This window comes from Vibrio sp. B183, assembly GCF_000740665.1.
In the GTDB taxonomy this organism is placed as follows: domain Bacteria; phylum Pseudomonadota; class Gammaproteobacteria; order Enterobacterales; family Vibrionaceae; genus Vibrio; species Vibrio coralliilyticus.
This window is the reverse complement of sequence record NZ_JPQB01000010.1, coordinates 1-57,671: the sequence shown is the minus strand read 5'-3', so window position 1 is coordinate 57,671 and position 57,671 is coordinate 1. Positions and strand designations below refer to the sequence as shown.

General features: G+C 45.2%; 49 protein-coding genes (1 of these 49 running past the window's edge). 27 read left to right on the top strand and 22 right to left on the bottom strand.

The window, feature by feature from the left end; genetic code table 11:
* On the top strand, positions 1 to 421 hold the 3' portion of the coding sequence (gene prfH / locus IX95_RS11230) for a peptide chain release factor H (RefSeq protein WP_038159927.1). Its footprint begins 218 nt before the window's first position; only the last 421 of its 639 coding nucleotides appear in the window; the start codon falls outside the window, past its left edge; the stop codon is at positions 419 to 421.
* A gap of 230 nt (positions 422 to 651) precedes the next feature.
* Here the strand turns inward: prfH and gcvP are convergent, their stop codons facing one another.
* The 3 genes from gcvP to IX95_RS11215 all read right to left on the bottom strand — a co-directional run bounded on the left by gcvP (position 652) and on the right by IX95_RS11215 (position 5,349).
* Positions 652 to 3,516 (bottom strand): aminomethyl-transferring glycine dehydrogenase, encoded by a 2,865-nt coding sequence (gcvP, locus tag IX95_RS11225; RefSeq protein ID WP_038159925.1) that lies wholly within the window; start codon positions 3,514 to 3,516, stop codon positions 652 to 654.
* Positions 3,517 to 3,635: 119 nt separating this feature from the next.
* Complete coding sequence (gene gcvH / locus IX95_RS11220; RefSeq protein ID WP_006961445.1) at positions 3,636 to 4,016, bottom strand: glycine cleavage system protein GcvH; 381 nt, start codon at positions 4,014 to 4,016, stop codon at positions 3,636 to 3,638.
* Between the two features lie 37 nt (positions 4,017 to 4,053).
* Positions 4,054 to 5,349 carry a serine hydroxymethyltransferase gene (locus IX95_RS11215; RefSeq protein WP_006961444.1) on the bottom strand — a complete coding sequence of 432 codons (1,296 nt, stop codon included), beginning with the start codon at positions 5,347 to 5,349 and terminating at the stop codon, positions 4,054 to 4,056.
* Positions 5,350 to 5,731: 382 nt separating this feature from the next.
* Between IX95_RS11215 and IX95_RS11210 the strand changes: the two genes are divergently transcribed.
* Positions 5,732 to 6,355, top strand: coding sequence for a helix-turn-helix domain-containing protein (locus IX95_RS11210; RefSeq protein ID WP_006961443.1), 624 nt, complete (start codon positions 5,732 to 5,734; stop codon positions 6,353 to 6,355).
* Positions 6,356 to 6,613: 258 nt separating this feature from the next.
* Complete coding sequence (gene gcvT / locus IX95_RS11205; RefSeq protein WP_038159914.1) at positions 6,614 to 7,732, top strand: glycine cleavage system aminomethyltransferase GcvT; 1,119 nt, start codon at positions 6,614 to 6,616, stop codon at positions 7,730 to 7,732.
* Positions 7,733 to 7,848: 116 nt separating this feature from the next.
* Here the strand turns inward: gcvT and IX95_RS11200 are convergent, their stop codons facing one another.
* Together IX95_RS11200 and glgX are read right to left on the bottom strand one after the other, a co-directional pair.
* Positions 7,849 to 8,715, bottom strand: a complete 867-nt coding sequence (locus IX95_RS11200) for a hypothetical protein (RefSeq protein WP_038159913.1) — start codon at positions 8,713 to 8,715, stop codon at positions 7,849 to 7,851.
* A 110-nt stretch (positions 8,716 to 8,825) separates the two neighbouring features.
* Positions 8,826 to 10,775 carry a glycogen debranching protein GlgX gene (gene glgX, locus IX95_RS11195; RefSeq protein ID WP_038159912.1) on the bottom strand — a complete coding sequence of 650 codons (1,950 nt, stop codon included), beginning with the start codon at positions 10,773 to 10,775 and terminating at the stop codon, positions 8,826 to 8,828.
* Between the two features lie 451 nt (positions 10,776 to 11,226).
* On the opposite strand from glgX, the gene lamB reads away from it, so the two are divergent.
* The gene (gene lamB, locus IX95_RS11190) at positions 11,227 to 12,468 is read left to right on the top strand and encodes a maltoporin LamB (RefSeq protein ID WP_038159911.1); all 1,242 of its coding nucleotides are present in this window, start codon (positions 11,227 to 11,229) and stop codon (positions 12,466 to 12,468) included.
* Positions 12,469 to 12,583: 115 nt separating this feature from the next.
* Positions 12,584 to 13,423 carry a MalM family protein gene (locus IX95_RS11185; protein WP_019275957.1) on the top strand — a complete coding sequence of 280 codons (840 nt, stop codon included), beginning with the start codon at positions 12,584 to 12,586 and terminating at the stop codon, positions 13,421 to 13,423.
* Between the two features lie 64 nt (positions 13,424 to 13,487).
* On the opposite strand, the gene IX95_RS11180 is transcribed toward IX95_RS11185, so the two are convergent.
* Positions 13,488 to 15,107, bottom strand: coding sequence for a methyl-accepting chemotaxis protein (locus IX95_RS11180; RefSeq protein ID WP_038159905.1), 1,620 nt, complete (start codon positions 15,105 to 15,107; stop codon positions 13,488 to 13,490).
* A gap of 373 nt (positions 15,108 to 15,480) precedes the next feature.
* Between IX95_RS11180 and IX95_RS11170 the strand changes: the two genes are divergently transcribed.
* Positions 15,481 to 17,391, top strand: a complete 1,911-nt coding sequence (locus IX95_RS11170; protein ID WP_021455801.1) for a methyl-accepting chemotaxis protein — start codon at positions 15,481 to 15,483, stop codon at positions 17,389 to 17,391.
* A gap of 371 nt (positions 17,392 to 17,762) precedes the next feature.
* Positions 17,763 to 17,888: a hypothetical protein gene (locus IX95_RS26945; protein ID WP_268745323.1), complete on the top strand. Its 126-nt coding sequence runs from the start codon at positions 17,763 to 17,765 to the stop codon at positions 17,886 to 17,888.
* A gap of 37 nt (positions 17,889 to 17,925) precedes the next feature.
* On the opposite strand, the gene IX95_RS11165 is transcribed toward IX95_RS26945, so the two are convergent.
* Positions 17,926 to 18,558, bottom strand: a complete 633-nt coding sequence (locus IX95_RS11165; RefSeq protein ID WP_038159901.1) for an SDR family NAD(P)-dependent oxidoreductase — start codon at positions 18,556 to 18,558, stop codon at positions 17,926 to 17,928.
* A 153-nt stretch (positions 18,559 to 18,711) separates the two neighbouring features.
* On the opposite strand from IX95_RS11165, the gene IX95_RS11160 reads away from it, so the two are divergent.
* The 3 genes from IX95_RS11160 to IX95_RS11150 are packed head-to-tail and all read left to right on the top strand — an operon-like array spanning position 18,712 to position 21,040.
* Complete coding sequence (locus IX95_RS11160) at positions 18,712 to 19,632, top strand: DMT family transporter (RefSeq protein WP_235202621.1); 921 nt, start codon at positions 18,712 to 18,714, stop codon at positions 19,630 to 19,632.
* An 8-nt stretch (positions 19,633 to 19,640) separates the two neighbouring features.
* Positions 19,641 to 20,162 (top strand): MerR family transcriptional regulator, encoded by a 522-nt coding sequence (locus tag IX95_RS11155; RefSeq protein ID WP_038159900.1) that lies wholly within the window; start codon positions 19,641 to 19,643, stop codon positions 20,160 to 20,162.
* 8 nt (positions 20,163 to 20,170) lie between these two features.
* Positions 20,171 to 21,040: a DUF3626 domain-containing protein gene (locus IX95_RS11150; RefSeq protein WP_051912549.1), complete on the top strand. Its 870-nt coding sequence runs from the start codon at positions 20,171 to 20,173 to the stop codon at positions 21,038 to 21,040.
* Here the strand turns inward: IX95_RS11150 and IX95_RS11145 are convergent.
* Positions 21,032 to 22,624 carry a bacteriohemerythrin gene (locus tag IX95_RS11145; RefSeq protein ID WP_038159895.1) on the bottom strand — a complete coding sequence of 531 codons (1,593 nt, stop codon included), beginning with the start codon at positions 22,622 to 22,624 and terminating at the stop codon, positions 21,032 to 21,034. The two genes, IX95_RS11150 and IX95_RS11145, sit on opposite strands and share 9 nt — an antisense overlap.
* 138 nt (positions 22,625 to 22,762) lie before the next feature.
* On the bottom strand, positions 22,763 to 23,962 hold the full coding sequence (locus tag IX95_RS11140) for an MFS transporter (RefSeq protein ID WP_029236122.1): 1,200 nt from the start codon (positions 23,960 to 23,962) through the stop codon (positions 22,763 to 22,765).
* Positions 23,963 to 24,088: 126 nt separating this feature from the next.
* Between IX95_RS11140 and soxR the strand changes: the two genes are divergently transcribed.
* Positions 24,089 to 24,556, top strand: coding sequence for a redox-sensitive transcriptional activator SoxR (gene soxR, locus IX95_RS11135; protein ID WP_021455811.1), 468 nt, complete (start codon positions 24,089 to 24,091; stop codon positions 24,554 to 24,556).
* On the opposite strand, the gene IX95_RS11130 is transcribed toward soxR, so the two are convergent.
* The 3 genes from IX95_RS11130 to IX95_RS11120 form a co-directional block, all read right to left on the bottom strand.
* A complete protein-coding gene (locus IX95_RS11130) occupies positions 24,527 to 25,405 on the bottom strand; it encodes an AEC family transporter (protein ID WP_038159893.1) in 879 nt (292 codons plus the stop codon). The two genes, soxR and IX95_RS11130, sit on opposite strands and share 30 nt — an antisense overlap.
* A 171-nt stretch (positions 25,406 to 25,576) precedes the next feature.
* A complete protein-coding gene (locus tag IX95_RS11125) occupies positions 25,577 to 26,593 on the bottom strand; it encodes a nuclear transport factor 2 family protein (protein ID WP_038159891.1) in 1,017 nt (338 codons plus the stop codon).
* A gap of 95 nt (positions 26,594 to 26,688) precedes the next feature.
* The gene (locus IX95_RS11120) at positions 26,689 to 27,984 is read right to left on the bottom strand and encodes an MFS transporter (RefSeq protein ID WP_038159889.1); all 1,296 of its coding nucleotides are present in this window, start codon (positions 27,982 to 27,984) and stop codon (positions 26,689 to 26,691) included.
* Positions 27,985 to 28,322: 338 nt separating this feature from the next.
* Here IX95_RS11120 and IX95_RS11115 point away from each other — a divergent pair, with 338 nt between their 5' ends.
* Complete coding sequence (locus IX95_RS11115) at positions 28,323 to 29,864, top strand: sodium:solute symporter family transporter (protein WP_038159887.1); 1,542 nt, start codon at positions 28,323 to 28,325, stop codon at positions 29,862 to 29,864.
* An 84-nt stretch (positions 29,865 to 29,948) separates the two neighbouring features.
* Here IX95_RS11115 and IX95_RS11110 read toward each other — a convergent pair whose 3' ends face one another.
* A complete protein-coding gene (locus tag IX95_RS11110) occupies positions 29,949 to 30,254 on the bottom strand; it encodes a DUF6482 family protein (RefSeq protein WP_038159884.1) in 306 nt (101 codons plus the stop codon).
* Positions 30,255 to 30,333: 79 nt separating this feature from the next.
* Here IX95_RS11110 and IX95_RS11105 point away from each other — a divergent pair, with 79 nt between their 5' ends.
* The 3 genes from IX95_RS11105 to IX95_RS11095 all read left to right on the top strand — a co-directional run bounded on the left by IX95_RS11105 (position 30,334) and on the right by IX95_RS11095 (position 33,402).
* A complete protein-coding gene (locus IX95_RS11105) occupies positions 30,334 to 31,797 on the top strand; it encodes a cryptochrome/deoxyribodipyrimidine photo-lyase family protein (RefSeq protein WP_019275018.1) in 1,464 nt (487 codons plus the stop codon).
* Positions 31,798 to 31,971: 174 nt separating this feature from the next.
* The gene (locus IX95_RS11100) at positions 31,972 to 32,661 is read left to right on the top strand and encodes a flavin reductase family protein (RefSeq protein ID WP_038159882.1); all 690 of its coding nucleotides are present in this window, start codon (positions 31,972 to 31,974) and stop codon (positions 32,659 to 32,661) included.
* A 174-nt stretch (positions 32,662 to 32,835) separates the two neighbouring features.
* Positions 32,836 to 33,402, top strand: coding sequence for a hypothetical protein (locus tag IX95_RS11095; protein ID WP_235202620.1), 567 nt, complete (start codon positions 32,836 to 32,838; stop codon positions 33,400 to 33,402).
* Positions 33,403 to 33,459: 57 nt separating this feature from the next.
* Here the strand turns inward: IX95_RS11095 and IX95_RS11090 are convergent, their stop codons facing one another.
* The gene (locus IX95_RS11090) at positions 33,460 to 34,053 is read right to left on the bottom strand and encodes an NADPH-dependent FMN reductase (protein ID WP_038159880.1); all 594 of its coding nucleotides are present in this window, start codon (positions 34,051 to 34,053) and stop codon (positions 33,460 to 33,462) included.
* Entirely contained in the window at positions 34,050 to 34,964 is a 915-nt protein-coding gene (locus tag IX95_RS11085) for an EamA family transporter (RefSeq protein WP_038159879.1), read from the bottom strand. The genes IX95_RS11090 and IX95_RS11085 overlap by 4 nt, the downstream gene beginning before the upstream one ends.
* Positions 34,965 to 35,096: 132 nt before the next feature.
* Here IX95_RS11085 and IX95_RS11080 point away from each other — a divergent pair, with 132 nt between their 5' ends.
* Together IX95_RS11080 and pulA are read left to right on the top strand one after the other, a co-directional pair.
* Positions 35,097 to 35,576 carry a MarR family winged helix-turn-helix transcriptional regulator gene (locus tag IX95_RS11080; RefSeq protein WP_038159874.1) on the top strand — a complete coding sequence of 160 codons (480 nt, stop codon included), beginning with the start codon at positions 35,097 to 35,099 and terminating at the stop codon, positions 35,574 to 35,576.
* Between the two features lie 400 nt (positions 35,577 to 35,976).
* Positions 35,977 to 42,021: a pullulanase-type alpha-1,6-glucosidase gene (gene pulA, locus IX95_RS11075; protein WP_038159871.1), complete on the top strand. Its 6,045-nt coding sequence runs from the start codon at positions 35,977 to 35,979 to the stop codon at positions 42,019 to 42,021.
* A gap of 139 nt (positions 42,022 to 42,160) precedes the next feature.
* Here the strand turns inward: pulA and IX95_RS26640 are convergent, their stop codons facing one another.
* The gene (locus IX95_RS26640; RefSeq protein ID WP_006961415.1) at positions 42,161 to 42,334 is read right to left on the bottom strand and encodes a hypothetical protein; all 174 of its coding nucleotides are present in this window, start codon (positions 42,332 to 42,334) and stop codon (positions 42,161 to 42,163) included.
* A 143-nt stretch (positions 42,335 to 42,477) separates the two neighbouring features.
* On the opposite strand from IX95_RS26640, the gene IX95_RS11070 reads away from it, so the two are divergent.
* The 3 genes from IX95_RS11070 to queF are packed head-to-tail and all read left to right on the top strand — an operon-like array spanning position 42,478 to position 44,753.
* Entirely contained in the window at positions 42,478 to 43,074 is a 597-nt protein-coding gene (locus IX95_RS11070) for a helix-turn-helix domain-containing protein (protein ID WP_038159868.1), read from the top strand.
* Positions 43,067 to 43,948 carry a queuosine precursor transporter gene (locus IX95_RS11065; RefSeq protein WP_006961413.1) on the top strand — a complete coding sequence of 294 codons (882 nt, stop codon included), beginning with the start codon at positions 43,067 to 43,069 and terminating at the stop codon, positions 43,946 to 43,948. Before IX95_RS11070 ends, IX95_RS11065 begins: the two co-directional genes overlap by 8 nt.
* Positions 43,935 to 44,753 carry an NADPH-dependent 7-cyano-7-deazaguanine reductase QueF gene (gene queF / locus IX95_RS11060; protein WP_038159867.1) on the top strand — a complete coding sequence of 273 codons (819 nt, stop codon included), beginning with the start codon at positions 43,935 to 43,937 and terminating at the stop codon, positions 44,751 to 44,753. The genes IX95_RS11065 and queF overlap by 14 nt, the downstream gene beginning before the upstream one ends.
* 116 nt (positions 44,754 to 44,869) lie before the next feature.
* Here the strand turns inward: queF and IX95_RS11055 are convergent, their stop codons facing one another.
* Both IX95_RS11055 and IX95_RS11050 read right to left on the bottom strand, forming a co-directional pair.
* A complete protein-coding gene (locus tag IX95_RS11055; protein ID WP_038159866.1) occupies positions 44,870 to 45,670 on the bottom strand; it encodes an arylamine N-acetyltransferase family protein in 801 nt (266 codons plus the stop codon).
* A 94-nt stretch (positions 45,671 to 45,764) separates the two neighbouring features.
* On the bottom strand, positions 45,765 to 46,634 hold the full coding sequence (locus IX95_RS11050) for an AraC family transcriptional regulator (RefSeq protein WP_043009986.1): 870 nt from the start codon (positions 46,632 to 46,634) through the stop codon (positions 45,765 to 45,767).
* 127 nt (positions 46,635 to 46,761) lie between these two features.
* Between IX95_RS11050 and IX95_RS11045 the strand changes: the two genes are divergently transcribed.
* Complete coding sequence (locus IX95_RS11045; protein ID WP_038159865.1) at positions 46,762 to 47,937, top strand: aminotransferase-like domain-containing protein; 1,176 nt, start codon at positions 46,762 to 46,764, stop codon at positions 47,935 to 47,937.
* 62 nt (positions 47,938 to 47,999) lie between these two features.
* Here the strand turns inward: IX95_RS11045 and IX95_RS11040 are convergent, their stop codons facing one another.
* Together IX95_RS11040 and IX95_RS11035 are read right to left on the bottom strand one after the other, a co-directional pair.
* A complete protein-coding gene (locus tag IX95_RS11040; RefSeq protein WP_038159847.1) occupies positions 48,000 to 49,049 on the bottom strand; it encodes an ArsO family NAD(P)H-dependent flavin-containing monooxygenase in 1,050 nt (349 codons plus the stop codon).
* Positions 49,050 to 49,208: 159 nt separating this feature from the next.
* Positions 49,209 to 49,823 carry a LysE family translocator gene (locus tag IX95_RS11035; RefSeq protein ID WP_038159844.1) on the bottom strand — a complete coding sequence of 205 codons (615 nt, stop codon included), beginning with the start codon at positions 49,821 to 49,823 and terminating at the stop codon, positions 49,209 to 49,211.
* A 249-nt stretch (positions 49,824 to 50,072) separates the two neighbouring features.
* Between IX95_RS11035 and IX95_RS11030 the strand changes: the two genes are divergently transcribed.
* Complete coding sequence (locus IX95_RS11030) at positions 50,073 to 50,894, top strand: AraC family transcriptional regulator (RefSeq protein WP_051912546.1); 822 nt, start codon at positions 50,073 to 50,075, stop codon at positions 50,892 to 50,894.
* Here the strand turns inward: IX95_RS11030 and IX95_RS11025 are convergent.
* Positions 50,891 to 52,276 (bottom strand): aminotransferase-like domain-containing protein, encoded by a 1,386-nt coding sequence (locus IX95_RS11025; RefSeq protein WP_038160476.1) that lies wholly within the window; start codon positions 52,274 to 52,276, stop codon positions 50,891 to 50,893. The genes IX95_RS11030 and IX95_RS11025 overlap by 4 nt on opposite strands.
* 101 nt (positions 52,277 to 52,377) lie before the next feature.
* Here IX95_RS11025 and IX95_RS11020 point away from each other — a divergent pair, with 101 nt between their 5' ends.
* Positions 52,378 to 53,277, top strand: coding sequence for an EamA family transporter (locus IX95_RS11020; RefSeq protein ID WP_038159841.1), 900 nt, complete (start codon positions 52,378 to 52,380; stop codon positions 53,275 to 53,277).
* A 56-nt stretch (positions 53,278 to 53,333) separates the two neighbouring features.
* Here the strand turns inward: IX95_RS11020 and IX95_RS11015 are convergent, their stop codons facing one another.
* Complete coding sequence (locus tag IX95_RS11015) at positions 53,334 to 53,819, bottom strand: Lrp/AsnC family transcriptional regulator (protein ID WP_038159838.1); 486 nt, start codon at positions 53,817 to 53,819, stop codon at positions 53,334 to 53,336.
* Between the two features lie 114 nt (positions 53,820 to 53,933).
* Here IX95_RS11015 and IX95_RS11010 point away from each other — a divergent pair, with 114 nt between their 5' ends.
* The 4 genes from IX95_RS11010 to IX95_RS25870 form a co-directional block, all read left to right on the top strand.
* Entirely contained in the window at positions 53,934 to 54,869 is a 936-nt protein-coding gene (locus IX95_RS11010; protein ID WP_038159836.1) for a DMT family transporter, read from the top strand.
* A gap of 391 nt (positions 54,870 to 55,260) precedes the next feature.
* A complete protein-coding gene (locus tag IX95_RS11005; protein ID WP_006961401.1) occupies positions 55,261 to 55,686 on the top strand; it encodes a BLUF domain-containing protein in 426 nt (141 codons plus the stop codon).
* 11 nt (positions 55,687 to 55,697) lie between these two features.
* Positions 55,698 to 57,389, top strand: coding sequence for a methyl-accepting chemotaxis protein (locus IX95_RS11000; RefSeq protein WP_081885427.1), 1,692 nt, complete (start codon positions 55,698 to 55,700; stop codon positions 57,387 to 57,389).
* Positions 57,390 to 57,561: 172 nt separating this feature from the next.
* A partial coding sequence (locus IX95_RS25870; RefSeq protein WP_200876927.1) for a transposase occupies positions 57,562 to 57,671 on the top strand: 110 nt, incomplete at its 3' end.

The window sequence follows — 57,671 nt, the reverse complement described above, 5'->3', positions numbered from 1 at the left end:
GCAGGGTGCCATGTTGTGGGTTTGTCAAAGTTCCTTTCGACCTAAACATAAGCGTAAGAATTGGTTTTTCAGTGGCCAAATGTTCGAAGTCGATGAGTCAAGGCCAGATAGCGGCGTAACGTTTCAAACGTGTAGGGCATCGGGGGCCGGTGGTCAGCATGTCAATACAACCAACTCGGCGGTGCGTGCCACTCACACGGAAACAGGAGTTTCAGTGCGAGTTGAAAGTGAACGTAGCCAACATTCCAACAAACGGTTAGCGAGAGCCTTATTGTTTCAAAAACTAGAAATGATGAAGCAAGCGCAAATGACTTCTCGAGAAAAAGCACGTTGGCAACAACATTGGGAGCTCGAACGGGGTAGCCCTGTAAAGACATTTAAGGGCGAAAGGTTTGTCCCTGTGACTAGAAAAGGTTGCTAAGCCAAAATCAACAAGGACTGAATATGGCAAACTTGCTTTTTATATGTGTGATTCATAGAGAAGGCTTATTAGCTGATTAACCGCTTCAGAGAGCTCATGAAGTTTGACTTGGAATAAGATTTTCTCATTATATTCTTAGTTAAAAAGGGCTGTATAACTTAAATTATCCTAAATCAGAAAAGGCGAACCCTGAGGTTCGCCTTTGATATATCTGTATAGGAAAAATGAACTTAGTCTTCGTAGTTCTCGATGCTAGGGCAGGAACAGATTAGGTTACGGTCACCGTATACGTTATCTACACGGTTAACGGTAGGCCAGTACTTCCAAGACTTAGTGGCAGGTGAAGGGAAACAGCCGAGCTCACGCGAGTATGGGCGATCCCATTCTGCAGTAGAAAGATCAACTTGAGTATGCGGTGCATTAACCAGAGGGTTATTCTCTAGTGGCCATTCACCATTCTTCACTTTAGCCATTTCTTCGCGAATTGCGATCATTGCTTCACAGAAGCGGTCGATCTCTTCTAGATCTTCGGATTCTGTTGGCTCAACCATTAGCGTACCTGCAACAGGGAACGACATGGTTGGTGCATGGAAGCCGTAGTCCATCAGACGCTTCGCGATATCTTCTTCGCTGATGCCTGTTTCTTCTTTTAGCGGACGAATATCAATAATACATTCGTGAGCTACGCGGCCGTTCGTACCACGGTAAAGAACAGGGTAGTGAGGGCGTAGGCGCTCCATCATGTAGTTCGCGTTCAGAATCGCAACTTTAGTTGCATCTGTAAGACCAGCTTCACCCATCATGGCGATGTAAGCCCAAGAGATAGGTAGAATAGAAGCGCTGCCTAGGTCAGCTGCCGAGATAGCAAAGTCATCACCTTCAACACCGTTCTCGATGTGACCAGGAAGGAATGGCGCTAAGTGCGATTTCACACCGATAGGGCCCATACCCGGACCGCCACCACCGTGGGGGATACAGAAGGTTTTGTGCAGGTTCAGGTGAGAAACGTCAGAGCCGATGAAGCCTGGAGACGTCAAGCCAACCTGTGCGTTCATGTTTGCGCCGTCTAGGTAAACCTGACCGCCAGCAGCATGAACCATTTCACACACTTCTTTCACTTGCTCTTCGTACACACCGTGCGTAGAAGGGTAAGTGATCATAATGCTAGAAAGGTTGTCTTTGTGCTTCTCGATTTTTTCCGCTAGATCGTCGATATCAATGTTACCGTCGTCATCACATTTCACCACGACTACTTTCATTGACACCATAGATGCGGTCGCAGGGTTAGTACCGTGCGCAGAGCTTGGGATCAAACAAACGTTACGGTGACCTTCACCACGGCTTTCATGGTAGCGCTGAATCGCGATAAGACCCGCGTACTCACCAGACGCACCAGAGTTTGGTTGTAGTGAGAATGCATCGTAACCTGTGATTTCACACAGTTTCTCTTTCAAGTCTTTCGCTAGAGCTGAGTAGCCTGCTGCTTGTTCGATTGGTGCGAATGGGTGAATTGAGCCAAATTCAGGCCAAGTCACAGGAATCATCTCAGCCGCAGCATTCAGCTTCATTGTACAGCTGCCCAGTGGAATCATACCGTGCGTCAGCGAGAAGTCTTTGTTCTCTAGCTGTTTCAGGTAACGCATCATCTGCGTTTCGCTGTGGTGCGTGTTGAATACTGGGTGAGTTAGGTATTCTGAAGTACGACGAAGCGCTTCAGGAATTGCTGCGAACTCGTTGCCTGCGATTTCAGAAGAAAGCGCGTTGATTTCTTCTTTTACGCCGAATACGGCAAATAGTGCTTCGATGTCACCTGTTGTCGTTGTCTCATCGAAGCTCACACCTAGCTTGCCGTCTAGCTTGCGTAGGTTGATGTCTGCCGCTTGTGCTTTCGCGTACAGCTCTTCTGTCTTACCAGCAGTGTTGATAGTAATGGTATCGAAGAAGCTGTTGTGCGCGAGCTCATAGCCTGACTTAGTCAGACCAGCCGCAAGAATAGCTGTCATGTGGTGAGTACGACGAGCAATAGTACGTAGACCTTCCGCGCCGTGGTAAACCGCGTAGAATGAAGCCATGTTTGCAAGTAGCGCCTGAGCCGTACAGATGTTGGATGTCGCTTTCTCGCGGCGAATGTGTTGCTCACGAGTCTGCATAGCCATACGCAGAGCTTGATTGCCCTTAGTATCGATAGATACACCGATAACACGGCCTGGGATTGTACGCTTGTGCTTTTCACGTGTTGCCATAAAGGCTGCGTGTGGACCACCGTAACCCATAGGTACGCCGAAACGTTGAGCAGAACCGATGACAACGTCTGCACCCATTTCGCCTGCTGGCTTCAATAGCGCTGAAGCAAGTAGGTCAGTGGCTACGGCAACCAGTGTTTTGTTGGCTTGTGCTTTGGCGATGATGTCCGTTAGGTCGCGAACTTCACCCGTAGTACCTGGGTACTGTACCAGTGCACCGAAGACATCTTGCTCAGGAAGTGACTCAAGAGAACCGACTTGTACGTCAAAGCCGATGTATTTAGCACGAGTCTTAACCACTTCTAGCGTTTGTGGGTGAACATCGTCTGCGACGAAGAAGACGTTGCTCTTGCTCTTGCCCGCACGCTTACAAAGCGTCATCGCTTCACCAGCCGCCGTCGCTTCATCAAGAAGAGACGCGTTAGCGATATCCATTCCCGTCAAGTCCATCACCATTTGCTGATAGTTCAGCAATGCTTCTAGACGGCCTTGAGAAATTTCTGGTTGGTAAGGGGTATAAGCTGTGTACCAGCCTGGGTTTTCCAATACGTTACGTAGAATCACGTTTGGCGTAAAGGTGTTGTAGTAACCCTGACCGATGAATGTACGTTTAATTTGGTTTTGATCTGCGAATTCACGCATCGCAGCCAGCATGTCTGCTTCGCTCAATGCTTCAGCCATTGTCATTGGCTGTTCTAGGCGAATTTGAGCTGGCACGGTTTCGTCGATCAGTGCGTCAAGACTGGCAACATTGATCGCATCCAACATTTTTTGTTGGTCAGATTTATTTGGACCGTTGTGGCGAGCAACGAACTCATTTTGTGTGCTGAGGCTTTGAAGTAATTCAGTCATTGTCCTTTACCTACTCCATCATTCGGGTATCGGATATCATTACTGATATAAATAATTATACGTCCGAACTTTGAAAAAAAGCTGCCTCCCGTTTGGGGGCAGCTTTAAACTCGTCCTAATTACTCGTCTTCGATCGAGTTTAGGTACTCTTCTGCGCTTTTCAGATTATCTAGCTCTGATGCGTCTGACATCTTCACTTTAACAATCCAACCGCCTTCGAAAGGTTCTTCGTTGATTAGCTCTGGGCTATCTTCTAACTCTTCGTTGATTTCTAGAATCTCACCAGTGATTGGCGCGTAGATATCTGAAGCTGCTTTTACAGATTCAACCAAAGAGAAGCTATCACCCGCTTCGATTTCTGCTTCAACTTCAGGTAGGTCTACGAATACAACGTCACCTAGCATTTCTTGTGCATGCTCTGAAATACCGATAGTTACTGTGCCGTCACCGTTGTCACGTACCCACTCGTGGCTATCTGCAAACTTCAGTGTGTTGTCCATTGCTTAATCTCCAAAAATATAACTTTGATTAAATTGTTTATTGGTAAAGTGGGTAGCGATTACACAGCGCTTTCACTTCTTTGCGAACGCGTTGTTCTACTTCTGCGTCACCTTCAGGGTTGTTCACCAATCCGTCCAGTACATCGCCAATCCAGTTACCGATGAGTTTGAATTCTTCAGCGCCAAAGCCGCGGCTTGTCCCCGCAGGCGTCCCTAAACGGATGCCCGATGTAATCATAGGCTTCTCTGAATCGAATGGGATGCCATTTTTGTTACATGTGATCCCTGCACGCTCCAACGCTTCTTCTGCTTTGTTACCTTTCAAGCCCTTAGGACGAAGGTCAACCAGCATCAGGTGCGTGTCAGTACCGCCAGTCACAATGTCACAACCGCGAGTTTGCAATACTTCCGCCAGAACTTTTGCGTTATTGATCACTGAATCAATATAAGTATTGAATTCAGGGCCTAAAGCTTCACCGAAAGCGACGGCTTTAGCTGCGATCACGTGCATCAGTGGGCCACCTTGAAGGCCTGGGAATACCGCTGAGTTGATTTTCTTGATGATGTCTTCGTGGTTAGTCAGAATCATACCGCCGCGTGGGCCACGCAATGTTTTATGCGTTGTTGTTGTAACAACGTGAGCGTGTGGCAGTGGGCTAGGGTGAGCACCAGTCGCAATCAAACCAGCGATGTGCGCCATATCAACCATTAGAATCGCATCAACTTCATCAGCGATTTCACGGAATTTTGCGAAGTCAATAGTGCGAGGAATAGCACTACCACCAGCGATGATCATTTTTGGCTTGTGCTCAAGTGCCAGAGCACGAACGTCTTCGTAGTTGATTTCTAGTGATTCACGATCCACACCGTACTGAACAGCGTTGAACCATTTACCAGAAAGAGCAGGGCGCGCACCGTGAGTTAGGTGGCCGCCAGCATCCAGAGACATGCCTAGGATAGTATCGCCAGGTTGAAGCAGAGCAAGTTTAACTGCGCCGTTTGCCTGTGCGCCAGAGTGAGGCTGAACGTTAGCGAAATCACATTTGAACAGCTGCTTAGCACGCTCAATCGCAATCGCTTCTACGGTATCAACATGTTCACAACCGCCGTAGTAACGACGACCAGGGTAGCCTTCTGCGTATTTGTTGGTTAGGCAAGTGCCTTGAGCTTGCATCACTGCTTTTGAAACAATGTTTTCTGAAGCAATGAGCTCGATTTGTTCATTCTGACGAGTGTTTTCCGCTTGGATACCTGCGAAAACCGCGTCGTCTGTAGCAGCAAGATTAGTCGAGAAAAAGTTCTCTAGGCTGTGATTTTGGTAAGTGTTGTTCATGGTAGATGACCTTCCATTCGTGCTAACGAGATTATTAATAGGGTTATCGCTCTCGTTAGTCCTCTTTCTATTTACTGCCCTCAAAAAACGAAGACAGGGTGAATTCTATACCCCTAAGCGATGTGTCAAATCTTGGGGAAAAGCCGAATCTCACTGTTAAATCACTTTATCAGTCAGTTCGGAAATAGCATCTCTACAACTAACAAGTTGGTAACATAGCGGTTGTCGAAGGAACAATCAACCAAAAATTTCCTATTGGAAACATGGTTTCTAAAACTGTTACCGAGAGCACGCTTTATTTCCTATTGTTATCTTTCCTCTCTGAATGGGTTCGTGCACAATGAAAATGGAACAGGAAGTGGACGTTTAATAAGAGGGAAGCATGCCCGAAGATATCTATGATGAGTACCCATCTTTGACTCTGGCAAAAGAGGCCGTCGATCAAAACATCGAACCCCTAAAATTGGGTGAGAGAATCAAGGATATTCGCGGTAAGTTAGGGATTACTCTGGAAGAGGCAAGTCAACGCACTGGCCTCGCTCGTTCGACCCTAAGCAAGATAGAGAATGAGCAGATTTCTCCTACGTTTCAGGCGATGCAGAAACTGGCGCTTGGATTACAGATAGATATGCCACAACTATTTGAACCGCCTAGAAAAAAGGTGGCAACAGGGCGTAGGGATATCACTAAGAACAAGCAGGGAAAACCACACCCGACACCGACCTACGAACATGAGCTCTTGGCGACTCAGCTTTCCAATAAGAAAATGATGCCTTTTAAAAGCCAAGTTCATGCGCGAAACTTTGAAGAGTACGGTGATTGGGTACGTCATGACGGTGAAGAGTTTTTGCTGATTTTGTCTGGCTCTGTCATGTTCTATTCGGAGTTTTACGAGCCGGTAGAATTGAGTGAAGGTGACAGTGTTTACTATGACGCGAACATGGGCCATATGCTCATCTCAACCAGTGAGCAGGATGCAAACATTTTGTGGGTGACCGCTAAATAACGCGATTTATAAAGAATTTCGTATAGTGAAAGCAAACGTTTGCTTTTGCGATTTAGATGAGTACAATAGCGCCATCTCGGACTTAATCGGTCTGAGATGGCGCTTTCTTTTTGCCCCTTTGAATGTGAATATGATGTTAAATGTCACACTTTAGACTGTTCCCCTGCTGTTAATGGTGCAAAAATTCTCCACTCGTGTTTATTATTGGAAACAAGGTTTCCTTGAACGGAAAACGAACCTGATTAAATGGAGACAACAATGACTCAAGATCTACTCAAAACACCACTTCATACGCTTCACGTAGAAGCTGGTGCGAAAATGGTTCCTTTCGCAGGCTACGACATGCCAGTCCAATACAAACTGGGTGTAAAGAAAGAGCACTTACATACTCGCGACGCTGCGGGTCTTTTTGATGTGTCTCACATGGGACAACTTCGTTTGCACGGTGAAGGTGCCGCAGCATTTCTTGAGTCGTTAGTTCCAGTTGACATCATTGACCTACCACAGGGCAACCAGCGCTATGCTTTCTTTACTAATGAAGAAGGCGGCATCATGGATGACCTAATGGTGGCAAACCTAGGCGACCACCTATTTGTTGTGGTTAACGCCGCATGTAAAGAGCAAGACATCAATCACCTTGAAGCTCACCTACCAACGGGGGTTGAGCTAGAGATCATCGATGATCGCGCTTTGCTGGCTCTTCAAGGTCCTAAAGCAGTCGATGTGCTTAAGCGTTTCAACCCAGAAGTTGCCGAGATGCTATTTATGGATGTGAAGAAGTTAGACATCCTAGGTGTTGAATGCATCGTTAGCCGTAGTGGCTACACAGGTGAAGATGGCTACGAAATCTCTGTGCCGAACACACATGCTGAAGAACTTGCACAGAAGCTAACAGCGGAAGAAGAAGTGGAGTGGATTGGTCTTGGTGCACGTGACTCACTTCGTCTAGAGTGTGGTCTGTGCCTATACGGACACGATCTTGATACAACGACGACACCTGTAGAAGCAAGCCTTCTTTGGGGTATTCAGAAAATTCGTCGTACAGATGGTGAGCGCGCTGGTGGTTTCCCAGGTGCGGATATCATCCTTAAGCAGATTGAAACTAAAGACGTATCACGTAAGCGTGTTGGTCTAGTAGGCCAGACGAAAGCGCCAGTACGTGAAGGTGCGGAGCTGTTTGATGCCGATGACAACAAAGTCGGTGTTGTTACCAGTGGTACAGCGGGTCCAAACGCAGGTAAGCCTGTCTCAATGGCTTATGTACGTGCAGATCTTGCAGCAATCGGCACTGAATTGTTTGCAGATGTTCGTGGTAAGAAGCTGCCTATGACCATTGAAAAAATGCCATTTGTTCCTCAACGTTACTACCGTGGCTAATCTTTCAAAATAAATAGTATTTGATTGAATTTTAAAATCCGATATTGGGCGACTAATATCGGATTTTTACGTTCTGAGTAAGGATATTAAGTTGGCTGCCTGAGGTAGGTATTCGCTCAGTATGCCGAAATGCCAAACTCTCTTAATTTAGCAGGGAGGACATCGTCAAGTTTGTCGATGTCTTCAGGCTCGACTTCAATCAAATCAAATTGATGTAGCTCGTATATTCGTTTGATGTCGGCTTTTTCGTTCTCGGGGAATGCTCCGGTATCACGCCCCCAATATTGCAAGTAGACTTTGCCCGTGGGCAGATAGAAATCGCTGAGGACATCTTCTTCGATAGGCAATTGACGATCATAAGCGTGAACAATGCCATTCATATAGAGCCAGTTATCAATCTTCAACTCTGCTTTTGAGCGTACGTAGTGCCCATCCAGTGTGCGGTGTTTAGCTTCAAATTTTTGTCGAAAGCTTGATATGGATTTGTCTGTTGCATGCGCTTCAGCATCTTGGCCAGAAAATTCTATTACCGACTGTTTCAGGCGTTTGTTACGGATTATGGAGTCATGCCAGACAGCAAAGTGATTACCACTCTCTTTGTCTTCTCTCTGGTAACCACCTACTTTGAGACCATTAGCTGTAACTTCCCATCCAGCGCCTACCTTTTGCAACCAACCCAGCTCCTGAAGGAGTTGGTTGATCCTCTTAGCATTGAGCGAGAAACGTTCGCCGATTTGGGTCGCACTCAAAGACTTACCGCTCGTAGCGGTGGTATCTATCAGGAGGTTTTCTGGCCAGACGATAAACTGACCAAATTTCTGGTGCTGGACATACTCTCCGCCAAATTTTTCCCCGAGCTCCGTCAATACCCACGCATCCTCTGAGCGATTGATATAACCCGCCAGCTTAAGCTCCTGAAACAACTGCTTAGCATCAGTTTGACGCAATTTTGCCAGTGCAGTCGTAGAGATTTTTTCAGCCATGTGTCCTCCTTTGCCAGTGTTACCAGCTTAGGGATATTGTTGGAGAAAAAGGTTATCTAATCAAGTAGATAGTCGCTGTTCTGATGGTGACTTATCAGAACAGCGTCGGATTAGGCTTTCGCGTGGAAGATGGCCATTGAACTAGGCGCGATGAGGACTTGCTTGTGATCTATAGTCTGATGCAATTCGTGATTGTCCGTATTGCACACCATGGTCCATTGCTGCTGATTCTCGCTAGGTAAACTGAAGCGTGCTGGCGCGTTAGTTTGGTTGATGCAGTAGAACAACTCGTCACCTTGTTTGCCAATACCCAACTGAAGGGCAACCGAACTAAGCTGATTCCAATCGTCGTGTTCCATGAATGTGCCGTCAATGCGTCGCCAATGGATGCGATTGTCGTTTCTATTCTCCCCACTAAATGCTCGAATAAATGGCACCATGTATGTTTGTCGTGCCTGAACCATATTCGCTAGCCAGGTTTTAAACTCGTCTTTTTCATGAGAGGGCTGCCAATTTAGCCAGCTAAGCTCATTATCCTGACAATAGGCATTGTTGTTACCTTTTTGGCTATGAGAAAGCACGTCAGCGGTCAGTATATGAGGAATACCAAAAGCGAATAGCAGGCTCGCCATAAAGTTACGCTTCTGCTTTTCACGTTTTTCGATGATGCTTGGGTTTTCAGTTTCGCCCTCGACGCCATAGTTATCGGAACGATTGTCCCCGTGACCATCTCGGTTTTGTTCACCATTGGCTTCATTGTGCTTGTGACGGTAAGACACCAGATCCTGCATCGAGAAGCCATCGTGATAAGTAATGTAGTTAACGGTCAGCTTGTATGGCCAGTTTGCAGCACTGTATAGATCACGTGAGCCCATCAGACGCGTCGCAAACTCTTTCAGGTAACCTTGATCGCCTCGCCAGAAGCTGCGAGTAATATCGCGCAGTCGGTCGTTACATTCATTCCAGCCAAATGGGAAGTTACCCACCTGATAACCGTTAGGGCCGATGTCCCATGGCTCTGCGATAAGCTTTACTTCTTTGAGGACAGGGTCTTGAGCGACCGCTTTGAAGAAGCCAGAATTTGGGTTGAAGTCTTCACCTTCTCTACCCAAAGTTGCCGCAAGATCAAAGCGGAAACCATCGATTTGATACTCTTCAACCCAATACCTCAGGGTATCCATCACTAGGTTGAGAGCTGGTTGGTAGGATAAGTCGAGGGTATTCCCGCAACCTGTAAAATTCGCAAAATGCTCGCCGTGCTTAAAATAGTAACGATCATCCAGTGCTTTTAGGTTAAACACTGGGCCTTTTTCATCGCCTTCTGCCGTGTGGTTATACACAACATCGAGGATTACCTCGATCCCGTGTCGGTGAAGCTCTCGAATCGCTGTTTTGAGTTCAGTTACTGCATCTTGATCAGCGTAACGAGGGTCGGGAGCCATAAACACATAAGGGTTGTAGCCCCAGTAGTTGACCTTATCCATCTTGAGTAAGTGCGGCTCGTGCATACAAGCGGCAATGGGCAAAAGTTGTAAAGTATTAATCTGCTGCTCTCTGTAGAACTCAAGCATTGCATCACTGACTAAACCAAGGTAGCTCCCCTGGTATTGCGTAGGTACACTGGGGTTTAGTTTTGAGATTCCTTTTACATGAGTTTCAAACAGCACCATTTCTTCGCGTGGTCGATATGGCTTCTCAATGCCCTGCCAGTCAAATTCATCTCGGGTGACCACACATTTGGATAAATCAAAGCTCTTGGCTGAATTAAAAGGGGTTTCGTAAAACAGTGGTTTATCCAGCGCTTTTGCGTACGGGTCTGAAATTAGCTGAAGGTTATCTTCGTCACTAATTATAAAACCGTATCTTTGCCCAGCCTTCACTCCGGGAATAAAAGTGTGTTTTATCCCTGCATATTCATTGGTGAGTGAGAAGGTTTGGTAATTATTGTTTTCATCAAAAAGCGCAAGTTGGAGATCTTTATTCTTAGGTGCGTAAATCGCGAAGTTACAGCCTTCGTGATTCAACGTAGCACCAAGAGGATAGGGGCGAGAACACGGCATCGTTAATATTTGGTATTAGTTTGTAATTTAGTAACTACAAGTAAGTAAATAGCTTTGTCGAAGAGACGTCAAGAACCTTATGTATAAAATAAAAATGTAATTTTATTTCATGGCGAAGATGTTTTTTTGTTTAAAAGGTGAGCTATGTGACATTTTGTGAGGTAGCTATAAAAGAATCTTATACCTCCTCCCCCTTATATTTGTGACATAAGCCTAATGTACGTCGTGCGGTTATTTTTCTCCTCCCTTCTCATCCCCCCAAAATAAGTTTTAGGTGGAGGAAGTCATCCTTGAACCTTATCGGTAATCTTGTCAGCAGTTGAAGCAAATGGGGTTTAGGCAAAATAGCTTAGCCCATCTTACCTCTCTTTTTGATGGGTTCTGTTCCTGCCTTTTCAGAGCGAATCAACGAGCGAGTTAAAAGAATAATAAACCCTAAATGGAGTTAAAAATGAAAAAAGTAAGTGTAATTGCTGCCGCAGTGGCTGCGACATTAGCTGCTGGTTCTGCTTTCGCAGTAGATTTCAATGGTTACTTCCGTGCTGGCACTGGTATCAGTGACAACACTGGTGGTGATGTCTCTGTAAGCAAAAACGGTATTGGTCGTCTAGGTAACGAAAACGACAACTACTACGAGTTTGGTTTCGCAGAAGAGCTGAAAACGGGTGAACAAACTTGGCGCGTTGAATCAATGTTAGCTAAAGGTGATGATGATGGTAAATCTGGCTGGGAAGCTGGAGATATAAACGTCGCACAGTTTGCTGTTAAAGCAAAAGGCCTGATTGCATCAGATAAAGAAGCAACCATGTGGGCGGGTAAAACTTACTACCAACGTAAAGATATCCACATCACTGACTTCTACTTCCTAAACACGTCTGGTACTGGTGGTGGTATTGAGAACCTTTCTGTCGGTAACCAAAAACTGTCTGTTGCAATCATTCAAGATGGTGAAGGTACCATCAAAGTCGGTGAGAATGATGTGAAGCAGTCAGCAGGCTATATTCTGGATACTCGTCTTGCAAACATTGGCCTTTGGGAAGATGCATCTCTTGAGCTAGCACTAGCTTATAACTTTTCTACTGAAACAGCTGACGGTACTGAAGCGGCAGACGACGGTCTGTTAGCGTCTGCGATTATCCACCAAGGTATGTCTAACGGCTTCAACCAGACAGTACTTCAATACGGTACAAATGGTTATGGTCTTCAAGCGGCTAACTTCTGGGGCTCTGGTGCATACTACAAGCGTGGTAATGATTCACAGAATGACGCATCTGGTTACCGTTTGATCAACTGGGGTGTAATGAACCTAGGTGAAAACTGGGAAATGGGCCATCAGCTAGCTTATTTAGCTGGTAGCGACATCGGTAACGATACGACCTCTTCTAAGTTTGACATTGACCAGTACTCGGTAGTTGTTCGCCCTATGTATAAGTGGAACGACACAATGCGTACTATCTTTGAAGCGGGTGTAAACTCAGGTGAGAAGATCAACTCTGCAGGTACTGCGACTGAAGATTTCGGCAACACTAAACTGACTGTGGCTCAAGGTTGGGCGATGGGCGACAGCTTCTGGGCTCGTCCAGAACTACGTGTATACGGTTCTTACATCACTGATACAGAAAACGACAACGCGTTTGGTACAGGCGAAGATTCTGAATACGTTGTTGGTGTTCAGGTAGAAGCTTGGTGGTAATAGACAAATTACTGTCCTAATTGTCTAAGTCCGATTATGATAGCCGACAATTGTCGGCTATTTTTTTAAGCACTTTTCCCCTGAGTATTTAAAAAAATAAAATAAGGAATACCCTATGTATTTTCGTGCCCTTGTCCTTAGTGGCTGCGTTGCACTAGCAGGCTGCCAATCCCCAGAAGTAATCCAACAAGTTCAAACTGCACAAGCTGAGCAAGTAGACTCAATCTCTGCGTTGCAGGCTGTGACGATGAAGTTGCCAAGTAGCACCATCGTAGAAATTACCCCTAAGTCTCAGACGTTAAAGTACCAAGACATCAACAGCCCTGTTGCGATGTTTGAATTACCTGCAGACCGTGGTGAGTACTCAATCACCATCACTAGTATGATTGGGGACACGGCGTTTGTTCCTAGAGCGATAATTGTCGATAAAAATGGTCGTGAGCTAGAAAACTACGGAAGCGAAAAATTTGAATACACTAAGCCTCGCCTGAATCTTGGTAACCGCTTAGTTGCAGAAGTTGATTTCTTTCCACCAACTCATACTGAGTCTGTTTACCTGATTGTCTACACCGATAAGAGTGAATTGGGCAAAGCGACCATGGTTGCCCACCCAGCAAGATTAGATGCAGAGGGGCGCGGAAACTATCTACCAGAAGTAAAAGATATTGCCATTCCAAACTCTGAGTACGGCAAAGTGGAAGTTTCAATTGATCGCTTAGGCTTCTTCAAGCAGTTGGGCTCTTCAAGCTCAGCAGAGACCAACACCAAACCAGCAATGGCAAAGAGTGTTGAAGTTGTACAGCCTGAAACTCAAAAATACTACCATCAGGCGATTACCGCTGCGGTTGAGTCGAATGACTTAAACAAGGCAATCAGTCTGTTGGAAGAAGCGAAGGCACTTAATGTTGAAGGTGCACAGGAAATCTTCGTAAAAGCAGTCAACGCTAAAAAGTAAAAATAGCCAACACTAAAAAGCCGCTGCCAGATTCATCTGGCAGCGGCTTTTTGATCGCGATGGATTAAACTTTAAAATATTTTAGTTGGTCTGTGAGGTGTTCAGCTGTGTTAGCCATCAGTTGACTGTCTTCAGCTAATGAATGAGAAGCCTGAAGTACCTCATTGGCGGCTAAATGAATACCAGACACATTTTCGTTCATTTCTGTGGCCACAGTACTTTGTTGTTCCGAAGCAGCAGCAATCTGTGCCACCATATCGTTGGCATTCTGCATCTCTGACACTATTACATCGAGCTGCTCGCGAGTTTTGTTCGATGCCGAGACACTTTCGTCAACTTTTTCATTGCTGCTTTGCATTGCCGTAAAGGTTCTACCAGCTTGTTCAATGAGCTTTTCAATCGTCACTTGGACTTCGTTGGTGGAATTCTGTGTTCGGCTAGCCAAATTACGCACTTCATCAGCGACTACCGCAAAACCACGACCTTGTTCACCTGCTCGGGCTGCTTCAATCGCGGCATTTAAGGCGAGTAAGTTTGTTTGTTCAGAAACGTCTCTAATCACACCGACCACATTGCTGATTTCGTTGACGCCAGTTTGGAGGTCCGTCACCAAATCATGAGCCGTAGAAATATTGCGAGACACCTCCGCAATCGTATTTGAAGTGGTTTGCATAGTTTGATCATTGCGATGAGCGTGTTCGACTACTTTGTTAGTACTCACTGCGGTGTTCTCTGCGTTGGTTGCAACATCTGAAATCGTCGCACTCATTTCAGTCATTGCTGTCGACAAAAGCTCTAACTGTGCATGTTGAGAATTTACGCTGGTTGCGGCCTCTTCACTGGCTTGAGCAATATTACATGCCATAGCACTGGACTGTTCTGCTGACTGGTGCGCAGTGCGTAAAGTTTCCTGAAGCTTGCTCAGCATTTTGTCGATTTGCTGGCTCATTTCGCCCAGTTCATCTTTCCTCGACATATTCATGCGTACACGAAGATCGCCATCCGCGATCTTGTGGGTGTTATCGATCAATCGGTGCAATGGCGTGATGATGTTGTTTGAAATTGTGTAGCCCATGGCGAGCAAGATGGCTGACAGGATAGAAGCAACAAACGCTTCCTTTAAGGCAAGTGCATAAAATGCCTCTTGAATATCAGCCACTAGTAGACCTGAACCGATAATCCAGCCCCACTCAGGGAAAAGTTGGACGTAGGAAATCTTATCTTTAAGCTCGCCTTGCGGGCTCTTCCACTGATAGTCAAGGAATCCTTTCTGCGCGCTTGTTTGAGAAATAGCGACCATTTCTCGCCAGTGAAATTTACCAGCACCGTCTTTAAAGTTCTCGGCATTTTGCCCGTTGAGTGCTGGTTTAATCGGATGCATGACCACCTGCATCTTCTGGTCGAGAATCCAAAAATAGTTGGACTCGTCATAACGCAGCGCTTTAATAGCGTCCAATGCTTGCTGCTTTGCAGCTTCCTCCCCAAGAGTTTGTCTCTGATCGTAATAGTGCTGAACCAAACTCACGGTCGCTTCCACTTGAGCACTGAGTTTGTCTTCTCGCTCATTCAGGGAGCTTGTCCGTTGTTGGATCAAATTATAGGTACACGCCATCGCAATAAAAATTATTGCCAAGGCAACAATGGTCGCCAGTTTATATTTGACGGTGAGATCGCTGAGTTTCATCGTTAAGCCATTCTTATAGTTTATGTTTTGATTTTGAAGGTGAGTAGAAAGGCTATTCAATGTTCCAAAGTTGAAAATTGATTTCTGTCATGAATATTTTGTATTCATATTGTTACATATTTATATAGTGCGCTGGCTCAAAAGTGAGACACTTGATATTTGTTTACTTTGGTGTATCGGTTCACATATTTGGATATATCGCTGTTGTGAATGCAATTAAGCTGTTTCAATTAGTTATCAAATTTGGTGTTTGGGCATATTCCTACCACAATCTATTAATAAACTTGTTGATTAGGTCATGCGTATCTCCTAATGGAATGGTGTATGGAAAGTTTATGATGAATGAATTTAAGATGCATAGGGACGAAAAGAAATGAGAAATCTGGGTTTTAAAAAGTTATTGCTCATGTCCATTATTGCACTGGTGGTTGTATCAGTGTCTGTTTCAAGTTACGTAGCTTATGTGAAGCAGGAAGAGACACTTGTGGAGTTAATTACCGCTTCAAACCAGAGCTATGTGAAAGGGCAAGCGCAGAAAATTGCCGACCAGCTTGGAGAGAAAGTTGGTGGTTTAGAGAAACTGGGTAAGCAATTTGAAAATAAGGAAATCACAGGTACATCTGATGACTTTATTGAGCTCACTCATATCATCGCTAATGCAACCAATCTAAATAGCTCCGTCGTTGCATTTACTAATGGTGATGCCTATTGGAACCAAGATGCTGCTACTTGGCCCAACCACAAATTTGAGGGTGATGTCACCACCCGAGGATGGTATCAGGCAGGTCGACAGAGCTCGACAGCATCGATTACTGAACCTTATCAAGGTAGCGGAGGTGGTGAGTACTGGGTATCAATCGTACGTAAGACCTTAAGTGGGATGATTTCCGTCGATATGCAGCTGGGTTTTCTTAATGAGATTGCTAAGAGCGCCAATAGTATCCCAGGAGCAGTTGCTGTTATCTTGAATAGCGATACGACAATTTTGGCTTCTTCAATGGATAATGTTGAGGCGGGCAACAAGACCGACAAATATCCTTGGCTCAACACAGTCGCCACTAAAGCCATTGGTCAGACGGATGTTGTTTATGACGGCCACCAAGATGATATTGAAAAACTGTTCTTTTCCCATGAAATCAATATCGCAGGTAAAAAGTGGTATTTTGTCGTCGGTCTGGACAAAGACATTGCATTTGCAGACCTGGCTTCCGCTAAGCAAGCTGCCATCCTGACCGCGGTGATTGCTACCATCATCAGTATTGTTGTCGCGCTGTTTGTCATGCAAATCCTTTATCGACCAATTCTGGTACTCAAAGAAACCATTGCTGGTTTGAGTGAAGGTAATGGTGATTTAACCCAGCGTATCACGGTCACGACCAATGACGACTTAGGTCAGATTTCTGAAGGTGTGAACAAGTTCATTGCTAGCTTACAATCAATGATGTTGGAGATTAGTGAAGCTACCAATCAACTCAATGGTAACGTAGACCGTATGCGGGATCAGAGTCAGCGTAACTCGTCTATTCTTCAAAGCCATGTTCAGGAAACGGAACAGGTGGTAACAGCAATAGAAGAAATGAACTCTACGGCAGAAGCCATGGCGACTGACGCTGCAAATACCGCTCAGCTCACTCATAAAGCTAATGAAGCGGGCTCTGCATCAAAAGTGACGGTGACGCAGGCACAGACTAACGTGCAGGATTTAGTGGATGATGTCAGTGTTGCATCTGAAAACGTGAATAAGATGGCTGCAGAGACCGATGGTATTAATACCATTTTGGGTGTCATTGGTGATATCGCAGAGCAGACCAACTTACTTGCACTGAATGCGGCGATTGAGGCGGCTCGTGCAGGTGAACAAGGCCGAGGTTTTGCGGTGGTTGCAGATGAAGTACGTAAACTGGCGAGTCGCACTAAAGACAGTACAGAAGAAATTGAGTCGGCGTTGGCCAGTCTCCTGCGAGGCAGTCAGTCGGTGGTAGATTCAATGGATTCGACCAAAGACAAATGTGGTCAGACAGCCGAAGGTGCGGGTGAAGTCGCTGAAAGTCTCGACGTAATGACAGATTTTGTCACGGAGATTAATGACCTGAGTACGCAAATCGCTACAGCAGCGGAAGAGCAAAGTAGTGTGACCCAAGAGTTGAGTCGTAATATGAGTGCAATTAACGATATTGTTGGTGAGTTGGACAGCAACGGCCAGCAAGCTTTGGAAGATGCACACAGTATTGCGGACATTAATGCGCATTTATCGAGTATCGTGAATCGATTTAAGCTGTCTTAAATAATGTTGTTTGATCAAGAGCCTTGCTAGTCGCGAGGCTCTTTTTTTTGGGAAGCCTTTGCCATCCTAACAATAGGAAAAAAGTTACCTAAACCATTTTCTTCCTCACCAGTTCATCCACCTAACACAGTCCTATGACTCAGAGGCTATATGCAGAGCGAGCGGCGCTCATCACGTTATCTAAAAGTCCAAATAAAAATAAAAAATAGTCACTATTTACCTTTTTTATTTATCTTGTTGATAGGATTCTCACCGTTCTGTGCCATACGAGGTCCAGGCGCTTCTGTCGTCGTAGGAGTGATGATTTATCGAAGTGAGGTTGCGTTATCGGGAAGAATAATGGCGGTCTCAATCCATTTCTGGAGCAGACTATGGCAGAGTTTTTTTGGGGATTTAGCGGTGGCTGTATTGCCATGTATTTCTTGTTCGTTAAAGGGATGATTCAGGAGTTAAACCGCCTGACCCGATTTGCGTACGACCTACCATCTAAAAAATAAATAGAGCCTGTTTTTGACAGGCTCGTTACATCTAGAACTAATAGGTTAACGTTGGATCAATGCACTGGAAAATCTGTCCGGTGCTACTGACATCGTTTAACAACTGTTCGGCTAATCGAGCCACTTCTTCTCGGTAGATAAGGCCATGAACCTCACATGCCTGAGATAGCTCTCCCTTGCCTGTCTGTTCACCGTCTTTTAAGCCACCAGGTCGTAAGATGGTGTAATCCAGCTGGCTGGTAGTTAGCCAAGCCTCTGCGAGTGATTTTTCTCGCACTGCAGCCCCGAAACCTTGCTTTGAACGCTCAGATAAGTATTGCCACGAATCACCACATCCAAGTGAAGTCACTAACAGGAATCGACGCAGACCGTGTGCTTCCATAGCATTGATTAAGTGACGATGGCCAATGTAGTCAACAGGCACATCTGCGCGAAAACTGCCCATTGAAGAGACAGACAGGGCACCCTGAGGCAATTGGCGTACTACACTGTCGACTTGTTCCTGAACGGTGGCATCGCAACGATAAGTCTTGATGCCCAGTTGAGCAAGGCGAGGGTTTTTCTCTGGATTGCGGGCGATGCCAATCACTTGGTAATCTTGAGAGTGGAAATGTTCAGCCATCGCTGCCCCCAGCCCACTTGCGGCGCCCCAAATAACGATCGTTTGCATCTGTATCTTACCTGATAATGAAAATTAATCGCATTATACAGTTTTCCGTACCTTAGACGATAGGTGAGTTCAAAAATAGAAGTAAAGTCACCATTGACCCGTCTATAGGTGAAGGCATTAACCTTCCGTTTTGTCCACTGAATGGAGGTTACTATGTTGTCCAGTCTTACCCATTCCTCAGGTCGGTTGCAGTCACTGCGAAACCGATTCTCATTGTTACCTAACACTTGGAAAGGAGTCCTGCTCGCGCTGATCTCGACGGCGACTTTCACGGTTGTGGGGGTAATTGTCCGGGTTCTGAGCGACTCTATAGAGGTATTTCAGATCCTGTTGTTTCGCCAATTGGTGTTCGTCGCACTGCTCACCCCCGCAATCTGTAGCAATATTCAGGTATTGCTAAAGCCCAAAAGACTCAAATTACATACATTCCGCATTCTTGGCGCATTCACCGCTTTGTATCTTGGGTTTGTTACCGTAAGCAATATTCCGCTGGCAGACGCGACAGCATTAGGCTTTACCCAAGTGTTGTTTGTTGCTTGTATTTCAAGGTTATTCTTGGCCGAGAGTATTTCGGCATCACGCCTTTTTACGATTATCGTCGGGTTTATCGGCGTGATGCTGGTGGTGCAGCCGAGTTTTGAACAAGGATCATTACTCTATGTCGGGCTAGGTTTGGTCGGCGCGTTAGGGGCTGCTGTAGCGGTGGTGTGTGTTCGTAAAGTGGCTCAAGTCGAACCCAAGATCACTTTGCTGGCCTATCAGGCGATTTTTGTCGGTTTGATGGCATTGATCCCCAGCTTACTTAACTGGCAATGGCCTTCGGCTTCGGAGTTCGGGTTACTGATTTGTGTCGGTGTGTTGTCATCCTTTGCACAATGGATCGGGATCACCGCCTACAAATATGGTGAGGCGAATGTGATTGCCAATGTGGAATACGCAAAAATCCTATACTCACTGCTGTTTGGCTACTGGTTATTTTCTGAAATGCCGAACTGGATGGCGATGCTTGGTGCCATGATCATCATAGCCAGCGCTATCTTGCCTATGCTATATAAAAACAAAACGATTTCATAAGGTTGCTTATGTTGACTGTCACTCAATTAGCCAAAGCGTGTAATGTTTCCAGAACCACAGTGCTGTACTACGAACGTGTTGGCTTGCTGACGCCTGCCACTCGCTCAGACAATGGCTATCGTTGGTATGGGGAGAAAGAGCGTCGGCGTTTAGAAAGCATCATGTCTTACCGATCATTTGGCTTGCCGGTTCAGGAAATTGAGCCTTTATTAGACCGCAGTGATGAGCATAAACAAGAGCAGACGTTGCGCGATCAGTTTACTGCTTTGGAACGCGAGATCCAGACACTGCGCCAGCAACAAAAAGCGATTTTGACTCTGTTAGAGCAGCCGATTTTGTTTGACCAGAATTTGCTGACCAAAGAGCGCTGGGTCAATGTGCTTAGAAGTTCTGGCATGACGGAGGAAGATATGGCTAACTGGCATAAACAATTTGAACGAATGGAGCCTGATGCTCATCAGGAGTTCCTTGAATCGTTACAGATTGACGCAGATGAGATTGCAGAAATACGTGCAATGGCACGTGCCTAGGAGGAAGGTTGGACAAGAAATTCGAACCATGTTCAGAAGAGGATTTGATTAACCGGGCCATCGAGGTTATTCGCGCTAAGTCATCAACTGCGAATACATTGTGTCCATTTCCCGTCACGATTAACTTTCACCCTGATCGAATGACCAAAGAGGGGAGACCTATATTGTCCGCGATGACGGAAGATGGCGTGCTCAAGTCTCAGTTTCAAACAGGCACCAGTAATGGTGGTTTGACCGCGTTTCATGGCGGTGATCGTTGGAAGTGGGAGCAGCGTGTTTTTGAAGGCATATACGATCACAGCAGCGATCATCTTCGTCCGAAATATGGCGCACTTCATTTCATCGAAAGCGTCGCTGGCGGCGCTCCTCGTTTTGGTTCTTCGTATTATAGGCTGAAACCTCATGTTATGGAACACACCACTTTTTGTTATCCAGACAGTTTCTATGAGCCTGACGATTTTGCTACCGCTGAGCAAGTCTCAGCTCTGATTGCATTAGCAGAGGGTGACATCCCGGACGAGTTAGATCGCTATGTTGAAGCACATATCCATGGTGAAATCCGCATTGATAGAGACGTTGATGCCCTTGTACTCGACCCAATTTACCAAGGGACAAATATAGAGAAGCTGGCGAATGAGTTACCTTGTAAAATCGAGTGGCATGAAGGCTATCGAGCAGAGGTGGATGTTTTTTCTGCTTTTCCGGAATACCGCGGTGAGGAATTTATTGAATTGGCTAGGCAGATTGCCGTAAATAACTTGATTACGCCTGATGTGCTGTCTCACGCTATTTATCAGCAAGGGTTTGACGAGCAAAATGTGAAAAAGGTGTGGCACTATCTTGCTCGTTTTGGCTATGGCGTAAGCGGCTCAATTTAATCCGTTTTGCTTAAAGGCATCGGTGTAAGCTTTATCTTCGCGCATAATATGCTGGCTTAACCAGTTTTTGAGAAAACTCATCAGCTCTTCACCTATGTCTTCTCCGCGCTCAACGCGTTTTTGAAACGCCAACACTTCATCGACGAGTTGAGCGTGTTTATCAATGTGTTCCTGTGTCTGCTCATAGCCAATCTGAGCAAACAGAGTTTCTTCATATTTAAAGTGGTTAGCCGTGTAATCGATCAAACCTTGGACCACGCGTTTGATCGAAGAGAGACCATAATTGTGTTTGAGTAAGTAATACAGCTCATTAATCAAGTGCAGCAAGGTTTGATGTTGGCGGTTAATTTCATCCAGCCCAATATCGAGCTGCTCATTCCACTCCATCAGCTTGTCGCGTTTTGACTCTTCCTGCTGAATCTGAGTCTGATTGGTTTCGAATCGGTGCAGCAGTGAATCAATTTCCCCCGACAAGTTTCGTACTGTGATACTGGCTCGTAAAGTTTCACGTGTTGACTGGACGTTATTGTCCGATTCTTGCGTGATTTGCTGCAAACAGTTGTCGAGATCATGCGTTTGCCTCAATTGCGTTTCTGATGAACGGGCAATCTGCTGGCCGTAAGAGCGGATTTCTTCAATTTGCAGATTTAGCGCCTTAAATGACTGTTCAGCAGTTGAAGCTAACGCTAACGATTTATCCATGCTGGTTTTGTTCTCCTTCATGGTTTCAAGCACGTCATCGGTCTTTGCTTGTAGGTTGTTGATCTTATCTCGGATCTCTTCCGTTGCTTCCTGTGTTCGCATTGCCAAAGTACGGACTTCATCAGCAACGACAGCAAAACCGCGCCCTTGCTCACCAGCACGTGCACTTTCAATCGCTGCGTTCAATGCCAGTAAGTTGGTCTGGTCTGCGATACTGCTTATGGTTTCCATCACTTGGCTGATTTGGGTAGTTTCTTCCATCAGCGACTGGAAGTGTTCATTGGAGTTATCAATATGTTGGTTAGCACTGTTGAGTGCCTCCTCTAACGCCACCATATCGCGTGAGCCCTGATCAGCTTTGAGTTTGGCTTCGTTCGCCAAATTCGCGGTTGATTCACAATGTTCAGAGACTTGCTGAGTGATGTCAGACAACTGATTGATGATGGTTTTAGCGCTGTCGACATCTTGCTTTTGACCAATGGCACCAGCTTGCGATATTTCTGAGTCTTTCTGCACGGTATCTGCAACGTCCAGCAGCCTTGCTGTTGATTTACCAAGGGCATGAACGGTACGCGAGATATCTTCTCCGATGCGATTAACTGTCCGAGATAATGATCGCGCTTCGGGATCTTGTAGTGGAATACGTACCGTTAGATCCCCCTCTGAGAGCTGCCTAGCCGCATTTCGGACTTGGTTTAGCATCTGGCTTAAGGCATAAAACATAGCCAGCATCAGGCAATGATATAGCACGAGTGCTAATAGCCCGATCCACGCTTGTGCAAACATTAGATAGAGGGCTGCAGGTGAAACCAGAATGGAGAAAACGATTATCCACTGGATGGGATTAAACTGACTGAATTTTTCGGCAAGACTGTCAAACATGCACCAACTCCTTGGTGGTATATTCAATGTTCTACCTAATAAATTTAGGCCAAAGATCCAGATATCCCTACTTATAGGCGAGTATTTCCATATTTTCTGTCGATACAGCCTGAAATTCTCAGGCTGTATCATGGTGTTTTAGTTCTGAACGATGATTTCTGGCTCTATATCATCGTGCTTATTGAGCTGATGCATCGTTAACACTGCGCCTATCATAGTGACTGCCGCCAGCATGAAGCCATATTGAGTGATTCCGTAATGGCTTAGTAAGGCAATTGCTGTGTAGCTGACGCTCTGTATCATGGTCGCAAACATCTGCAATCCGCCATCGGCTCGACCTCTCTGCTCGACCCTAATTGTGTGGTGCATCCAATTGGTTCGGGCAATGCGATTGAGAGCGTTAAATGAACCGAAAAACAGAGTGAATATCAATAAGTATGCTGGGTGAGCAGAGAAGCTCATGCCAATCAGCATTATGGACGCTATGGCCATGGAGTAGAGCATGGTGGACTGGTGAGATGCCAGATTGAGCAATTTGGCGACAAACAAACCTGTCATCAATGATCCTAAACCAAAGGCGATGTTGTAGCCTGCATACCAGTCTCCCGAGATCCCCGCTTCAGAAAACCAGATCGGCACCAGCTTGCTTAAGAAGGTCAGGATCGGATAACTCAATGCTGAGAGTAACAAGAATGCGTAAAAGCGAGGCTGAGCAGTGAATATCTCCTTACTCTCTTTCATTTGGCCAATAAAGGATGTGGTTTTGTTCTGACGCAATTTCTGACGATATGGCGTCACTAGATAGCTTAACGTTGATAAGCCAGATGCTGCCGCGGCAAACGCCGCAAATTCGAGCATGCCCCAGATTTGCAGTAAGACAACGCCCAACGCACCAGCACCCAACGTAGTACCCTGTAGAATAATTTCCTGTTTGCCTGAAATCGCCGCGTACTCATGTGGGTCATAGTTTTCCTGTGTAAAAGCGTTGTTTGCAGTCCAAGCAAGGTTGCTTGAAACCCAGAAGACTAATTGTGCCGTAGCCAGCAACCAGTTTGATTCAATGCCTAGTCCGTAGGCCAACATGACGATGGCGGCTGTCGATGATTGTAAAATCTGAACCAGTACTAGTAGCGATTTTCTTGAATGCCTGTCGATAAGAGTGGAAAACAAAGGAGTCAGGAAAAAAGAAATGGCTGTACACGCTAAGGCAACCATAGCCACAAAAGGGCCCATGCCTGGCGTTTCCAGCATGACCCAAGGTAAAGCCATCATAAATAAACCGGAAGAAATTCCATCAAAGAAACGGCCACTCAAGTAGGGCATTGTTCTATTTTTCATAATTAATTGCATTGTTATTCTCCACTGCAAGCCAACTTGGTGTTACTCTAAAACCTCAAGTTAACTTAAGGTAAAGCGCTTTTTTGTGTTTATTTAACTGAAATAGCAGAAAGGAGGGAGAGGTATATGGAAATGACTGTCGGAGAGGTCGCAAAGCGTGCTGGGGTAAAAGTCTCTGCGTTGCACTTTTACGAGCAGAAGGGGCTTATCTTCAGTTGGCGGAATCAAGGCAATCAACGTCGCTATCACCGCAGTGTGCTACGTCGAATCGCTGTAATTAAAGCGGCGCAGGAAGTCGGACTGACATTGGAAGAGATTGCCCATTCTCTGTCTCATTTACCTAAACATCAAGCACCCAATCGTCAGCAATGGGAGCGCATGGCATCAGGTTGGCATGATTTGCTGGATCATCGAATTCAACAGCTTAAAGCATTACAGGATGACCTTGGAGGCTGCATAGGCTGTGGTTGTTTATCGATGGAATCTTGTGCCATTTATAACCCACAGGACATCCGAGCTGAAACATTCAAAGGGAAAACAATGCTCACTAATCCCGAAGAATGGTCAGCCGAGGGACAGAGCGAAAGTCAATAATAGCGGTAAGGTTAGAATACTGAAGAAGTTGCCAAACAGTACCATGGATGCCACACGATTCGGCTCGATGTTAAATCGTTCTGCAAACATATAATTCATGACGGCAGGCGGTAGCATAGTAAACAGCACCATCATTTGTAACTGCATGGCTGGCAGAGGGATAAAGGTATAAATTACCCAGAAAGCAGCCGCACCCGTTGCCAGAGACTGAAGAGTGCAGAAAATCCCTACTCTAAGCCCGCTCAATCGCATATTACACATCTGTGCACCCAGTGAAAGTAGCATTACTGGCACTGCTGCTTGGCCAAGCAATGCCGTCGCTTCATAAAGCGGTTCCCACACACCGAACCCGCCTAGGTTAAGCACCATGGCGGCAAATGCAGCGAGAAAGACCGGCATACGAATGACTTGCTTAAAAGGGTTTCCTTCGCTTAGCAGCGCGAGTCCAAGACTCACGTGGATACAGGCTGAAACAACGAACAATAGCACTGCGGATGCCAAGGCTGTATCACCGAAGGTATAGGTGAAGAGTGGAATCGCCAGATTACCACTGTTGCGGAACATGTGAGGGGGAGCCCATGCTTTATAACGCAGGCCTGCAAGTTTACAGATGGGGATCATTAAAACCCCCGGCAAGAGTACCGCGATTAATGAAGCGCTGAGCAACGGGACTTGTTCGGTGTCCAACGGCATAGAGACTAATGACGAAAACACTAATGCTGGCGTAAACGCATCCATATTGATGCGATTGATTGGGCGAAAGTCAGGTTTGAGCCAGCGTCCAACAGAAAAACCGACTAAAACCAACGCGAAAACCGGGAATAAAATCCCGATAACCTGCTCCAACATATTCGTCCTTGAATGCGATTGAGTACTTTAAGCAAAGTACCTGATAAATGGATAATTTAACGCGATGAGATTAACAAAAGCTTTGTTGCGTCAAGAAGCTTTGTTTCTGAGTGCGTATGTCGGATGAGATTCAATGCCTGAGCGAAGAGTTGCTCAGGCATTGAGGACTAATTATAGAGAAGGGTTTAGGATTGCTTGAGTGCGCTCAAATACATCAAGGCCTTGTTGTTTCAGCCAGTATGGAAGATCAATCAAGACCCAGTTTTCAGATAGTTTGTCACCGTCACGGTAATACACGTCAACCACCTGCATGTCAGCACGGATTTCACCACCTGTCATTCCAAGGAAGCCTCCAATTGGCGTATTGGAAAGATTTGGCCAACCGAAGAAGCAAGAGAAGTTACCTTCTGCGAATCGACAAACGTGGCCGTTGAACTTCTTGTCCTTCAAGTTATTGCGGAATGGCAACTGGTGTTGTTGTTGGTAACGCGGAATTGTGTAAGAAGCACCGATACCACACGGACCATACCAAATCATGTCTTTTGACCAACTCTTTTCGAGAACTTCTGGTGGGCAACCCATAGCGCCGCTATCGTTCAGTGAAGACAGGTCATCGACCATTTTGTTAACCAAGTCGAGAGTTGCTTGGCCTTCTTCCGGTTGGGCATCTTCAAATAGCAGGCCGTCATGATTACGTGGCCCAGGATAAACAAAATGCTGACCAGTTGAAGGAGGAAGTGGGTAACAGCCAGCTTGATCCATCACGCCAAGCAGATCGAGGAACAAACCTGTTTTTGTGATCTTACCGTTTTCTACGCAGTTAAACTCAGCGTAGCGAACGTTCATGATCTTCCCTGTTGGGCGCATCCCGAGATACTCTGCATCGAATAGGCCCATAAAGTGCCCCATGCTCATTACCCAAATTTCATCAGGATTGATTTCGTTGTTACCGCCAATAAAAATATCCTGACGGCGCTGCATGCGTGTCATTGATTTCATCAACGGCGCCCAGAAAACCTCGGCGACAGCTTGAACTCCTTCTTGCTCGCGGAAAGGGTAGACTCCGCGCCACAAGTAATCTTCTGAGGTATGTGCTTTTAGTACTTCTGCAACATTCTCATGAGTCGCGTTTTCCATTGCGTTGAAATAATCACGTACGACGCGTTTTGCTTCTTGATATTTAGCCATAATTTGCTCTCTTGATACGTCGAGCCAGATGTTGGAACAGGACTCGAAAAGTTTTTGGAACCAGCCCAATGTTCAAGCCGGAAAATCTGATTCAGTTATGCTTGAGCGGCTTGCGTTCGTTTCTTCTTGTCGAATAAGCCACCTTTCAAGGTTTCTGGCAGTGATAGCCAGAGCAAGCCTGCGACAATCCATACAATCGGTGAGCCCCACATAGCAGTTTGTAGGTCGGTACGTTCCTGAATAAAGATCAATACCATTGGCGCCCACATGCCGATGATTCGACCACCATGGAACAGAGCAGCGCCATAGCTGCGAAGGTGGGCAGGGAATAGCTCAGAGAAATAGCCACCCCATACTGCTGACGAAGATAAGCCGAAGTTGTAGATTAAACCGAGGATAGCCAGCATGTTCAGGCTCCCGATCATGACGTCACTCGGCGCAATAAAGAATACAGAAGCCATCACGCCTGCGAGGATGAAGCCGAATGCGTTAACCTTTCGTCCATATTTGTCGGCGATTGCTCCCCAAACCCAGGCGCCAAATAGAGACCCAAAAGCAGAAATGGAGAAGATGACTCCGATAGTGGCTCCATCAAACTGACGAACTTCTTTCAGGTAAGTGGTTACGAAGCCGCTGAAGAATTGGAAACCATAGAAATTAAGGCCCGCCAACAAAATGCAGCTGATGGTCAAGGTTCGATAGGGTCTGCTGAGCATTTCACCCCAAGAACCTTGTTTAGCTGGAGTGGATGTGCCTGATTCAGAAACCTGCTCCTCTTCACCATAGGCGATGACCTTTTTGTCACTTGGTAGAACAAAAATCATCGCTAGTGCGGCGACTAATGGAGGGATACCGCCGACCCACATCAAGCTTTCCCATGGAGCATTAATGCTGGAAATGAACGCTGCATAAGCCCCCATCACCATCAGAGCGACTGAGAACATCGATGAAGCAAATGCCGTTAGCTTACCTCGAACCGTTGGGGTAAATAGGCCAATCATTAAGCTGACTGCCACCGTGAAGTAGCCACCCAACGATAATCCAATAATGAATCGCATCGCTGCCCAGGTTGTATAGTCGGTAAACATCATATTGATGATGGTGGCACCGCCGTTTAGAGCTGTGATGGTAATCAAAGTTGATTTTTTACCAAACTTGGTCGCAAACCAGGCACAGCTCAACGCCCCGATCAGCGCGCCTACTGACTGCCAGGTGTAGAATTGAGCAGTATCAGACAGGCTAATGCCGCCATAGGCTTCAACAATATATGGGCGTACGTAGTCAATAATCACAAAGTTATAACAATAGAAAAAGTATCCGACTAGTATCGCTAGATAGGCGGTGACCCTTTGAATTATAGGAACTTCGCTCATGTGTTTTTTCGAATTCATGACCGATAAACCTCTATTTTACTCGGTTTTTTAGTTTTGTAAGTCAGAATTAAAACGATCGTTCTCGGATCTGACCACTCTGTATTTCGCTGTGGATCATAGTTTTTTTGCTGTGATTAGATCCGTGATCAAAATCAACTTTAAAATGAGTGCGTACCCAATTTGTGTTTTTGGTGATCAAGATCGCCATTTTGAGTGTTCTAACAGTTACTGTGCGCAAAGTAATCAAATCAAGTGACAGTAATCACAGTAATGGTGAAGAAATACCTAGTATCAGATCCTTTTAAGTATGATGAGTATGTGATTTACGGCGCTATGCTATCAGGTTAAATTTAAAAATGGTTACGTACTCAAGTTTTGCAATTGTTGCTGTTTATATATTTATAACCATACTGATCAGCTACTTAGTTAATAAACGTGGCCGTGCTGGTGGGGATTTTTCTACTGGAGATAAGCAGTTTGGTTGGTTTACTGCTGGGGTTTCGATTCTCGCGACTTACATTAGCGCAATGACGTTTGTAGGAATGCCAGGTTGGGTGTACAGCTCAGGTATGGAAGCGATGAGTATCCACCTCAACTATCCCATCGTAATTTTCTTTGCGGTTATTTTCTTTGTTCCAGTGTTCTATAAGCTCGGTCTGACCTCAATTTATGAGTATCTAGAGCTGCGCTTCGGTGTTTATGCCAGAACGATCAACTCAATGGTGTTTCTGATTGTTCAGTGTATTTCTGCTGGCGTGATCCTGTATGCCGTCGCCCTGATTCTTGTCCAGGTTCTGCCCGTTTCTATTTCCGAAGCTATTATCTATATCAGTCTTTTTATTGCTTGCTACACCTATGCGGGTGGTATATCAACAGTCATCTGGACAGACATGCTTCAATCTGTGGTGTTAGTAATTGGAAGTATTGCCATACTGGTTATCTTACTGATGGACATAAATACCGCAGAGCACCTTTCGAAAGAGCAGCTCAATATTATTAATGCAGACTTTGATCTGGGCATTGATACAACGTTATGGGCTGGGGTGGTTGCTGTGAGCTTTCTACATTTAAGTGTTTATGGCACCAATCAGCTCATTATTCAAAGAACATTGGCAACCAAAAATGAACACACTGCGCAGAAGTCGATGCTGCTGTGTGGGTATGGCGCCTTTTTCATTTACCTCTTTTTTGCCTTGATCGGCGTATTGCTCAGTGTGTTTTATCAAGATCAAAGCTTTGATAATAGTAATGAAGTGATTCTAGATTTCGTTTTTAATCATACAAATCCAGTCGTCGTAGGTTTGATTATTTCGGCATTGGCTGCCGCTGCGATGTCGACGTTGGACTCTACTTACAACTCGATGGCGACAGTAGTTACATTCGATATCTATAAACGTTTTATTCAACGCGACGCAACAGCTCAGCACTACGAGTCAGTTGCACGTAAGACGAGCCTTCTTGCTGCGGCGATGGTCGTCGTGCCTGCGTTGCTGGCAGTATCCAATGAATCTGTTTTGAAAACTATTGCCAGCCTTACGTCCATTTTTGTTGGTATTCGACTAGGCTCTTTTGTGCTTGGTTTGTTTTGGTCTAGGTCGAACGAGATAGGGGTGATTGTAGGCAGTATTGCCAGTGTATTTGCCGTGTTTGCAGCAATGTATGCAGAGGTGGCTTGGCCTTGGTTTGCGCCAATAGGCACTGTTGTTTTCTTAGTATTTGGCGTAATAGCGAGTCGATTCTGGGGGCGAATTACCTCTCAACAGGCGTCTTTTATTCGAAATCAAAAGCATCTTTTTGCAACGCCTAACATCAGCCATTATGGTTTGCTGCTGTTTGCCATCGTCTCTATTTCTGCTTGTCTAATTCTTCCTGACTGGCTTTATACTGCATTGTCCTAATGTTTAGATATTTTCAGACTGGCGCTGATTGTCATGATTGAGGTTATTCGCAGAGCTGTTGATTTATAATGGTAATTGGTCAACTCAGTAGTATTCATTGTCCAACAATAGAACCTCCAGAGCGTTGCTGGATCCTTTTGTAGGACCGCCCACCATCTCGTCATAGGCGCTTGTGTGTCGTAAGTATTGTTTAGTGACATTTAGCTTTGAACATTTCTTTTGCATTTCAACGATAGATAGAGCTTTCAGCATCTGCCCCCGCTCATCCGATACATAATATTCTTGCCCTTCTATAACGACAGATGCTTGATACAGTGACAAATCCAGAGAATGAATGATCAATTTATCGATGAAGAAGAACTTCTCTAGCTTACTCAAACTCATTTTCATGGTGCCCACCAGTAATTATCTAAAATAATTGATATTGCTATACAGATTGTTCGTACAAGTCTTTGATACGAGGAATCCTATGAAAAAGATTAACTTAGTCTGGTTGAAACGCGATCTGAGACTAACGGATCATGCGCCACTTAATGCAGCATTATGCTCTGATACCCCAACTCTGATTTTTTATCTGTTCGAACCAGACCTTCTAGCAAACGCACATTACTCCGAACGACATTGGCGTTTTGTATGGCAGTCACTCAGTGACATCAACGGCCATTTAGCGCCTTTCAATGCCAAAGTGATGGTTGGTGGATGTGATGTACTGAGTTTTCTTGAAAAGATGGCGAAACAATTTCAGATCGAAGCTCTCTATTCGCACCAAGAAACTGGTCTAGACGTGACATTTCAGCGAGACAAACAGGTTTTGAAATGGTGTGAAGGACGCCAAATTAGTTGGTATGAGTTCGCTAATGGTGCTGTGGTAAGAGGTTGTAAGGAAAGACAACATTGGGATAAGAATTGGCAGAGGGTGATGCGCGCACCGATCGAATCTAACGCATTGAGTGCTGACGCTCTTCTTCCAAATCTCAACGATGATTTTGGCATTGTTTTCACTCCTCCTGAAGCATGGTTGAGTAAGGTGCCCGGTATTCAGACTGGGGGTGTTAAAGTAGGCTGGGCAACGTTGAATGACTTTTTTACTCGGAGGGGCAAGCACTACTATTTCTCTATCTCTAGCCCTTCTGCTTCCCGGGAGGCGTGCTCACGATTGTCGCCTTATTTGGCCTGGGGGAATTTGTCACTGCGTGAGGTGTATCAGTTTCTACTGAGTCACTGGAACGACAAAGGAATGAGAAGAAGCTTAATTGCATTCTCTTCACGACTGCATTGGCATTGTCACTTTATTCAAAAATTTGAGTCGGAGCATCAGATGGAATTCAGATGCGTCAATCGAGGTTATGAATCACTGATCCAACATTCAGCCAAGATAAACAACGATCATCTCATAGCATGGAAAGAGGGTAATACTGGCTATCCTTTGGTTGATGCTTGTATGAGATGCCTCGCGCATACTGGTTATCTGAACTTCAGGATGAGGGCGATGCTCGTCAGTTTTTTAACCCATCATTTGGCTCAAGATTGGCGTAACGGAGTCGCTCATCTCGCGTCTTTATTTCTGGACTTTGAACCTGGTATTCACTACGCGCAATTTCAAATGCAGTCCGGCGTTACAGGTATCAACACAATAAGAATCTATAACCCGACCAAGCAAGCAATTGACCATGACCCCGATGGAGTGTTCATTAAAAAATGGGTGCCAGAACTTAAAGACGTCCCGATTTCATTGCTTTTTGAACCTTGGAAGATGAGTGCAATGGAAGCGCTAATGTACGACATTGAAGGATCTAGCATTTACCTAAATCCCATCATTGATCTTGATACAGCAGGCAGGGAAGCGAGGGACAGACTTTGGGCATGGAAGAAGAAAGAAGACGTCGTTTTGGAAGCAAAAAGAATATTGTCCACTCATGTCAGAAGCAGTTGATCTAATGGGATAAATGAACCGTAAAAGTGGATTATATCTCTGTAATTCTTGGAGCACGTTATGTTGAAGCCAGCCTTGATAGTGACTGCAATACTGTTTCTGATTCTTTCCTATTTAGCCGCTTAGCTGCGTGCCTGTTAATTCTGATGTCTTAAATGGTTTAGATAACGTTCAATGAAAGATAAAAATTTTACCAAATCTCAAATCACTGCCATGGATGAGCGAAAGAGAGCTAGGCTAATAAACAGTTTGTCGGGATTTAAAAGCGCCAATTTGATTGGAACCCAAGATAAATTTGGTAACAACAATCTCGCAATTGTCAGCTCTGTTGTGCATATAGGTTCTTCTCCTCCTCTTCTTGGTTTTGTCAGCAGACCAAATACCGTTGACAGGCACACTCTCGAGAATGTTTTGCAGTCTGGGTTTTTCTCCATTAACTCAGTCGAATCAGACATTGCAAGAGCAGCACATCAAACATCAGCACGGTACTCGAGAGCACAGTCAGAGTTTGATGAGACAGGTTTAACACCGTATTTTTCTGAGCGTTTCCCCGCTCCATATGTGTTGGAGAGCAACTTAAAAATCGGTTTAAAGCTCAGTGAATACATTGATATCACTGCAAATAATACATGCTTAATTATTGGAGAAGTGGAGGAAATACTGATACCGGATCAGTTTATACAACCAGATGGATACGTCGACATCGAATCGATGGAAGCGGTCACAATCTCAGGACTGGATAGTTACCATGTAACTCAAAGGTTGTATCGACTGAGCTATGCAAAGCCCAATCTGTCGTTACATCCACTAACGTTAGAAGGGGATCCTTCTTCTTGGGCGGCTTTGAAATCGGAAACAGATTGAACAAATTTAATGATGTTATTAACACATCACTCAAAATAACATCGAAATTATATTCACCTTGTCAACTAATTAGTTAATAAGTATTAGATTGCTCCCATAAATGACTTTTATATAAGTTGTTAATATGTATAATCACCGCGTTTTATAACTAAATTGTCAGTTGTTGGAGTAACAATGTTTAGAAGCTCTATAGTTAGTGCTTTAGTACTAGTCGCACTAACTGGTTGTCAGAGCACAAGCACGTCTATACAAAAGGATGCGAATAACCTAAATAAACAGTTCGAGATTGATGTCAATAACACTACTTATAATATGGCGTTCGATCATTCTCAATCTATGGTGACATCTGTTGAGTATATTTCTCGTGAGCAATCAAAAGGGATATACACTAAAAAGGCGAAAAGTGGTCTGTGGTCGCAAGAGAAAGTTGAGCATCAAACTCAGCTATTAAATTCTCTTTATTCGAATGGTGCATTTATTGTACGAGTATACGGTGAAACAATTAACTCGGTTAGCCGCGATTTGTACAAAGTTAAATTAGTGCAAGATGGAAAAGTCGTACAGCTCGGTGTATTTGATGCTGTAGGAGATGTTCCAAATATGGATTACCCATCACGCCTGTGGCGTAACGATTCCAAACTTGCGACCAATGGTTTAGATACCAGTGAGCCTTTTGAAATCCAGGTAATTACTGGTGAAAACATCGAAAGGTATCATTATCAGCCGAATGCTAAAGGCTGATAAATAGCTTAAATTCTTGAGCACGGTTGAATGTGCTCAAGAATGTTTCACTTCTTTTTACATCCCATACTGAAATGGCTTTCCTGCCTCCACCATATCCCGATGTATTGGCTTTAGTGCATGTGCATAAGCGGATAACAGCTTCATCGTGTACTCACTACGAACATGAAAGTTCACATCATTTACGCTCCCATCTGGATTGAACAGACTTTCCACGTTGCGAAAGATTAAGTGATCCGGAATAAAGCACACGTGATTATTCTTACTGCCGGTTAAACGAAGCTCACTAATAGGATAAACCCCATTAACACTCGCCGAGATACTGACGGCTAAAGCAGGTTTGTGTGCCATCTCTTTAGCAGTCGATAGCATTAAAAAGTTCTTTAGAGCTGGTGTTGCCATACCGTGCCACTCTGGAGTGATGAAAACAAACGCATCACTGTCTTGTAGCCGGGTGGCAATCTTTCGCCAAGGAGCCCATTCCTCACTACCTGTCCATACGCCTTCATTCCATAACGGTAAATTGAGCTGGTGGAGATCGAGAATATCGATATTCGTAAAATCAGCCTCTGCCAGCGTCGATAAATAATGGGCTGCTTTTAGGCTTTGTGATTCAGCACGCTGGCTGCCTGAGATAATGGTAAGTTTCATGCGAGTTCCTTTTTACTATTAATAAATGATGTGTTTGTTTTAGTTGCTGAATAGGTCGGGGCTGAGGCTGCCAGCAAAATTGAAACTAATACGCTTAGGGCACCGATAAGCTGAACCCAGGTCAGAGTCTGACCAAGGATCAAGTAACCGAGGACCACAGCAGATACACTGCTGAGAAAGCCAAGGAATGAGACAGACACTGTGCTGAGCTTTTCAATTCCACGGAACCAGAGTGAGTAGGCGAGCATGGCGCCAACAATTGCCAGATAGCTGTAACCGACAACATTTGTTAACGTGATTTGTTGGGGTAACCCCTCTGTACTGATGGCGACAGGGAGTAGCATCAGCCCTCCAAACAACAGTTGCCAGCCAGTGAAGCTCAGCAGGGACATGTTTGAAGGTCGCCCCCACTTTTTCGTTAACACCACGCCTAGCGCCATGCTAACGGTACCGAGCAGCCCCATGACAACTCCCGAGGTATTGAGTTGACCTGGGTTATTGACCACAAGCATGGCGATGCCACCTATCCCCAAACCACTAGCGATTATTTGCGTGAACGTTAATGTGTTTCTCAACAAAACCACGCTCAGTCCCATAACCAGAATAGGCTGGATGGACATAATCAGAGCTGCCATACCTCCGGGTAAGTATGTGGCAGCATAAAATAGGCAGTAGAAAAAAAATCCGATGTTGAGTAGGCCAAGTACGGCCAGTTTCGTCCACCAACTTCCATTTGGAATCGAGCGAGAAAACAACACCAATACTATCCCAACAGGCAAAGCGCGCAGCATCGATGCTAACAAAGGGCTGTTGGCAGGCAGAAGTTCAGTGGTGACGATGTAAGTGCTTCCCCAGACCATGGGCGCTAATGCCGTAATGGCTAACGTCGCTATTCGTTGTGTGCGTGTCATTGGTGCCTCCTTTCGTTGTAGTCTATCTTTATAAAAAGTATCTTTTATGAAAGATACTTTTTATAAAGTAATGGTGATTTGTCTTTTTATCAAGTATCTTTTTGAAAAGATAAATTAGTAGAGGGATGAGATATGCAAGATCCTGTCGACCACATCTTGAAGCAGTGGGGCGATGTGAAGCCTGAGTTGGATTGTTCTGACATGGGAATTGTCGGTAGACTGATGCGTGTTCATGGACTCTGGCACAGTCAATTGGAACATGTGTTTAAGCAGCATCAACTGAGTATGTTGGAGTTTGATATTCTCGCGACATTAATGCGAAATCAGCAACCGCTGACCCCGACTGAAATGTACAAAACCCTGATGATTTCCTCAGGCGCTATGAGTACTCGGATTGAAAAGTTGGTTCAACGAGGCTTGGTTGAGCGATTAGCAAGTGGCGATGATAGACGCAGTTGTAAAGTAACGCTTACCCAGCAGGGCGCTCAATTAGTCGATGAGGCTTTAGCATCACACTTATCAAATATGAACGGAATGTTGAGCATGTTTGATGAACAAGAAAAAGCCCAGCTGGCTAATATGATGCGAAAAGTACTGCTCGCAAATCATTGATTGATGGAAGTGAGGTGGTAGGGTAATCGCTACTTTGCCACCGATATCGCATGAATCAAAATTCCCTTTTGTTTACCTGACATCAGTTTGGGTTAAAGATCCAATTTCTTAACATTGAAACAGCTTGTTGTAATCCTACAGCGGTTGGTTTATTCGTCACTACAAAGTGTCAGATTTCTCACTGATTGCACATCATCTGAGTAATTTTTCGATCGTTTTCAGGGCTGTAATTGTGAGCCTGATTCTAAAATTTTTTCTCCTCCCCTCCGTCTACGCCTACTCAATCAGTTTTATAGGATGAGGAAATTAACTGTTTTAAAAATATAACGTTAGCTTGAAGCGATTTAACCAAACAGAAAAGTTTATCGCTCGTGGAACGTGAATATAAATGGAAATAAAAATGAACATCAAGCTAACAAAACTGAGCCTAGCTATGGCGTCACTTGGGCTTTTGGCAGGTTGTAATGACCCGCTAGAAGTCAACGTGATGGATGGCTACATCGAAAAGGCATCTGTCTGGCTGGACGTCAACGGAAATGGTCGACAAGACCGTTATGAACCGTCAGCCGTCACTGATAAAGACGGATATGCTGCCATTGACCTTGAAGGTCTAAATATCGAAGACGAAGACGTTTATCTTGTCGCTAAAACCCAACGAGGCGTATCGATTGACGCTGATATTCCGGGTGTCGCTGTGACAAGAGACTATACCTTGATGGCACCGAGCCATTACTCTTTGGTCACACCATTCTCGACTTACATTGCTGCGCAAATGCAGCAAGGTGTCAGCGAACGTAAAGCATTGCGCAAACTGCGTCGACAACTCAAACAGCCACACCTAGATATTGAAAACGATTATATTGATCAGAAAGAGGTGGTCGTCGCAAGAAGCGCGAAGGCGTTAACGCAATTACTGCCAGAAACCGTTGAAGAGCAAGATATGGAAGCGCTGGCGAATACGTTGGAGCTGGGCAGTAAAGCATTAGGAAAAGAGCTTAAACGTGGTCGTAATGAACTGCTTAACAAGACGTTAATGCTGGATGAGCAAGGTGTGCCGGTTATGGCGCAAGATAGCGATGGTGACGGCGTAGCCGATGCGATTGATCTGTTCCCAACCGATATTAAAGAGTCGGCAGATGCCGATAATGACGGAATTGGCGATCATGCGGATACGGACGATGATAATGATGGTTTCAGCGATGTTGTCGAGTTAGAACTCGCTAGCGACCCCTACTCATCGGCGAGCTTCCCCTCCGATCTTGATGGCGACAAAATCCCAGATGAGCATGATTCGGATATCGACGGTGACGGTTGGAGTAATGAAGAAGAAACTCGTTTAGGAACCGACCCTTACTCGGCATCCAGTCAACCTGCCGATCGTGATGGTGATGGCATTACTGACAGCGAAGACAGTGATATCGACGGTGATGGTGCCAATAATGGCGTGGACGCGTTCCCGGAAGATCGATTTGAAAGTAAAGACACCAATGGCGATGGGCTAGGAGACTTTGCCTCTAGCGACGATGATGGCGATGGGATTCCAGACAGCATCGATCCAAACCCAACCAGCCCAGATAACAGTTCATCCGAGCCTGCGCCTGTTTATTCTGAATCGGTCATTTACTACAAACGAGATGATGGTAATTACGCGGACTGGGGGCTTCATCTGTGGAATAACGCATCTTGTGACGCAGTGTCGGCTGACGCCTTAAACGGCGTAGATTGGGGTAACCCATACGCCTGGGGAGAAATCGACCCGCAATATGGTGCTAAGTATGTTGTCCCACTGAAATCCGATCACGGTGCATGTATGAATTTCATCGTGCACAAAGGTGATGAAAAAGCGCTGGGCGGTGATGATCTGAAGGCTGAATTTGCTAAAGGCAATACACTTTATACGACACACGGAAGCTCAGTCGTTAAGTACTCACCAGATGAGCAAGTTGTAGTGAAACTTGACGGTGCAGCAGCTCACTGGCTCGATGTGAATTCCATTGCTTGGTTTGATCATAGTGAAGCAGCCAGTTACCAAATCTGGAGTCGTGCTGCGGGTAATGGTGATATCAACCAGCCAGAACAGTTTATCAAGTACGACATTTCATTTGCTGGCAACGTTGATAATCCTGACTTCCCACACCTGAAAGATCGTGTCGGTTTCTATCTGGATGTTGATACAGAGACGGCTAAAGCGTTGCTGAAAACACAGCTAATTGCAGTGGCACTCGATGATGAAGGCAAGCCGCTGGTTGCAACTCGTGTCCAGATTCCGGGCGTTGTTGACACGCTTTACACCGCAGGACCAAATGATGCGGATGAAGCTAAATTGGGTAGCTGGATTGAAGGCGATAGTGCGAACTTTGCGCTTTGGGCGCCAACAGCTCAGGATGTTGAACTGTATTTGTACGATCAGGATAAAGCACTAATCGCACAATCGCCATTCAGTTTGACTGTCGACTCAGCAACTGGCATCTGGCATTACCAAGGCGATGCTTCACTGAAGAATGTGTTCTATCGTTACCGTGTGAAGGCTTACCATCCGAAAACCGACCACGTTGAGTGGATGATGACCACTGACCCTTATTCTCTCTCTCTGAGTACGTCCAGTTTGCACTCTCAACTGGTTGATCTCACCGATGATGAAACCAAACCGGCAGGTTGGGACAGTCAATCGATTCCAGAGCTGGAGAATCCAGAAGATCACATCATTTACGAGCTGCATGTACGTGACTTTAGTGTCAGCGATACGCAGGGTACACCAGCAAACAACGGTAAGTATCTGGCCTTCTTAGAAGATGAACGCGACAGTGTTAAGCAGTTGAAGTCGTTAAAAGAAGCTGGCCTGACAACGATCCATCTTCTACCGACTTACGATTTGGCTTCCATTCCTGAAGATCCAGCGAAGACGGTGAATCTGACCGATACCGTAGAAAAACTTTGCGGCATTAATCCTGATGCCAAGTTGTGTAGCGATGGTACTTCACGCGGTGCAACCATTCTGTCTTTGTTAGAACAAACGGACCCTGACAGTGGCGAAGCACAGGCATTGCTCGCAGATGTTCGTCCACTGGATGGATTCAACTGGGGTTATGACCCATTCCACTACAACGCACCAGAAGGCAGTTATGCTGTTGCAACAGATGGCATTTCGCGTATTCGTGAGTATCGTCAGATGGTGCAGAAGCTTCACGATATGGGCTTCAGAGTGGTACAGGATGTTGTCTACAACCACACATACTCGTCAGGTTTGTATGACAAATCTGTGCTCGATAAAGCTGTACCGGGCTACTACCATCGCCTGAACCCGATCACAGGTGCTGTCGAGAACTCAACTTGTTGTGATAACACTGCGTCTGAGAACCGTATGTTCGAGAAGCTAGTGGCAGACAGTGTAGTGATGTGGGCTCAGGACTATAAGATTGATGGCTTCCGCTTCGATTTGATGGGACACCTGATGAAGTCGAGCATGCTGCACGTGTATGAGAAAACCAAGCTAGTAGATGAAGATACTTGGTTCTATGGCGAAGGTTGGAACTTTGGTGAAGTTGCTGATGGTCAACGTGGCGAAAACGCAACCCAATGGCCGATGGCGGGTACAGGCATAGGGACTTACAACGATCGTCTACGTGATGGCGTACGCGGTGGTGGTCCATTCGATAGTGGCGATGCGTTGCTTGAGAATCCGGGTTTTGCTAATGCTGGCAGCCGATTCAATGATGACCTGAAATCGAAGATGGATCTTATCCGTTACGGTATGACAGGCAATCTGCAAAACTACCCGTTGGAAACGTATAGCGGTGCGACTGTGTACGGACGTGATTTCCAGTATGGAGGGCAGGGTGCGGCTTACACGCTCGATCCTCAGGAATCCATTAACTACGTTTCAAAGCATGACAACCAAACGTTATGGGATTTCAACCAGTACAAAGCCGATGCCAACATCACGCCAGCAGACCGTGCACGTATGCAGATCGTAGGTCTATCAACTGTAATGCTCGGACAAGGTGTACCATTCTTACACATGGGGTCTGAATTACTGCGCTCTAAATCCATGGAACGCGATAGCTACGACAGTGGTGATTGGTACAACAAAGTCGATTTCAGTAAGCAGACGAATAACTGGAACATTGGTCTGCCACGTGCTGACAAAGATCAGGCTAACTGGAGTGCTATCCAATCAATCATTAGCAACCCGAATACCGTGGCAACTCCGGAGCATATTGCTTGGACAGACAAGGTCTTCAAGGAACTGCTGAAGATTCGTTCCGGCACGCCATTGCTTCGTTTAGTGAGTGAAGAGCAAGTCTTGAAGCGTGTACGTTTCCATAATACTGGGCCGTCGACATTACCGGGCATGATTGTGATGTCGGTGAATGATGGGGTGAGTGTAGGCGCAGACCTTGATAGCAACTTCGACTCAATTGTTGTTGCGATTAATGCCAATACTTCAGCACAAACCATTCAGATTGCTGGAGCACAAAGCTTTGAGTTGCATCCTGTGTTGAAAGCCTCGTCTGATTCAGTCGTTAAGCAGGCGAAGTTTGAAGACGGCGCTTTCACTATTCCACCATTAACTGCGGCTGTCTTTGTCCAGACACAAAATGGTGCGCAAGGAGAAGGGCTGAATATTGATAGTAAGCCAGTTGATGTCGCGCCTTACGGTTCTACAAAAGTATACGTTCGTGGCTCAATGAATGGCTGGAGTACCAGTGATGAAATGGCCTATCAGGGTGACGGTGTGTACGCCTTTGAAGGCTACCTCACTCCGGGAGAGTATGAGTTCAAACTGGCTTCTTCTGACTGGAGTACGATCAATCTTGGTTTTGGTGGCTTCTCAACTGGCAACGGTTCCGTAACACTTGAGGATGCAGGTAATGGCAATATCAAGGTGACAGTGACCGAGCAAGGCGTGTACAAATTTACGTTAGACGCTTCAGACCAATCCGCGTTGGTAGTATCTGTCGTAGATACAAATCTTGACTATGCCTGCTATCAGGATGACAGCAAAGCTTGTGATCTGAGGATCTATCAGGTGATGGTAGAGTCATTTGTCGATGGAGACCCAGACCATAACTATGGTGTGGGCTACGGCAATTCGCACCACAATGGAGACCTTCAGGGCGTCATTGACAGTCTTGATTACATTGCAAGCTTAAACGTGAATGCGTTGTGGTTAACACCTGTGTTTGATTCTTGTGCGGGCCAGGCTGGTGATGATCGCCTTGACGCCACGGGCTATTTTGCTTGTGACTACTTCAATGTCGATCCTAAATTTGGCACGAATGAGAAGCTGAAAGAACTGGTTGATGCTGCTCACGCTAAAGGTCTATACGTGCTTTTAGATGGGGTGTTCGGTCATACTAACCTTACTGGTGTGAAACCTTCCCCAACGGGTAAGCTACCAAGCCTGAGAGGGGAAGAGGGTTACCCGGGTATGTATGTGAATTACCCAGATGCAGCGAGTGAAGCCTTCTTCACAGAGGTGGCAACTTATTGGGTGAAAGAGTTTGGTATTGACGGCTGGCGTCTCGACCAATCTTATCAGCTTCCACTTGAGGCATGGCGCAACATTCGAGCTGCAGTAGAGCAAGCCTCACTGGACAATAAGAATGCTGGTAAGCAATGGGGAACACTGGGCTACATGGTCGGTGAAGTCTGGAAAGGTGCTGATGAGATTACGGCAACAACCTATGGCAGTGACTCACAACCGGGCCTTTCGTCGGCGTTCAACTTCCCGTTACGTTACGGCTTAGTTCAAGCTCTGGCGGTTGAAGAATCAGGGGCGAGCAACAATGCCCGTGTTTTGGATGCAGAGTGGAACAGCCGCGCCAAATCGCCTTACCATGCGATGCCAAACCTAATGCTTGGTAACCATGACTTGGTGCGCTTCGGTGACCTGATTCAGCGTGGCAATCTTGGTGAAGCAGTCAAGCGACACAAAGCCGCGTTTAGCTTTCTAGCGGCTTACTCTGGACCAATCACACTTTACTACGGTGAAGAGATTGGTGACGAAGTCGCTAACTTCTCGGACAAGGTCACATCAGATTGTGCTTCTCAGGGGCTGTGTGATGATCATGTCGCTCGCTCAAGCGCGAAAGTTCAAGGCGTGACTGGGGTGACACTGACTGCTGAGCAACAAGATGTGAAAAACTATCTGACTCAAATTATGCAGGTTCGTAGTGAACATCTGGCGCTTTATGCGGGTGAAAGGCGCAACTTATGGTTGGATGACAACCTGTATGCTGACCTGAAAGTGAATGGTGATGAGCAGATCATCTATGTGCTGAACACATCAACATCGGAACAAACACTCAATGTCGACTTAGCAAGAGTCAAATCGACAGACGAATTTGAAGACTTGATGAGTGGTGAGCTGATTAATGTTCAGGCAACATCCGGTGCGGTTTCTGTTCCAGCTCTGACAGGGCGACTTCTTTTAATCAAATAGTCATTTGTCATAAGAAGTCGACTGAAACGAAAAAGGCTCTCCTATGTGGAGAGCCTTTTGTTTTAGAGTCCAATTATCAATGCAGCTGTTGATAAACATTTAATGGTTGAGTCTTTTGGTCATGACCAAGTCCAACGTTTTATTTCTGGTGAATCACTTGGTTGGTAGGTTTCTTATTCTGAAGTTCGTCCAGTAGTAGCTGTGTGTGAACATAGAGGTAGCTTATCGCCTCTTTTTTCTCGGGCTCTGCGTGAATCAACCGGCACCAGTAGGTTATCTCTTGAAGGCGAGACTCTAGGTCTTCTGTATTCATGATTATTTACCAACAGTAAAAGATACACTTTAGTGTACACATTATGCATGTGTGTGTATATTTAATTGTTTTTTAATATGATACTGATATCATTTGTTTTTTGGGAGAGGTCGGGCCTCGCTTTATGACCAAAAGGCACATAAATGAAGAACAACAGTGAGCAACTGGACATACTCAGAGACAACATACAGTTTGGCCTAAATAAGAGTAAAGAAACCAAGGCGTCATTAAGTCGCAAAACTGGTGTTACGCGTTCAACTATCTATAAAATACTTGATGGCAAGGTTGAAAGAGTACAGACCTCGACGGTTGAACGCATTGCTAACTTCTTTGGAACAACCTGTCATATCATTCAAAACGAATCCCTAGAAGATCTTCTATCTGAAACACCTGTCGTGTCGGTATGCGGAAACAAGAACCCAATTGCTGTTCCGATTCTGAGTGAAATGGAGTTCGTCCAGAAAAGTGAATATTACATCGGCGACCTGGTTACTGATTATCCCCTGACCTATCACTTTTCTGAAGGGAGTAACATCGTAGCGATTCGAGTGGGTCAGGTTTTGTCTAATTATTTTACCAAGGGCAATCTACTGATTATTGATCGCTCGAATCACAATGAAAAAGAGCTGAGTAAGCTCATTGTTCGCGGTGGTGCATTGCATTCTCTTCCCCCTAACACTTCTCTTTTAGAAGGCGATTTTCTTTTTGGAGTAATACTCGAGGAACGTTTTTGTGTTTAATAAAAAATATAAATTGATTGGCTTTAATGGTGCCCCTGAAATGATGGCTAGCGTGATGATACGGGGAACTGGAAAGGTCGTGAATATGCCCGCTAAAGATCTTATTTCCAGTGAAGTTGCTGATGATCTAAATCGAAATGAATTAGTTGAAGTATGTAAGAAAGTTTATTCAAAATCGAGCTTTGAAGGAGCATACGAGCTAGAGGACAGACATGAAAGTTATTGGATGAGTTACTCTTTTCTCGTACTTTGTTTGTGTTCTCTTTTTACATTGTCAAACATTACCGGAATTAAACCTGTAGAAATATTCAACACAGGCTTAATTGTACCTGCCGCAATATTTCTTTACCCAATTTCATTTATATTTGTTGATATATTAAACGAATACTTTGGTTTAAAGCTCGCCAGAAAAGCCATCATACAATCGACAGTGGTCAATGCTGGGATACTCGTTCTTCTCTATTTATCCACCACTATTCCTAGCATAGGCCCATGGCAAGCGATGGATGAACAGTATACTTCGCTTGTCACGAGTATGACCTCAGTGTTCTTAGCTTCTTTAAGTTCTTACTTTATTTCTGAGAACATCAATGCTTACGTCCTGAACAAAATAAAGATCGCCACACAATCTCGATGGCTTGCCATTCGAGTCATAGCGAGTACCAGTATCGCATCTGTAGTGGATAGCGCACTATTTATTAGTATTGCATTCTTTAATGTACTACCAAATGACGTGCTGTTCGTAATGTTTCTCAGCCAGGTTACTATTAAGATCTTATATGCACTGTTCAGTGTCGCGCCAATTTATTTCGCAAGGAAATTGTTTTCCCGCTTAATCAACGTCAAGGAATTAAATAATAATGACAACCTATGATAAGAACCTAGGTAAAAAAAGCGAGTATATCTCTCAGTATCAACCTGAGTTACTCGATCCTATCCCAAGACAAAAAGGCAGAGATGAGATTAAAGACCTTAAGGTCGCTACTCATGCTGGTTATGACTTATGGACGGCTTTTGAAGTGTCATGGTTGAACAATAAAGGTAAGCCGATCGTCGCAATCGCGGAGTTTATTATTCCTCATACGTCCAACAACTTGATTGAATCGAAGTCATTCAAGTTGTATTTAAATAGCTTCAATCAAACACGTTTTGAGTCGAAAGATATTGTTATTGAGAAAATGCAGTCCGACTTAACTAATGCTGCTGGTGCTGAAGTGACGGTGTCATTTATGGATGTAGATGAACCACAACAAACCTCAATAAATAAGCAATTTGATTGTATTGATGGTTTGGATATCACCGTAGACTCGTTTGAGTATGATGCGGATTCGCTCTCCGGAAGCACTGTGGATGAATATGTCTCTGAATCTTTATGTTCCCACCTTTTGAAATCGAACTGTTTGGTGACGAATCAGCCAGATTGGGGAAGCGTATACATCCGTTATACGGGAGCTAAAATCAATCGTGAGAGCCTTCTGAAATATCTAATCTCATTCCGTGAACATAATGAGTTTCACGAGCAATGCGTCGAGCGTATCTATTCAGATATCAAACGATGCTGTGCTCCTGAAAAGTTGACAGTTTTTGCTAGATACACGCGACGAGGCGGTCTTGATATAAACCCTTATCGTAGCGACTTTGAAAGCGAAATCTGCTCGGGTAGAAATCCGAGACAGTAACCAACGGCTTAAACTAAAAAGCCTGCTTGAAAGGGGGACTGAACCCGAATTGAGCTTAACTTACAGGTCCGTTGTTCAGAGCAGATGCCTTGCTTACATCTGCTCTACCAACACCGCTAGATATTTTGGCTGAGTGGAATGAAATCGTCAAAGCTTGCGTCCAGTTCGATGCCAAACGTTTCTTTTAAAACACCAATATAGCTTTCGTCCTCAGCAATCTCTTTTTCCTCTGTATGTCCGTTCGTTTTTATCTTTAACGTGCTGTTAAGCAGCGTGATGATGCCGTTATCTGTGGTTATTGTTGCCACCCGCTTTTGCAAGAAAGTGGAGTCAGGGCTGGTCGAGGTGTAGAAATTGCCGCAAGCAATATCGCTTTCGCAAACGTGAGTGAAATCAAGGCTATAAAGATCAATCCAGTTATCGTCTATTTTTGCCTGAAGCATGGCGCCAAATAGAGGATGTTTTACAAACCGTAAGGTCTGTAAGTCGGTGGTGATTTCCCTGTCGAAAACAACAGGTATAGGAGCACGCGGAGTCTGGGCCCCGAAGCCAACATCGACAATCCATTCCTGCCCCTCAAGCACAACGAGCGATACCTGATGGCTGCGGCTGGATGGTTCTGGCCCAAGATGTACCCGACCAAGCAGCGGTTTTGCATCAAAGCCAAGACTCCTGAGAGCACTAAGAAGCAAGGCGTTCACTTCAAAGCAGTAGCCCCCACGTTCACTCAGAACCAGTTTCTCGAACAAAGCGTCCTCAGATAAATGGATGGTGCGGCGCAGTGCTACATCAAAGTTTTCAAAAGGAATTCTGCGATGTTGAGCACGATGGAGGGCAGTGAGATCGTCGATTGTGGTTTGGGGTATGTATGACAGACCGATCTTAGAAAGATATTGGTTTAGTCTGCTTGAGTCCATTGAACAGCTCCGTTGTTAATGAGAAATAACACGTTAACAGAAGAGGTTTAAGTAATTCAATCCGAGCCTTGATGATTGCGAGCTAAGTGACTGCCTAATAGAAACTGATAGGGAGGTAAAAATCGAGTTCAAAGTGCTCATCGTCATGTAGGAAGTGGTTCCTATGATAGTGAACATACGCTGGTGTTGACCCCAATTTAAAGCCAGATTCGGGTAACCATTGTTCATGAACCTTACTGATTTGAGGAAGCAGCTCTCCATACACTCCAGTGAGACGAAACACGGCATGTAGTCCACCTGGTATCACTAACTGATTCACCACACCTCGAACCTTGATTGGTTTGTCTATCTCGATACACGCTACGTAGCGACAGTTATCCAGTTCAACCAACGCTGGGTTTGAATGATGCAGACCGTATTGACGTGATGTGTCACGCCCCTCGCTGCTTGCCCACGCATTTAAGACTCGCCAAGCATTTTTTACGGTTCGGCTGTAACCTACATGGCGAACATAGGCAGCGAGGCGATCGGAGGTTTCGATAATTTTAGGCTCGGGAAGAGTTTTCTTTGCGACGCGATAATAGCCTGCGGCGATTTCAGGATCTTTGAGATAGGGCTTATCGATGTTTTGTTGCTCGTGCTTTCGCCATTCTCCTGGTGAGACACTGAAAGTGGATTTAAATGCGCGGCTGAACGAAGAAACAGAGTGAAAGCCACATTTGTTGGCGATGTCTAATACCGAGGAATGCGGATCAAACATTAGTTGATTTGCGGCGTACTCCATTCGTGTTCGGCGAATATACTGATGGATGGATTCTCCGACAACCTGCTTAAAAACGCGGTGAAAGTGTTGCTCAGAATACGCTGCGATGTCCGCTAATTCCTTGGCTGGTAAGGATTTACTGATGTCTTTATGAATGTGATAAAGCACGTCATTGATTCGGAATATGTGTTGTCGGCTCATAAAGAAAAATAGCATAAATGGACATGTTGAACAGCATAAACGGACATCCTATTTTCATCAATGGGTTATACACTTCATTAACGTCTTTTCGACGATAAAAATTCTAAAATTACACTCAGGAACTGTTATGGAAATCGCTCGCTCCCTGCAACAAATCTCGTCGTCTTATATTCGTGAAATTCTCGCTGCCGCATCGGATAAGAATGTCATCTCGCTTGCGGGTGGCTTACCAGATGAAAGTACATTTCCAATTGAATTAATGAAGCCGACACTCGAAAGCCTTTCATCAATGCCGGAAGTTTTCCAGTACGGGGCAACTGCAGGTTACGCACCACTTCTAGAGTTCCTGACAGAGTATTTTGAGTTGCCAGAGACGCACTCAGTAATGGCGTGTACAGGATCGCAGCAAGGGCTAGACCTGATCGCTCGTGCTTATGTAAACCCAGGTGACAAAGTGGTCATGGAAGCACCTAGCTACCTTGGTGCGATGCAGGTGTTTGGTTTGGTTCAGGCGGATATTGTCACTGTACCTCAGACGGAGGCGGGCCCTGATTTACAAGCGCTTGAGAAGAGCTTCGCTGAACAATCACCTAAGATGTTCTACGCCGTACCAGATTTCCATAACCCAACTGGTGTTTGCTGGACCTTAGAAACTCGTCAGAAGGTCGGTGCGTTGTGTGAGCAATACAATGTTGTTCTGATTGAAGATGCACCGTACCGTGAACTTAGATTCTCAGGTCAAGCGATTCCATTGGTCTCTGATTTCTGTCCACAACACTCTATTGTGCTGCGCTCATTTTCAAAGATCGCGTCTCCGGGTCTGCGAGTTGGTGTCGTCAGTGGTAAGAGTGAATATCTGGAACCACTCATCAAGATCAAGCAAGGTGCTGACTTACACTCAAGTGTCCCTATGCAAGCGCTACTTCTGGGCTTGCTGAAACACCAAGGCTTTGAACAGCACATTGGTACGGTTAGAGACTTGTACCAATCTCGCTATGAGAAGCTATTTGCTGAGCTGCAAAAGCAACTACCAGCTGGCTGCGAAGTGAAGCCTGTTGAAGGAGGCATGTTCATTTGGGTGACGTTGCCATCTTGCGACACATTTGCACTGGCAAAAGCGTTACTAGGGAATGGCGTTGCGGTTGTGCCAAGCCCAGTGTTCTATCCAAATGCAGATGAAGCCAAGCCCGCATTAAGACTTAACTACACTAATGCCTCGCCAGAGGAGCTAACGGTAGCAGTCGAGCGTCTTGCTAAAGGCTTGAAAGCATCCATCAGCGAGCCTGAACTCGAAAACGCATAATGAATGCAAAAAAAAGCCCCACTCACTGAGAGTGGGGGCTTTTTCATTACTGAACCTAGATTCTAGCTTGCAATCAATTCAAAAGACTCGGCTATCTGGCGGGCGGTTTCTCGGGCATGCTTTTGTACGCCGATAATGGTCGCCGAAGCGTAGCCAGACCATTCCCCATAACCAATCAGCCATAGGCCTGAATGCTGAGTAGAGCGAGTGCCTTGAGTCAAACTTTGTAGATCCGTATTTAGCTGTAAGCCTTTCAGGTGGTTGAGCTGAGTCTTAAAGCCTGTGCACCAGATAACTGCATCAATGGCAATGCGTTTGTTAGCAGTGATAATTTCATGCTCGCTAAAAGATTCAATGTCTTCTTCACGAATCAACACTCCGCGTTCACGTGCTTCTTTGACCGAGTCAACCATGACGATTTTGGAGAAGTCATCGGTGTTTTCTAGCTTTTCACCCTTCATCGCGGCGTAATAACGTTTTGTAGAAAGCTCGAATAAGTAACGGCCATCCAGTTCATCATCGAGGTAATCGAGAGGGCGATTGGTAAACCAGTGCGTATTGGCGACTTGGGATACTTCGGCCAATATCTGAGAGCCTGAGTTGCCGCTGCCTATCACCGCGACGTTCTTGCCAGCGAATATCGTGTTGTTTTTGTAGTCTGCAGAATGTACCTGATCACCTGTAAAGCGCTCTAGGCCGGGGAAAGTTGGAATGAATTGGCCTGAAAAGTTACCAGTCGCAGATACAACGGCTTTCGCGAGGAATTCCCCGTTATCTGTTGTGATATGAAAAGTGTCTTCGACTTTAGTGACATCCAGCACTTTCACAGGACGTTCAATACGAAACTGATAACGCTGCTCATATTTGCCGAAATAGTCGATCACTTCATCACGGCTAGGGTAAGCCTCGCGAGTTTTAGGCATCATAAAACCAGAAAGCGAGCTGTACTCCTTTGGTGAAAATAGTCTCAGGCTATCCCATGCATGTAACCAGGCGCCGCCATGTGTTGGATTCGCATCTAAGATCAGTGGGTCAATACCATTTCTTTTCAAATAGTAAGCGGTCGATAGTCCAGCTTGCCCTGCACCAATAATGATTACTTGCTCGGTCATGTTTACCTTCCCACACCAAAATGTTGATGAAATCTAAATTTCCAGAATATTCGAAATTTAAAGTTTTGTGACTGGTTCGTCAATATATTTCGACAAAATTGGAAATTTAGATGTGAATGATGAAATACAAGCCTGAAGAAAGAGGGGAGTGTGATTCACTTAAAATGTGTTTATCAACATAAAGATAGCAAGAGCGATGAACAATAAACCTGTGGCAACCTCGATCCAATGAGTTTTCGCTTTAATAAACTGGGCGGCATAACTGCCAGCAAACGCGTAAATAAGGTGTACGGAAAAGGTACATAATAAAAGGATTACAGTGAGCTCAATACCAGTTTGTAAGCTATTGGCTTCAGTGTTGATGAAAGCGGGCAGCAGTGCGACAAAGAAGACAATAGTTTTGGGGTTAAACACAGATAACACCACCCCAGAAGTGAATACGGTAGTACGGTGAGTGGTTTGCGGAGCATCATCACCTTCACTAGGGTGGGAGCGCAGTAAGCTCACAACACCAAGATAGAATATGTAGACAGTTCCTATGAATTGAACGGCTTTGAACAGCGATTGTGAACTTAAAATGATGGCTGATAACCCAAGAATCGTAGCTGTAGCAACCAGCGCCATCCCGGTAATAATCCCGCACATAAGAGGAATGGTGCGTTTGGTGCCTTTAATAATCGAAGAGTTGATGACGGCAAGAGTGCCGGGGCCTGGTGTACCTGCCGCGATTAGGCAAGTCATGATATAAGCGAGCATGTCAGTGTGTTGAAGCATCTTGGTTTTCCTATCTCTTTTTCCACCATTTTTCTGTGTTTCATGCTTTCGAGATAGGACGATATTGGCGTTTTAAACTCATTTTATAGCTTGGTTTTCGTTCAAATATAAGAGCGTTCTTTGTTATTTCTTTAATTATTATATAGTTAGGTTCACGGTGAGTAGAAAAGTAATAGGATGAAATTGACTTGAAGCCTTTCTCAAACTCGATTAGCGTTAAGTAATAGAACGATCAAGGAGGGAGTCTGGGTGAATTCAACGTATTCGCAAATCAAATGCTTTGAAGGCATCGAGAGTGTCTATGCCCATTACAAAGATGAGCACTTTTCTCCTCACGTTCACGAAGGTTATGCCATCGGCATCATTGAACGCGGTGCACAGAAATTCTTCTACAAAGGTGGCAATCACTTGTCTGGTGCGGGCTCTTTAGTGGCAGTAAATGCAGATGCCATCCACACTGGTCAATCAGCGAGTGACAATGGGTGGAGCTATCGTGCCATTTATCCAACCCCCGAAGTGGTGAACAGAGTGTTGGCTGATTACACCGATGGTCGCCACTACAGCCCTTCGTTTCAGACGCCAACAATTGAAAATCCGGCGTTGACGAATCACTTACGCACCTTATTTGAATACTCGGATATTGATGCGCCTGCTCTGGTGCTGGAATCTTTGTTGATCACTTTTCTCTCCAATCTTGCCCGTGCTTCTGGTTCTAAGTTGCCTGATGGCGAGACGGCCAGTGCAAAGGCTAACATCGAACGAGTGCGTGATTATATTAGAGAGTATTCACACCAAAACTTAACCATCGATGAGCTGGCAAATCTGGCTGGCATTAACAAATACACATTATTGAGACAGTTTAAGCAGGCTTACGGTTTGGCGCCTCATCAATATCAGATACAGCTGAGGATTCGCCATGCTCAGACACTTTTGCGTCAAGGTGTAGCACCGTCGATTGTCGCGACAGATTGCGGCTTCTACGATCAAAGCCACATGTCTGCTCACTTCAAAAAAGCCCTCGGCGTGACGCCTAAGCACTATCTCAATGGCATGCAGATGTGCCGTCGTTAGTCAGAAAGCGTAATCAAAAGATCAATAAGCGTGTCCAACTCTTCTTTTGCACGCCCTTCAAGCGGGTAACCCATATTGATTCTCACACAGTCGGAATAGAGATCGAGAGTGGTAAAGAGATGCCCGAGGCGGATATCAATTTTGTGAGTTTCGATTTCGCTCTGTAACTGTTTACTGTCCAAACCCGGAGCTTGGATCCAAAGCACCATACCGCCTTGTGGGTTGCTGATCTTTATGTGCTCGGGCAACTGCGCGGTTAGATAGTCGAGATAGTCTTTTCTTAGCGAAAGTAGCTTGTGCTTTCTGCGTCTGAGTTGCTTGGCGTACTGGCCAGAATCAATGAAGTCAGCCACGGCTAACTGAACCGGAGTCGAAACTCCATAGCAACTCGCTCCAAACTGACCTTGATAGGTTGACTGGTAACGACCGGGTAAACACCAGCCTAATCGATAACCTGGAGACAGACTCTTTGAAACTGAGCCGCACCAGAGAATATAGCCGGCTTGATCGTAATATTTTGCAGGCAAAGGCGTATGGTCAGAGTAGGAGAGCTCTAGGTAAACGTCGTCTTCAATCACGGGAATCTGGTATTGATTTGCCAAGTGTGCCAGCGTTTGTTTTTGCTGAGCCGACATGCTGATCCCCTGTGGGTTCATATGAGAAGTACAGAAAATACCCGCCTTGACATTGCCTTGCTGAAAGTGTGCTTCCAGTTGTGCTAAATCGATGCCGTCGTCTAAAGAGGGAATCTCGACAATTTTTCGCGCCATCTGACCAAGTAATTCGATGATGCCGTTGAAGCATGGTGAACTGATTGCGATAGCATCACCTGTCTCAGTGCAGGACTCTATCGCTGCTTTTAACGCTGACATACAACCAGCCGTGACGACAAGATCACTGGCAGAAAAGTGTACGCCTACTTTAGAAAAGTGAGTCGATAGTGCCTGACGCAGCAAAGGCTCTCCCTGAACATCAGGATAGTGGTTGAGTCGGTCGCCCATTCGACGCAAAGCTCGGCGAAAACTGCGTTCGAGCTCTGTTACGGCTTGTTCATCATTAGCGGTACTGGAAACACCTAATGGGCCTCGCAGTGCAGAATGTACGGAATTGAAGTTGCGGACTGTTGATACGGTGCTGACAAACTGTTTGAGCTCGGGGGTCTGATGGGAGTGCTGGCGAGGTGCGACGAAGTAACCCGCTTGAGGGCGGGACTGGATCCAGCCTTGTGACTCCAACTCCTGATAGCAACTAACGGCTGTCGACATACTGACAGAGTGCTGCTGTGAGAGTTGCCGTAAAGAGGGCATTTTGTCGCCTTCACACAGCTTAGCGTGTTGAATATCTTCAATGAATTGATTGGCTAACTGCTTATAAATGCTCATCATCATAACAACTGTACTGGTTTTTATTTGAAAAATTGTATCTGTATCCCTTTTTGCTCGCAAGCGATACTCATATTCACAGAATGAATGGAGGGATAACAATGAAGAAAAACGACCTAATACTTGCGGTATTCGTCATGGCTATTTGGGGATTCAACTTCTCAATGATCAAAATGGGGATTACCAATGTTCACCCACTGATTGCGACGGCTGCCCGTTTCGCGCTCGCGGTGATCCCGGCGATCTTTTTCATCGCCAGACCGAATGTGGCTTGGCGCTATTTAGTCAGCTATGGGTTAGTGTTTGGCGTCGGGATTTGGGGGATGGCGTCTTGGTCGATTACTGCGGGTTTGTCTTCCGGAATGTCTTCGGTTTTGCTGTCGAGCAATGTCGTGATAGGCATGGCGGTCGGGCTTTTTATCTTTAAAGAAAAGTCGTCACCACGAAAATTAGTAGGGGCTTTACTAGCGATGGTCGCATTATTGGTGCTGGTGTCTGCGACCAACGGTAATATTACTGCTTCAGGTCTGATGTTGATTACGATTGCGGCAATCAGTTGGACCTTAATGGGGGTTATTGTTAAAGCTTCCAAAACCAAACAAGCTTTTGCATTTAATGTATGGGGAATGTTGTTTGCGCCTGTACCGCTAGTGTTGTTCGCGACGGCGCTGCACGGTGAACAAATCCTTTGGCAAGCGTATGAAAACTGGGATATGAACACGACAATTGCAGTGGTTTTTCAAGCTTACCCAACCACCTTGTTTGGTTACTGGGTCTGGAATCGAACGTTGATTAAGTACCCGTTAAGCACCGCAGCACCTTTGACTTTGCTTGTTCCAGTATTTGCTTTAGTCAGTGGCTATTTCATGTATGACGAAGTGCTCTCTATGCCGCAAGTCATCGCGAGTGCGTTATTTCTGATAGGCATCGGTTTGATTGTAAAACCTGCCACGGAAAAACACAGAGCGGCAAGCGCTAAGTTAGCAGGTCAAAGTCGATGAATGGGTTTATTCATTGAGCGAAGATTAAGATGGGTGAGCAGAATTTTGCTCGCCCATTATTTTTGTGAGCGAGAATATTGGTAAGGCACGTTACGTCGTTTGACGGGTGTTGATTTCACAATGGAGGTATTGGTTTCAGCCAGAGAGGATACTTTGTCTAGGATTTCATCCAATTGCTCCATTGTGCCGAAACGCATCCGAGCATAAAAACAATCTTCACCAGTGACTTTGTCGCATTCAATAAACTCTGGCGTTTCGATGATCATGGCTTCCAGCTGTTTTATCTTTCCTGGTAGTTGACGCATACGTACGATGGCTTCAAGTGGGAATCCTAAATTTTCTGGTGCGAGTTGAACCCGATATCCTGAAATAACGCCGAACTCTTCCATACGTTTGAGTCGCTCGTTAACGCTCGGAGACGACATTTTCACTTCTCTGGCTAGCTCTGCGACTGGCATTCGCGCGTTATCGTTAAGTAAGTCGAGTAGTTGGCTATCGATGGCGTCCAGCGTCCAATCTTCGTTTTTAAGGTTCTTACGCATATTTGTCTTCCTTTTTTAAGTCTCACTGAAAAATGAGCTTCATTTCGCCATGCCTTTGTGGGGGATTACTTCTTAATCTATGTGTATTACTTAGTAGATTCAAGGGGATGAATTATGTATAGGAATGATACAGAAGCAGGCACCATCAAAATGATTACCGCTATGGTGTTATCGGGAACCATTGGATTGTTTGTGATTGAGTCAGGTCAGTCGTTTTGGAATGTCGTATTTTTCCGCTGTTTGATCGCAGGTCTGTTTCTGGCTGGTTACGTTAAATGGCAGTATGGTTCGTTTACTGCAGGCCTGAATAGAAAAGTACTTGGGTTGATTTTGGTGGGTGGTATTACTTTGGTGGGTAACTGGGTTTTGCTCTTTGCCTCTTTTGATTATATCCCTTTCTCTATTGCGACGATTGCTTACCACATGCAACCAATTATGTTAGTTGTTGCTGGTTCACTGATGGCAAGGCAACTACCAAGCGTGAATCTCATTGTGTGGCTATCAGTAGCAGTGTTGGGGTTGGTGTTAGTGACTGATCTGGATCTAACGCAGCTAAGTACTTTGCTGCAAGGTGAAGATGTTGGCAGCCAGCAAATATTGTTTGGGCTGTTATTGGCGCTGGGTGCAGCACTGTTGTACACAGTGACGACATTATTGACCAAAGAAGTCAGCCAAGTATCGCCAAGCGTGATTGCACTTGTTCAGGTCAGTGTGGGTGTTGTCTTACTATTACCTATGGTGGATTGGTCGGCGCTACCGAAGGTTCCAGTTCAGTGGGGAGCGTTACTCACACTTGGTTTGGTAAATACCGGATTTATGTACGTCATCATGTATGATGCCTTTCAAAAACTCACCACTCATCTCATCGCCATTTTATCTTTCGTGTACCCCGTGACCGCTTTAGTGGTGGATTACTTTGCCTTTGATAATGTGATGAATCTATCGCAAGGTTTGGGAGTCATTGGGATATTGTTGGCTGTATGTGCCGTAAAATTTGACTGGCGGATTGGAGCATTGATGCCAACCGTAAAAAGTCAGCAAAAAATCTAAGCAACTCTTTTCCATATATTTTGTGTGGCCATTGCTTGCTTTAACCACATTGCAATTGCATATTGCGATTTATGTTGCAATATGCAATTGATAATATGCACTTGATGGATATTACCATGTGTTTTCACTCAAATCTCACAGCCGCTCACGCTTTCTCATCTGGCATGTAAATTGTAAGTATATTGTTAATGTTTGGTTACCTATTAGGTGATAAGGTTTTAGTGCAGAGTCTTTTGAAAGTATCTCAATACAAGAAACACTTTTGATAAGAACCTGTTATCAAAGCTTTATCTGTCGTCTTGATGGAGCAAAATCAGTTCAGAACAAGTTATGCCCGAGTCATAAAAATCGAACACACTGGCTTAGGACATAAAAGTGATGGGAGCCATAAATGGAAATGATTGAACTCGTGTATGTCAGCAAAGCGGTTCAACGGCTTAAGCAAGATCAATTGGAAGCGATTCTGTCGAAAGCACGTAAGAATAATACGGACAACGAAATTACTGGCCTTCTCCTTTACGACGGTTATGGCACCTTCATCCAAGTTTTAGAAGGGCCTGAAAACAGCGTCGAATCACTATTCAGTAAGATACAGAAAGACACTCGTCACACCAACATTAACCGTATCGGTTTTCATCATATAAGCACTCGCAGTTTCCCTGATTGGAAAATGGGCTTCAAAGTTCTTGACCAGCACCTTGGGTCGTCGATTCCAGGATTTAGTGATTTTATGGATCACAAAGGAGACCTCGATTACCTGCTGGAACATAAAAGCTTTGCCATGCGAATGATCAAGCATTTCGTTAAAAAGGATTGAGGGGGATAGGCATGTTATATAGATTAACCATTGCCCAGAAAGTGTATTTGCTCGGGTTGTCCCAATTGCTTGCCATGATGATTATGGGCTGTGTTGCCCTTTATCAAATGAACAAGATTGGTAACGAGCTGATTGATATCGCAGAAGAAGATATCCCGTTAACTAAAATGTTGACGGTGGTGACAGAGCATCAGTTGGAACAAGCGATTCTGCTCGAAAGAGCACTCGTTAAAGCGATCCGCGTTGAGCAAGGAATGGCTCAGATGAGCGTATTCGAAGAAGCTAAGAAAAAGGTTCATGACCTGACGGTCAAAACCGAAAAAGAACTCTATGAAGTTGAAGAATTCATAGAGAAAGCCATACCACTGTTGCACTCAGTTGAGGCTCAAGAAAAATTCAAGAAGCTTCTTGGCAAGCTGAAAGTTGTCGAGAAGTCTTACAGCACGCTTGTTAGTGAAGTTGACAAAACAATGGACTACGGCAGCAATGGCCAAATCGAAGAGATGCTCGAGTTTTCTAAGAAAGTAGAAGCCCATGAAGATGAAATTGATAAAGCGCTGATTTCGATTCTCGATGAGGTGCAAAACTTTACTCTCGCCAGTGCACTGCAAGCTGAAGAGGATGAGAAATACGCAATCAAGTGGATGACGATCATTGCTTCAGTGTCGATAGTTTTAGGTATTCTTATGCCTTTCTTGGTCACACGTGCTATTCGTACCCCAATAATGAATCTCATCGACAGACTTAAGCAGGTGGCTGAAGGTGATGGCGACTTGACCATTCGATTGGATGACTCGTCCCGCGATGAAACGGGTACCGTGGCAAACGCATTCAATAAGTTCTTGGGTGTGTTGATGGGAACCATCACTCAAATCAACTCTAAGGCGGAAGAACTTGGGCAGTCATCAGAAGTTGCAGTTTCAGCTATGCAGCGTACGTTGCAGAACGTTGAAAAGCAGCGTTGTGATATCGAGCAGGTAGCGACAGCGATTAACCAAATGAACGCGACGACACAGGAAGTGGCGAACAGTACAGCAAACGCGTCTTCGGTGACTGATGAAGTCAGAAAGCACGTAATGGAAGGTCAGAAAGAAGCGCTAGCCACTCAAGAGGTTATCCAAGAGCTTGCGAATGAGGTGACCACATCATCTGGTGTGATTGAAAACCTCGTCTCTGAAACCAACAATATCGGTCAAGTACTGGAATCTATTCAAGGTATCGCTGAACAAACTAACTTGCTTGCTTTGAATGCTGCCATCGAAGCGGCTCGCGCAGGTGAAACAGGGCGTGGCTTTGCGGTGGTTGCGGACGAGGTTCGTTCACTCGCTCAGCGCACTCAAGAAGCAACCGTTGATATTCAGAAGTTAGTCGATACATTGCAGTCGGAAGCGAAAAATGCCGTATCAAGTATGAAGAAAGGAACAGACACCGCAAAACTCTGTCTAGAGAAGAGTTCGGAGTCTGCCAATACCTTCTCTGTTGCTGCTGAATCGGTCAATCAGATCGCTGGCTTGAACTTACAAATTGCAGCTGCTGCTGAGGAACAATCGACGGTGGCGCAAGATTTGGACAATAACCTGACCAGCATCAAGACGTTAGCAGAAGAGACCGCGGAAGAAACAAAGAATACAGCGGCTGCAAGTGAAACCATCGCGATGAATGTGATTGATTTACACAAAAACCTTAACAAGTTCCAAGTGTAAGAGCTGTTTGAACTTGCTAACGAGAGGCCAGAGCATTGCTCTGGCCTTTTTGTTTTCTAGCCCTAAACCACCTTCTTTAGAAGGTGGTGATCGTTCTGTTGGGCTTTGCCCGAAGAACGCTCATGTTCAAGATGTCCTCGTTTGCAACCAACAAATGAAGGAAATAACGAACATGAGCAGATATGAATCCGCTTCACACGTTTATCATCGGTGCCAATATCATATTGTTTGGACACCTAAATATCGACTAAAGATTCTGAAAGGAAATTTAGGCAAAGAGCT

Coding starts and splice junctions, on each gene's coding strand:
- gcvP (WP_038159925.1), bottom strand. CDS start 3,516: ATGACTGAATTACTTCAAAGCCTCAGCACACAAAATGAGTTCGTTGCT.
- gcvH (WP_006961445.1), bottom strand. CDS start 4,016: ATGGACAACACACTGAAGTTTGCAGATAGCCACGAGTGGGTACGTGAC.
- IX95_RS11215 (WP_006961444.1), bottom strand. CDS start 5,349: ATGAACAACACTTACCAAAATCACAGCCTAGAGAACTTTTTCTCGACT.
- IX95_RS11210 (WP_006961443.1), top strand. CDS start 5,732: ATGCCCGAAGATATCTATGATGAGTACCCATCTTTGACTCTGGCAAAA.
- gcvT (WP_038159914.1), top strand. CDS start 6,614: ATGACTCAAGATCTACTCAAAACACCACTTCATACGCTTCACGTAGAA.
- IX95_RS11200 (WP_038159913.1), bottom strand. CDS start 8,715: ATGGCTGAAAAAATCTCTACGACTGCACTGGCAAAATTGCGTCAAACT.
- glgX (WP_038159912.1), bottom strand. CDS start 10,775: ATGCCGTGTTCTCGCCCCTATCCTCTTGGTGCTACGTTGAATCACGAA.
- lamB (WP_038159911.1), top strand. CDS start 11,227: ATGAAAAAAGTAAGTGTAATTGCTGCCGCAGTGGCTGCGACATTAGCT.
- IX95_RS11185 (WP_019275957.1), top strand. CDS start 12,584: ATGTATTTTCGTGCCCTTGTCCTTAGTGGCTGCGTTGCACTAGCAGGC.
- IX95_RS11180 (WP_038159905.1), bottom strand. CDS start 15,107: ATGAAACTCAGCGATCTCACCGTCAAATATAAACTGGCGACCATTGTT.
- IX95_RS11170 (WP_021455801.1), top strand. CDS start 15,481: ATGAGAAATCTGGGTTTTAAAAAGTTATTGCTCATGTCCATTATTGCA.
- IX95_RS26945 (WP_268745323.1), top strand. CDS start 17,763: ATGGCAGAGTTTTTTTGGGGATTTAGCGGTGGCTGTATTGCCATGTAT.
- IX95_RS11165 (WP_038159901.1), bottom strand. CDS start 18,558: ATGCAAACGATCGTTATTTGGGGCGCCGCAAGTGGGCTGGGGGCAGCG.
- IX95_RS11160 (WP_235202621.1), top strand. CDS start 18,712: ATGTTGTCCAGTCTTACCCATTCCTCAGGTCGGTTGCAGTCACTGCGA.
- IX95_RS11155 (WP_038159900.1), top strand. CDS start 19,641: ATGTTGACTGTCACTCAATTAGCCAAAGCGTGTAATGTTTCCAGAACC.
- IX95_RS11145 (WP_038159895.1), bottom strand. CDS start 22,624: ATGTTTGACAGTCTTGCCGAAAAATTCAGTCAGTTTAATCCCATCCAG.
- IX95_RS11140 (WP_029236122.1), bottom strand. CDS start 23,962: ATGAAAAATAGAACAATGCCCTACTTGAGTGGCCGTTTCTTTGATGGA.
- soxR (WP_021455811.1), top strand. CDS start 24,089: ATGGAAATGACTGTCGGAGAGGTCGCAAAGCGTGCTGGGGTAAAAGTC.
- IX95_RS11130 (WP_038159893.1), bottom strand. CDS start 25,405: ATGTTGGAGCAGGTTATCGGGATTTTATTCCCGGTTTTCGCGTTGGTT.
- IX95_RS11125 (WP_038159891.1), bottom strand. CDS start 26,593: ATGGCTAAATATCAAGAAGCAAAACGCGTCGTACGTGATTATTTCAAC.
- IX95_RS11120 (WP_038159889.1), bottom strand. CDS start 27,984: ATGAATTCGAAAAAACACATGAGCGAAGTTCCTATAATTCAAAGGGTC.
- IX95_RS11115 (WP_038159887.1), top strand. CDS start 28,323: ATGGTTACGTACTCAAGTTTTGCAATTGTTGCTGTTTATATATTTATA.
- IX95_RS11110 (WP_038159884.1), bottom strand. CDS start 30,254: ATGAAAATGAGTTTGAGTAAGCTAGAGAAGTTCTTCTTCATCGATAAA.
- IX95_RS11105 (WP_019275018.1), top strand. CDS start 30,334: ATGAAAAAGATTAACTTAGTCTGGTTGAAACGCGATCTGAGACTAACG.
- IX95_RS11100 (WP_038159882.1), top strand. CDS start 31,972: ATGAAAGATAAAAATTTTACCAAATCTCAAATCACTGCCATGGATGAG.
- IX95_RS11095 (WP_235202620.1), top strand. CDS start 32,836: ATGTTTAGAAGCTCTATAGTTAGTGCTTTAGTACTAGTCGCACTAACT.
- IX95_RS11090 (WP_038159880.1), bottom strand. CDS start 34,053: ATGAAACTTACCATTATCTCAGGCAGCCAGCGTGCTGAATCACAAAGC.
- IX95_RS11085 (WP_038159879.1), bottom strand. CDS start 34,964: ATGACACGCACACAACGAATAGCGACGTTAGCCATTACGGCATTAGCG.
- IX95_RS11080 (WP_038159874.1), top strand. CDS start 35,097: ATGCAAGATCCTGTCGACCACATCTTGAAGCAGTGGGGCGATGTGAAG.
- pulA (WP_038159871.1), top strand. CDS start 35,977: ATGAACATCAAGCTAACAAAACTGAGCCTAGCTATGGCGTCACTTGGG.
- IX95_RS26640 (WP_006961415.1), bottom strand. CDS start 42,334: ATGAATACAGAAGACCTAGAGTCTCGCCTTCAAGAGATAACCTACTGG.
- IX95_RS11070 (WP_038159868.1), top strand. CDS start 42,478: ATGAAGAACAACAGTGAGCAACTGGACATACTCAGAGACAACATACAG.
- queF (WP_038159867.1), top strand. CDS start 43,935: ATGACAACCTATGATAAGAACCTAGGTAAAAAAAGCGAGTATATCTCT.
- IX95_RS11055 (WP_038159866.1), bottom strand. CDS start 45,670: ATGGACTCAAGCAGACTAAACCAATATCTTTCTAAGATCGGTCTGTCA.
- IX95_RS11050 (WP_043009986.1), bottom strand. CDS start 46,634: ATGAGCCGACAACACATATTCCGAATCAATGACGTGCTTTATCACATT.
- IX95_RS11045 (WP_038159865.1), top strand. CDS start 46,762: ATGGAAATCGCTCGCTCCCTGCAACAAATCTCGTCGTCTTATATTCGT.
- IX95_RS11040 (WP_038159847.1), bottom strand. CDS start 49,049: ATGACCGAGCAAGTAATCATTATTGGTGCAGGGCAAGCTGGACTATCG.
- IX95_RS11035 (WP_038159844.1), bottom strand. CDS start 49,823: ATGCTTCAACACACTGACATGCTCGCTTATATCATGACTTGCCTAATC.
- IX95_RS11025 (WP_038160476.1), bottom strand. CDS start 52,276: ATGAGCATTTATAAGCAGTTAGCCAATCAATTCATTGAAGATATTCAA.
- IX95_RS11020 (WP_038159841.1), top strand. CDS start 52,378: ATGAAGAAAAACGACCTAATACTTGCGGTATTCGTCATGGCTATTTGG.
- IX95_RS11015 (WP_038159838.1), bottom strand. CDS start 53,819: ATGCGTAAGAACCTTAAAAACGAAGATTGGACGCTGGACGCCATCGAT.
- IX95_RS11010 (WP_038159836.1), top strand. CDS start 53,934: ATGTATAGGAATGATACAGAAGCAGGCACCATCAAAATGATTACCGCT.
- IX95_RS11005 (WP_006961401.1), top strand. CDS start 55,261: ATGGAAATGATTGAACTCGTGTATGTCAGCAAAGCGGTTCAACGGCTT.
- IX95_RS11000 (WP_081885427.1), top strand. CDS start 55,698: ATGTTATATAGATTAACCATTGCCCAGAAAGTGTATTTGCTCGGGTTG.